The organism is Bacteroides sp. 2201st1_D9_2201SCRN_220225 (assembly GCF_040928965.1).
Lineage (GTDB): Bacteria > Bacteroidota > Bacteroidia > Bacteroidales > Bacteroidaceae > Bacteroides > Bacteroides stercoris.
On sequence record NZ_JBCODG010000013.1, the window covers coordinates 15,588 to 73,258 of the forward strand.

Here is a 57,671-nt window from a genome sequence, read left to right on the forward strand (position 1 = left end):
CAAATAGACAATATATACTATAAATCCGAAACGACACTCCCCTTCAAAGCCGACCTCTATCCTGAAAACGGTTTCCTGAAAGGGGGAAGCGCGGATAACATCGCCATGGAATACGGTCTGAAATTCCATATCGACTGGCTGAAAGGCCAGAAAACCGGTTTCTTTGTAGACCAGCGCGAGAACCGTTCACTGCTGGAACGCTATGCCAACGGCCGCAGTGTGCTGAACATGTTCTGCTATACCGGCGGTTTTTCGGTTTACGCCATGCGCGGCAATGCCACACTGGTACATTCCGTAGACAGCTCGGCCAAAGCCATCGACCTGACCAACAAGAATATCGAATTGAACTTTCCCGGCGACAACCGTCATGCAGCCTATGCAGAGGATGCCTTTAAGTACCTTGACCGCATGGGCGACCAATACGACCTTATCATTCTGGACCCGCCGGCATTTGCCAAGCACCGCGATGCCCTGCGCAACGCCCTGCAAGGCTATCGGAAACTCAACGTCAAAGCTTTCGAGAAAATCAAACCGGGAGGTATACTTTTCACATTCTCCTGTTCGCAGGCTGTCAGCAAAGAGAATTTCCGCACTGCCGTATTCACCGCCGCTGCCATGTCCGGCCGCAGCGTGCGCATCCTGCACCAGTTGACGCAGCCCGCCGACCACCCGGTAAGCATCTACCACCCCGAAGGCGAATACCTGAAAGGGCTTGTGCTATACGTGGAATAAGCAGGAACCGGCTTCTGTACAGGAAGGACAGAAAAAGCCCTTCATGTACTAAACATTGTTAATATACTAAAGAAAACAAGCAAAACATTATGTTTTATAACATAAATCCCTTTATCTTTGCACCGTGTTTTTCATGGTATTAGATTTAAGGTTAATAAAGATTGGCTGTCTGGGATAGATAGCCTTCTTTTTTTTATACCTCCCGCCTTCCCTTTTTTTGATGCTTTATACATCGCCTTTTCCGATAATTTGTCTACATTTGCGTTTTATTAATTAGTTCAACTTCGAAAGACACGTTAATTTATAGAAAGCATTATGAGCATCAAGATTCGCTTAATCATTATGAATTTCCTACAGTTTGCCGTGTGGGGAGCATACCTCACATCAATGGGCAGTTACCTGGTAAACGTAGGCCTGCACGAGCACATCGGTATGTTTTACGCCATGCAGGGAATCGTATCGTTGTTTATGCCTGCCGTTCTCGGCATCATTGCCGACCGCTGGATACCGGCACAAAAGCTGTTAAGCTTCAGTCACTTCACCGCAGCCCTGTTCATGGCCGCAGCCGGATACTACGGCATGACGAAAGGTGCTGAGGTAGATTTCGGTACTCTGTTCACACTTTACTCGCTAAGCGTTGCTTTCTATATGCCTACATTGGCATTGTCGAACTCCGTGGCCTACACCGCACTCGACAAAGCCGGACTGGATACCATCAGGACATTCCCTCCCATACGTATTTTCGGCACAATCGGATTCATTTGCTCCATGTGGGTGGTGGACCTGCTCGGACTGCAAAATAATTACGGGCAGTTCTTTGCCTGCGCCATCATCGGAGTAGCGTATGGCGTATATGCGCTGACCCTGCCGGAATGCCCCACCAGCAAGGGCGACAATGCCAAATCATTGGTAGAGGCACTGGGCTTACGCGCCTTTACGCTATTCAAGCAGAAGAAAATGGCTGTTTTCTTCATTTTCTCCATGCTGCTGGGCGTTTCCTTGCAGATTACCAACGGATTTGCCAATCCCTACATCAGCAGTTTCGGCAGTATTCCCGAATATGCCGGCACTTTCGGAGTGCAACATGCCAACATACTGATTTCGCTGTCGCAAATATCCGAAACACTCTGCATCCTGCTGATACCTTTCTTCCTGAAACGCTTCGGCATCAAGCAGGTGATGCTGATTGCCATGCTGGCATGGGTATTGCGCTTCGGGCTCTTCGGCATGGGCAATCCCGGAAGCGGCGTATGGATGTTTGTACTTTCCATGATTGTGTACGGTGTGGCATTCGATTTCTTCAACATATCCGGTTCGCTGTTTGTTGACAGAGAGACCGACCGGGGCATCCGTTCCAGCGCACAGGGACTGTTCGTTATCATGACAAACGGTTTCGGTGCCACTATCGGCACACTGGGTGCACAGGCGGTAGTGAATCACTTTGTAGATTTCAACAGCAATGTCCCGCAGATAGCGCAATGGCAATCGGCATGGTACGTATTTGCAATCTACGCGCTGACCGTAGCAGTGGTGTTTGCCATCGTATTCAAGTACAAACACCATCCGGAAGATTTAAAGTAACTACAGCCGATGAACAAAAAAAAGATTGAGCTGCAAGTATTGAATATCTCAAACAGCCAGGCACAGGCCGGCGCTTATGCCATGGTGCTGGGCGAGATAAACGGCATGCGGCAACTGCCGGTTATCATAGGCAGTGCCGAGGCACAATCCATGATGATTGAAATGAGAGGCATCGTTCCTCCCCGGCCGCTGACGCATACGCTGTTTGCCTCAGTTCTCAAGGTACTGGGGGCAACCTTGCTGCGCGTGCTTATTTACAAAGTGGACAACGGTGTTTTCTATTCTTACCTCTATATGAAAACGGAAGAGACCATCCTGCGCATCGACGCACGTACCAGCGATGCCGTGGCCCTCGCCTTGCGCATGGATGCCCCCATTTTCATATACGATGATATTTTAGAAGCCGAATGCCTGAAAACAGAGCACAGCATCACTCCCACCCAACAGACGGATGATGCCGCCGCAGATGCCGCTACACGGAAAAAGACCCTGAAACAATTAAAGGAAGCCCTTCAAAACGCCATAGACGCAGAAGACTACGAACGGGCTGCACAACTAAGGGATATTATCAACCAGCATAAGAAACCATAAACAATCATGCACGTATTCTACACCCCCGACATACAATCGCAAGCCGAACTGCCCGAAGAAGAAGCCGCTCACGCAGTCCGCGTACTGCGGCTGCAAACAGGCAACGAGGTAACGCTGACCGACGGCAAAGGCAACTTCTACCGTGCGGAAATCAGTACCGCCACGACCAAGCGTTGCCTTGTCAACATACTTGAAACCATCCCCCAAGCGCCTTTATGGAGCGGACACCTGCACATTGCAATGGCTCCCACCAAGAATATGGACCGCACGGAATGGTTTGCAGAGAAAGCCACCGAAATAGGCTTTGACGAACTGACTTTCCTGAACTGCCGTTTTTCCGAACGTAAAATAATCAAAACGGAGCGCATTGCCAAGATACTGGTATCCGCCATCAAGCAGTCGCTGAAAGCACGCCTGCCCCGCCTGAACGGAATGACCGACTTCAACCGGTTCATCAGCCAGCCTTTCGAAGGCCGTAAATTCATCGCGCATTGTTACGAAGGAGAAAAACCTTTATTGAAAGATGTTGTCCGTAAAGGAGAAGACGCGCTGGTGCTTATCGGACCGGAAGGCGACTTCAGTGAAGAAGAGGTGAAACAGGCCATTGAAAACGGATTCGAGCCCATCAGCCTCGGCCGTTCCCGACTGCGCACTGAAACGGCGGCACTCGTAGCCTGCCACATATTGAATCTACAAAACCAATAATACGATATGAGAAAGAGTATTTCCTTCTATTTGCTGCCGGTTTTATTAACAGTGCTATGCCTGAGCTCATGCAGCGAAACCGGGCAAAAAACAGAATACACGCATGTAATCCCCGCCAATGCCACAGAAGTGGCGGCACTCGACCTAAAAAGCATCGTCGATAAAGCCGGATTGAATACCTCAGACAGCCGGGCCACCTTGCAGAAGTTCCTGGGGCTGCTCCTTGAAGGCGGGAGCGCCAACCTGAAACAAGAAGCGGAAACTCTTCTGAAAGACCCTGCCGAAAGCGGGATAGACTGGAACGCCCCGCTCTACGTATTCGAAGCCCCTACGCTGCACAACACGGCAATCACCCTGAAAATTGCCGATTTAAAGAAGTTTGAAGCCATGCTCCGGCTGCTTGTCCAGGAACAGTTGTGCACCGCCCCGGTCGAGGCCGGCGGTTACCGGAGCGTTGAAATAAAAGACGCAGGAGTACTGCTTGCCTACAACGACGGCACTCTGCTGGGAGTTTACGGCGGCAGTACGGAACAGTTGAAGAAGCTGCAACCCGCCATCACCGCCCTCATGCAACAACCTGCCGACAAAAGCATCCGCACCGGCAAATACTTCGCCCCGATGATGCAGCAAAAAGGAGACATACGCCTGCTGGCAACTCCCGATGCCCTCCCCATGGACGTTCGCGGTGTACTGACCTGGCCGCACGGCACGCAACTGTTGGGTTATGTCCTGTTTGAAAACGGACGTATATACGCTACCCTGCAAAACGCCGATTTCAAAGGAAATACCAAAGAAAGCAACCAGCCTTTCCACCCTCAAAATTCGCGGGAGCTGCAACAGGCCATGCTGAACATGATGCACGGACGAGCCTTCAACATTTCATTGACCAGCAACGAATTGCTTACTTTAAGCAACCTGCGGGTGCTTATGGAATATGCTCCGAACGAACCGGAAGTCAACATCCTCTATCAACTGATTATGAAAATAGAAGAGCTGAACCTGCGGGGAGACAAGAACCGGACCAACTTTACGGTCGTTCTGAACGAAAAGAACGAGAACGCCCTGAAACAGCTTACCGACTTTGCCAAGTTGTTCATAGGGATGTAACCGGCAGCCGGCATTCAGCGATTCATATTCAGCACGCAATGCGTAATTTGTAAATCATAAGTAATGGACCACATTCATTTACAGCATACCCTGCCCCAGGTCTTTGCCGCCCGTGACACCGTCATTTCACAGGTGTGGCATCAGGACATCGTGTTCGACAAAGGAAAGCGCTATCTGATAGAGGCTTCCTCCGGCACCGGAAAATCCTCCTTGTGCAGCTATATCTACGGGTATCGGCGCGACTATCAGGGCATCATCAGTTTCGACGGACGCAACATCCGCTCATTCTCCGTCGGCGAATGGGCAGATGTAAGGAAACATTCGCTCAGCATCCTTTTCCAGGAACTGCGTATCTTCCCCGAGCTGACCGCCCTTGAGAACGTCTTGTTAAAGAACCGCCTGACCAACCATAAGAAGAAAAAAGAAATTCTCGCCCTTTTCGAAGCAACCGGCATTCCCGACAAAACCGACGAAAGAGCCGGCAAGCTTTCCTTCGGGCAGCAGCAACGCGTCGCTTTTATCCGCAGCCTTTGCCAGCCGTTCGACTTTATCTTCCTGGACGAACCCATCAGCCACCTGGACAACGACAACAGTGCCATAATGAGCCGGTTGCTCATGGAAGAGGCGGGCAAGCAGGGAGCAGGCATTATTGTCACATCCATCGGGAAGCACCTGGAGCTCGAATACGATGAAACCTTCCGCCTATAACGCATAAACCATTATCCGCACCATGAACAGACTTGTTTGGAAACTTCTCCGCCAACATATCAGTATAGGCCAGTTGACCGGCTTTTTCCTCGCCAACCTCTTCGGCATGCTGATTGTATTACTGAGCGTACAATTCTACCGGGATGTACTCCCCGTTTTCACGCAGGGAGACAGCTTCATGAAAAAGAATTATATCATCGCCACAAAGAAAATCAGCGCACTCGGCAGTTTTACCGGAAGAAGCAACACCTTCTCCCCCAAGGAAATCGAAGAGATGAAAGAACAGTCTTTCACCGAAAGCGTGGGCGCCTTCACCCCTTCCTTGTTTAAAGTATCCGCAGGCTTAGGCATGCAGGAAGCCGGAATACATCTTTCCACCGAAATGTTTTTCGAGTCCGTACCCGACGAATATGTAGATGTCAGCCTGGATAACTGGCATTTTGACGAGTCCGCCCAAGTCATTCCCATCATCATTCCCCGCAATTACCTGAATCTGTATAACTTCGGATTTGCACAAAGCCGTAACCTGCCGAAACTCTCCGAAGGCCTCATGAGCCTGATACAGATGGACATCATGCTACGGGGCAACGGACGTGCAGAGCAGTTCAAAGGTAAGATTGTAGGGTTCTCCAACCGCCTGAATACAATTCTTGTTCCCCAGGCATTCATGGACTGGGCAAACCAACGTTTCGCCCCCGGCAAAGAAGCCCGGCCTTCCCGCCTCATCGTCGAGGTAAAGAATCCTGCCGACACAGCCGTCAGCGACTATTTCCAACAGCAGCACTATGAACCCGAAGGCGACGGACTGGATGCCGGAAAAACGACGCATTTCCTGCGCCTCATCACCGGTATCGTCATGGGAGTAGGATTATTCATCAGCATTTTATCCTTTTATATCCTGATGTTAAGCATCTTCCTGCTGTTGCAAAAGAATACCGTAAAATTGGAAAATCTGCTTCTGATAGGCTATAGCCCCAATCGTGTGGCGCTTCCCTACAATATCCTGACCTGCGGCTTGAATCTGGCGGTACTGGTATTGTCTGTCGGCGGAGTGGCATGGGTGCGCAGTTACTATACGGAAATTATCGGCACGCTCTTTCCGCAATTGGAGACGGGGACACTGCTCCCATGCTGGACAGCAGGTTGCCTGCTATGCCTCGCAGTATCTTCATTGAATATTGTAATGATACGTAGAAAAATCATGAGTATTTGGAAAGGAAGATAAGCGGACCGGTGACTTATATTGCAGGTGCAGCTATCTCTCAGGCTCCACAAAGTACGTATCAAAGCAGACTGAAAGCAAGCAATCCCCTCTTGTTTTGAGATTTATCCCTCGTGTCCACCCCTGAAACAACCGGGAATAATCAGAAAACAAACCGTTGAAAACCCCGCTTTCCCTCATGGATTTTATGCCTTTGCAAGGTGTAAAACTTCGTTTTGCAGTTGCGGGCCGAAGAGCCTGCATATGCGGGCCCGACAGCCCGCAACCGGCAACCGCCGGGCCTGCAACTGCAAAACGGGGTTTTACCATAAGCATAACGACATTTTGCAGGGTCCGGACAAACAAAAACAACGAAGCAAAGCGCTGTTTATCTTCCGGCTTTCCCCGAACAGCCCGTGGAGAATATCCGAATTTATACGCAAGAATTACAGTGGAATTACGGGACTTATGCAGGACAATACGCTGGACGACCTCAATCTGCCGATGGAAAAAGGTATTTTAACAATATTGGAATAAGGAACGTACAAGACGTTTTTAAAGCTGTTAATCAATGCATTACTAAATAAAAAGCAACGGAATGTAGCCCAAAAGCGGTGACGACCGATGTTTGGTCGTCACGGTTATAAGGTGTCTTATAACCGTACAACTCCCATATAATCAGCTAATTGAAGTCAAAAGTGACGAGTGATGACAAATGTACCATTATTTGCCGGTTGAGCTTGGGTTATTTTACGCTTACATTGCTAATGAATTCATTTGTCACTGCCTCTTTCAAATCGCGCATCTTCTCTCCGCCGCGTTCTTTACGGCTACGGAAAATATCTACTTCGTTTTGAAAAGGAATACGCACAACCTGCCTCGCACACTCAATAATCAAGAACTTTTTAGCATCCTTTCTGCTTTCAAACCGATATTACCGGGGCGGCGGTTCATTCCGTATTTTTTGGGAAAGATAACTGTTTCAACTGTTAAAACAGTTTGTCTATTCCATTTTTTCTGCAAGGAACAATAAAGATGGCTGCCGTTACGGGAACTTTGTAATCCAGCGTAACTTTGACAGCCTCATCCAAAGGTTGTCCCAATACCACTCATTCCGTCTTTTCCAGAACAGCATAAGGAAAGTATAGAGCAAAAAAAAGGAGTACCGCTGTACTCCAACCTTTGTTAACCTTAAATCTAATACTATGAAAAACACATTGCAAAGATACGGACATTTGCTAAATCTGCAAATTATCCAAAGGAAAAGATATGTTTTATAACACCTTTTAAGAAGAAGGACGTTTTTTTTACTTCCTTTTTCAGATATACGCTTTAAATGTAAAGAGAAATTATATCCTCACAGAATAAAATGAACCGGTTCTTTTTATCTACCCGCAAATTGCATTATCTTTGTAAACGAATTACAAATACTTAGTATATGCCTGACTATGATTTAATCGCCATATTAGGCCCTACAGCATCCGGCAAAACTCCATTTGCCGCCGCGTTGGCAGCAGAACTCAATACGGAAATCATCAGTGCCGACTCCCGGCAAATATACCGGAGCATGGATCTCGGTACAGGAAAAGACCTGGCCGACTACATTGTAAACGGCAGACAAGTACCTTACCACCTTATTGATATAGCCGACCCGGGATATAAATACAATGTATTTGAATACCAACGCGATTTCCTAACCGCCTATGAAAGCATTAAACAAAAAGGCTGCCTGCCCATTGTATGCGGCGGAACGGGAATGTATTTGGAATCCGTACTCAAGGGATACAAACTACTGCCTGTACCCGAGAATCCGGAATTGCGCAACCGCCTGGCCAATAAATCACTGGAAGAGCTTACCGAAATATTGCAAACCTATAAGAGCCTGCACAATACAACGGATGTAGATACCGTGAAACGGGCCATCCGCGCCATTGAAATCGAAGAATATTATGCTCATACTCCGATAGACGCGCGCTCATTTCCACAACTGAACAGTCTCATCATCGGCGTAGACATAGACCGGGAACTTCGGCGTGAGAAAATTACCCGTCGCCTGCGCCAACGATTGGACGAAGGAATGGTAGATGAAGTACGCCGGTTGATAGATTCAGGCATTTGTCCCGACGACCTCATTTACTACGGACTGGAATACAAGTATCTGACACTTTACGTCATTGGCAAGCTGACCTATGATGAAATGTTCAGCCAACTGGAAATAGCCATCCACCAATTTGCCAAACGCCAGATGACCTGGTTCCGGGGGATGGAAAGACGAGGCTTTACTATCCATTGGATGGACGCCCGGTGGCCCATGGAAGAAAAGATAGCTTTTGTAAAGTCAAAACTCAAAGAGATTTAGTATCTTTGACGGCAACACCGCTTAAGCGGCAGATTTATGAAAATGTTGGACCGATTGAAAGAAACGGATATATGAGTGTAGAACCCGATAAATGGGGCGTAATCTATAACCCCAAAGCCGGAACGCGCAAAGTGCAGAAACGGTGGAAAGAGATTAAAGCATATATGGACAGCAAAGGCGTGTCTTACGATTATGTGCAGTCCGAAGGGTTCGGCTCCGTAGAACGTCTGGCAGGCATACTTGCCAACAACGGTTACCGCACCATTGTCGTTGTAGGAGGTGACGGTGCACTGAACGATGCAATCAACGGCATAATGCTTTCCAACGCGGAAGATAAAGAGAACATCGCTATCGGCATTATCCCCAATGGCATCGGCAATGACTTTGCCAAATATTGGGAAATGAGTTCGGAATACAAGGAAGCCGTAGATTGTATCATAAATAACCGTCGCCGTAAAATAGATGTCGGCACATGTTATTACTATGACGGCCAAAAACACATGACCCGCTATTTCCTGAATGCCATCAATATCGGTCTTGGAGCCCGCATTGTAAAAATCACCGACCAATGCAAGCGCTTCTGGGGGGTAAAGTTCCTTTCTTATTTTATGGCATTCATCTCCTTGATTTTTGAACGGAAGTTATATCGTATGCACCTTAAAATAAACGGCGAGCATATACGCGGGCGCATTATGACGGTGTGCATAGGCAGTGCATGGGGATACGGACAGGCACCCAGTGCAGTACCTTACAATGGCTGGCTGGATGTATCGGTTATCTACCGCCCCGAACTGTTGCAACTCTTTTCGGGAATATGGATGTTGATGGAAGGACGGATTCTAAACCATAAAGTGGTAAAACCCTACCGTACCCAAAAGATAAAGGTGTTACGTGCACAAAATGCTTCCGTCGATTTGGACGGACGTATCCTCGACCGGCATTTTCCATTGGACATTGGTGTGCTGCACGAAGCGATAACATTGATTATACCCAACTGAGATATGAACTTTTCATAGCTCGTAATCCATAACTCATAATTCAAAAAAACGTATGATTGAACTGAAAAATAATCCTGCCGGAAACTTCTTTCTGCTGGCAGGTCCTTGTGTTATTGAAGGAGAAGACATGGCAATGCGCATTGCCGAACGCGTAGTAGCTATTACCGACAAACTGCAGATTCCTTACGTATTCAAAGGCTCGTACCGTAAAGCCAACCGCTCGCGTCTGGACTCTTTCATGGGTATAGGTGACGAAAAAGCCCTGAAAATCCTAAAAAAAGTGCACGACACATTCGGAGTACCCACCGTAACAGACATCCATGCCGCCGAAGAAGCTGCCATGGCAGCCGAATATGTAGATATTCTGCAAATCCCTGCTTTCCTTTGCAGACAAACCGACCTGCTGGTAGCCGCAGCCAAGACCGGCAAGACCGTCAATATAAAGAAAGGACAGTTCCTCTCTCCGCTTGCCATGCAATTCGCAGCAGACAAGGTGGTGGAAGCCGGCAATAAGAACGTGATGATTACCGAACGCGGGACAACCTTCGGCTATCAAGACCTCGTAGTAGACTATCGCGGAATACCGGAAATGCAAACCTTCGGCTTCCCCGTCATACTGGACGTCACCCACTCCCTGCAACAACCCAACCAAACCAGCGGCGTTACAGGCGGTATGCCTCAACTGATTGAAACCATAGCAAAGGCAGGCATCGCAGTAGGCGCAGACGGTTTGTTCATCGAAACACACGAAAATCCCGCCGTAGCCAAAAGTGACGGTGCCAATATGCTGAAACTGGATTTACTGGAAGGACTTTTAACCAGATTAGTACGTATCCGGGAAGCAATCAAATAAAAAAACAAGACTCTTTTGTGATTTATTATTTATCACTTCGACAGATAAGGCAAAAACATTTTAAAATCAAATAATGATGAAACATTTATTACGTAACTTATGGATTGCCGCATTAATCGTATGCTGCAACTTCCAACAGGTATCTGCGCAACAACTGCCGCCTATTCCTATCGATCAGGATGTACGTATCGGTAAGCTGGACAACGGGTTGACCTATTACATCCGTAAAAACAGTCTTCCGGCTAACCGCGCCGACTTCTACATTGCCCAAAAAGTAGGCTCCATACAAGAAGAGGACAACCAGCGCGGTCTTGCCCACTTCCTGGAACACATGTGTTTCAACGGAACGACTCACTTCCCCGGAAAGTCCCTGATACAATACCTGGAACGTATCGGCGTGAAGTTCGGTGAAAACCTGAATGCCTACACGTCCATAGACGAAACGGTTTATAACATTTCCAATGTACCGGTCAATACTCCGGGTGCTATCGACTCTTGTCTGCTGATTCTTCACGACTGGAGCAACGACCTTACTCTGGATCCCAAAGAAATAGACAAGGAACGCGGCGTTATCAATGAAGAATGGCGTACCCGCATGAGTGCCATGCAACGTTTTCAGGAGAAAATGCTTCCCGCCATGTTTGCCGGAACAAAATACGCCAACTGCTTCCCTATCGGAACTATGGACGTTGTAATGAACTTCAAGCCTCAGACTTTACGAGACTACTATGAAAAGTGGTACCGTCCCGACTTACAAGGTATCATGGTGGTAGGTGACGTTGACGTAGATGCCACTGAAGCCCTGATTAAGAAGATGTTTGCAGATATTCCCGCCCAGCCCAATGGTGCCAAACGCGAATACTACCCGGTAAACGATAATAAAGAACCTATCATATTGGTTGCACGTGACAAGGAACAGCCTTATGTGCAAACCTTTATCTTCAATAAGCACGAAACAACTCCCAGAGAGGAGAAAAGCAACGTGGGTTATCTGATGCAAGACTATGCAGCAACACTGATTACCAACATGTTGAATGCACGTCTGAACGAATTGCTCCAGGCAGCTAACCCGCCTTATATCTATGCTGCAACCTATGACGATGACTTCTTCGTGGCCAAGACCAAGGATGCTTTTACCGGAATTGTAGTCTGCAAGGAAGATGCCATTGAAAACGGTATCTCAACCGTTCTCCGCGAAATCGAGCGTGCACGCCAATTCGGCTTTACCGAAACCGAGTACAGCCGTGCCCGTGCAGAATATCTGCGCCATCTGGAATCGGCTTTCCAGGAACGCGACAAGCGTAAGAATGAAAGCTATGTAAAGGAATATGTCCGTCACTTCCTCGACAACGAACCTATCCCGGGCATTGCCAACGAATATACCATCATCAACCAGATAGCACCGGCTATTCCCGTAACCGCCCTGAACCAGATGATGCAGCAAATGGTGACAGACAGCAACCAGGTGGTAGCCCTGTTCGGTCCTGAGAAAGAAGGCTTAAAGCTCCCTACAGAGGACGCTATCAAGAACCTTCTGAAAGCGGTAAAATCAGAGAAACTTACTCCGTATGTAGATAAAGTTTCTAACGAGCCCTTGATGAAAGAAGCCCCGAAAGGCGGTAAAATCGTATCTGAAAAGAAAGACGATATCTTCGGAACTACTATGCTGACACTGTCCAACGGAGTTAAGGTTATCATCAAAAAGACAGATTTCAAAGCCGATGAAATTCGTATGAAAGGTGTAAGTATGGGTGGTAGCTCACTCTTCCCCGACTCGGAAATCATCAATATCAACGGATTGGATGCAGTAGCATTAGGCGGTCTTGGCAATTTCAGCGCTATTGAACTGGAAAAAGTGCTGGCCGGTAAAAAAGCTTCCGTAAACTACGGAATCGGCGATAAGACAGAAGCCGTAACGGGCAGTTGCTCACCCAAAGACTTTGAGACAATGATGCAGCTCACCTATCTGACTTTCACAGCTCCAAGACGTGACGACAATGCTTTTGCATCTTATAAAAACCGCAGCAAGGCCGAATTGCAGAACATGGACCTGAACCCGAATTCTTCGTTCAGCGACTCCATCACGTCCACTCTTTACATGAAGCACCCCAGAACTCTGAGAATGAAAGCCGACATGGTAGACAAGATGGATTATGACAAGATTCTTTCCATGTATCAGGACCGTTTCAAAGACGCCAGCGACTTTACCTTTATTTTAGTAGGAAACGTCGATGTGGAAGCCGTGAAACCTCTGATTGAATCTTATCTGGGTGCATTACCCTCTATCAACCGCAAAGAAACATTCAAGGACAACCACATCGAAATGCGCAAAGGAATCTATAAGAACGAGTTTATCCGTCAGCAAGAGACTCCGAAGGTTAATAACTTCATCTCTTACAGCGGTACTTGCGCATACACGCTCCGCAACGATATTCTCATGAGTATGACCGACCAGCTCCTGAACTTAATCTATACGGAGAAAGTACGTGAAGATGAAGGTGGTACTTATGGTGTATATCCTATGGGACAACTTGTTAAATATCCTACGGAAAGAGCCGTTCTGCAAATCTTCTTCAATACAGCTCCCGACAAGCAGGACAAGCTGATGAAGATTATCTATGCCGAAGCGGAAGCTTTCGCCAAAAACGGTCCCGATGAAGCCAGCCTGAACAAAGTGAAAGAGTACATGCTGAAGAAACATAACGAAAATCTGAAAGAAAACGGTTACTGGCTGAACAGCATAGACGAATATCTCTATACCGGTATCAATCCGATAAAGGATTACGAGCAGATTGTCAATGGAATCACAGCAAAAGATATCCAGAAATTTGCCAACGAACTCCTGAAGCAGAAGAACCAAATCACCGTTTCAATGATCAGCCCCGAAAAGAAATAGGGGGTCTGCATCAGGAGTCGTAAAGTAGACCTTTAGCGTTGCAGAGTTGACCTTTAGAGGCGTAAAGTAGCTCTTTACAAACCGTACTATCAGCAGTCTGATTTTTCAACTCACAACCAAAGTCACAGTTTTCAAAAGGCTGCGTTGTTCGTGAAGCAGCGCAGCCTTTTTCATATACATTAACCATCTATCCATTATGAACCTCTTTATAGAATTACGCAAGCACGGAAAGTTGGCAGCCAAGCGAAACCCGATGTACGAGAAGAATAAATTCGGAAAATTCTGGATGTACTTCATGGCTGTATTCTGGGCCGGTTATCTGGTATTCTTCGGAACGAGTTTTGCCTTTGCTTTCAACGACGGGGCAACCGAAGCATATCATGTCCTGAACAGCGGGCTCATATTTATCCTCTGCCTGGATTTCCTGATGCGTTTTCCATTTCAGAAAACGCCTGCCCAAGAGGTAAAGCCCTATCTGCTGTTACCGGTAAAACGCAACCGTCTTATCGACTCCCTGCTGATACGTTCCGGATTGAACGGCTTCAACCTGATATGGCTGTTCTTCTTCGTTCCGTTCGCCATCATCAGCATCACCAGATTTTACGGCATAACGGGTGTACTGACCTATAGTATCGGAATATGGTTATTGATGGTGCTCAACAATTACTGGTTCCTGCTATGCCGGACATTGATGAACGAACGCGTCTGGTGGATAATCCTGCCTATACTGGCATACGGGAGTATCGCTGCCGGAATGTTAGTACCGGACAACAGTCCGCTATTCGACTGGTCCGTCGACTTAGGAGAAGGCTTTATCCTCGGACATCTTCTCACCTTCACCGGAGTATTTGCAGCTATCGTAGTGCTGTGGTTCATCAATCGCAGAGTGATGATAAAATTGATTTATAACGAAATCAATAAAGTAGAAGACACCAAGGTAAAGCATGTATCCGAATACAAATTTTTGGACCGCTACGGAGAGATTGGCGAATACATGCGGCTGGAACTGAAAATGTTATTGCGCAATAAAGTCTGCAAGACAGCCCTGCGCACAGTATTCCTGGTAGTGATTTCATTTACCTGCATTCTGAGCTTCACCGAAGCATACGACGGACAAGGTATGAAAAGCTTTATCCTGGTTTACAACTTTGTGATTTTCGGCATTCTGTTTTTATCAAGCCTGATGAGTTACGAAGGCAACTACATCGACGGGCTGATGAGCCGCAAGGAGTCCATCTACACACTGCTGCGTGCCAAATATATTCTGTACAGCATCGCCATACTCATCCCCCTGTTCCTGATGATACCGGCTATGGCAACCGGCAAACTGGCTGTACTGAGTTGCATCGGTTGGGCTGTATTTGTTGCAGGCTGTGTATATTTCTGCCTGTTCCAATTGGCCGTATACAATAACAGGACAGTGGATTTGAACGCCAAAATGACCAACCGCCAGAACATGGGAACCGGATTGCAGAATCTGATTTCCGGAGCGGCATTCGGCGTACCTCTGCTTATGAATTTTATGCTGACAACCTTTTTCGGCCCCACAGTTACAGCCTGGATATTGATTGCCATCGGTGCGGGTTTTATATTGACATCCCGCTTCTGGCTGAAGAATGTATACCACCGCTTTATGAAGCGGCGCTATAAGAACATGGAAGGATTTAGAGACAGCAGACAGTAAGATTTACAATTTAAGATTTATGGCTATGATTCAGATAAGTAATTTGCAAAAGAAGTTCGGCGAAAAGACCGCCGTAAATATCGACAACTACCTCATCAATCAAGGTGATATGCTGGGCTTGGTAGGAAACAACGGAGCCGGAAAGACCACCCTTTTCCGGCTGATATTGGATTTGCTGCAAGCCGACCGCGGAAAGGTCACCATCAATGATATAGACGTATGCAAAAGCGAAGACTGGAAAAACTTTACCGGCGCTTTCATAGACGACGGTTTCCTGATAGACTATCTTACGCCGGAGGAATACTTCTACTTCATCGGCAAGATGTACGGACTTAAAAAAGAAGAAGTAGACGGACGCATCGCTCCTTTCGAGCGTTTCATGAACGGTGAAGTCATGGGACAAAAGAAATTCATACGCAACTTCTCCGCCGGAAACAAGCAAAAGATAGGCATCATCTCCGCCATGCTGCATCATCCGCAACTACTGATACTTGACGAACCTTTCAACTTCCTCGACCCCAGTTCGCAGTCCATCATTAAACAACTGCTGAAAAAATATAACGAGGAACACAAAGCAACCGTCATCATTTCCAGCCACAACCTCAATCATACGGTAGATGTATGTCCGCGCATCGCCCTGTTGGAACACGGAGTCATTATCCGTGATATACAGAACGAAAACAATTCAGCCGAAAAAGAATTGGAAGCTTATTTCAATGTCAGTGTCGAAGAAAACATTGAAACTGAAACTAATACTGAAGAAGAAACACTTACAGAGGAATAAATATGAAACACTCCTTTTCCTGTATAATTGCCTTGACCGGGTTAATATTCTGTTTAAGTTCCTGCCATACTGCCGCTCCCCGTCTCGACTATAAAGCATTGGCACAAGCCTCTGTACGCCTGGGTATGGATATCGGACTGACAGACAACCACAAGCTGTACGTCAATGCCGCCGAGTGGATAGGCACTCCCTACCGTGCCGGCGGCGACAGTAAACATGGAACGGACTGTTCCGGCCTGGTATCCCAACTTTATAAGAAAACCTACCGCATACGCCTGTCGCGCAGCACGGACGGCCAGTTGAAAGAAAGCAACAGGATAGCCCGCCGCAACCTGCGCGAAGGCGACTTGGTATTCTTTACCAGCCGGGCGTCACGCAAGAAAGTGGCACATGTAGGCATCTACCTGAAAGACGGCAAATTCGTTCATGCCAGTACCGGACAAGGAGTCATCGTGAGCAGCCTCAAGGAAGATTACTATACAAAGCACTGGCTCTGCGGCGGAAGAGTGAAATAAGACTCCATCCAACATTAAAAAAAGGGTATGCCTAAAAGAAAGTTCACTTATTATTTGTGTCCTTTAGGCACGGATTACACGGATTTCACAGAAGAAGAATAAAGTAAATCTGTGAAATCCGGTTACGTATCATCCGATTCGTCAACGTAACACAAACCGTAACTTTCCACCCTCTACCAGCTCCTGGTGGCTGATTCGGAAACGTGACAGTCTTTTTCCTCCTAACTCCATTTCACGGATATAAAGCGAATCGTCCGAAGGACGCTCCGTTTCTATCACCAACTGCTCACGTCCCCACACTTCGGCATCAAGACGGATGGTCACTTTGTCGAACACCGGTGTGGAAAGCGTGTAAGACGGTTCGCCCGGACAATCCGGATAGAAGCCCATCATATTGAAGATGGCCCATGCAGACATCGTTCCGGTATCATCATTGCCGGGAATGCCATCGGGGGCATTCTTGAAATACTTCTGCAAAAGACGGTGTAACTCCTTCTGGGTACGCCACTCCTCTCCCTTGAAATAAGAGAACAGATGCGCATAAGCGATGTCCGGCTCATTGGCAGGGTCGTAAAGCCCCTCATCGAAAACACGTTGCAACTTGTCTACGAAAGCCTTCTTCCCGCCCATAAGTTGCGCCAGCCCCTTTACATCGTGGGGAACATAGAAAGTATAGTTCCATGCACACCCCTCATGAAAGCCCGGATTAGGTTCAAAGTTTTCGCCCTGCCTCGGGTCAAACGGAGCATAAAACTCACCATTCGGCAAGATAGGACGGAATGTGCCGTACTCCTTGCTATAATAATGCTTATATCCCAAAGAACGGTTATAGAAAAGACGGGCATCCTCCTTGTAGCGGCGTGCTTTTTCCTTCTGTCCTTTCACCTCGGCATCCTTGGCAAGCGCCTCTGCCATGCGCGAAAGGGCGTTATCGGCTATGTAGTACTCCAAAGCATGCGATACGGAGTTGTCGTACTGCTCGCGCAAAGGTACATACCCCAATGAAAGATAATCGTCATTATCCGGTCGCAGGAGATTTTCCGCTCCCGGCAATACAGCCCCTTTACGCATCGCCTCATAAGCCAGCTCCACATCGAAGCCGCGCAAACCTTTCAGCCAGGTATCCACAATGACCGGTATAGAAGGGTCGCCCTCCATCGTCAATGTCTCGCGTCCATAGAGTTCCCACTTGGGCAACCAGCCATGCTCACGGTACATGTCGAGCATGGAACGCACCATTTGCAGTTGCCGTTCGGGATACACCAGCGTAAGAAGCTGATGCACATTACGGTAAGTATCCCAAAGGGAGAATACGGTATACCGGTCGCCCTTTGCCGTAAGAATCCGGTTGCTTTCCATTGCCGGATATTGCCCGTTGACGTCCTGCAAAAGGTTGGGATGTATCAGCGCATGATAAAGCGCCGTATAGAAAACAATCTTCTGCTCGTCCGTCCCGCCTTCCACAATGATACGCGACAAATCGTCGTGCCAGCGTTTACGGCTTTCCGCCAATACCTTGTCGAAGTCCTTGCCGGACTGCTCTTTGTCCAGATTGAGACGGGCATTCTCGATACTGACGAAAGAAACACCCATCTGCACTTCTATCTGCTCGCTCTCCCCGGTATCGAATGTCAGAAAAGCGCCGATATCATCGCCCGCCAGTTCCTTGCGATAACCGGTATACAATTTATACTTGCCATTGTCCGGATCCCATTCGGCCTCCACGCCTGTCATGGAGCGCTGTTTTTTCCAATAACCGGTTTTGAGGGGAGTTTTGTTGACACGCATCACGAAGTAAATAGGAAATACTGCCTGCGGATTATAGCAGAAAGTACCGAGCAACTTCATCCCCTCAAATTCACACTCTCCGGTTTGCCGCAGGAAAGCTCCGGTTTCATTGGTCAGTCCCTCTCCCAAGTTCAGCAGAATATGACTCCGGCCTTTTGGAAAAGTGAAGCGCGCCACACCGGTGCGCGGCGTGGCAGTCACTTCGGTCTTTACATTATAACGGGTAAGGAAATTAGTGTAATACCCCGGAGAGGCCTGTTCGTCTTCATAACGGCTGCCATACTCCTTGTAGTCTACGGAAAGCTCGCCCGTAGTGGGCATCAGCAGCAACGAACCAAGTTCGGGACATCCCACTCCACTGAGATTGACATGCGAATACCCGGTAAAGAAGCAGTTGTGATACTCATAGGGAGTGGACCACCAACGGGCATCCTTATCGTATTTGTTGTCCGCCGACCCCATCACGTTGAAAGGAACAACAGACATCATCCCGTTGGGGCAGACAGCTCCCGGATTGGTCGTGCCGAAGTTAGTCGTACCGATAAAGGGATTCACATAGTCTACAGGAGAAAAACTTTTCTCCGCAGCCGGAGACACAGCCAGCAGAACAAAGGCAAATACGCCGGAAAGGAATGCTCGTTTCATGGTTCTCAAAAGTTTATGTACATCAGATGATGCTTGTACGTTTGGTAAATTCTATAATTTCGGGAATATAGCCGAATGCCAGTCCGGTTACGGTATCGGCACAGCCATAGTATATGGCAATCCTGCCCGTTTCATTGTCGTGCAAAGCGGCGCACGGGAAACATACATTAGGAACATCGCCCATACATTCGTACGGTTCGCGCGGGGCAAGCAGATAAGGCCCTGAGCGGAACTTTACCTTCCACGGTTCGTCCAAATCGAGCAGAGCAGAACCGAAACTGTAAACATAACCGTTGCAGGAATGCAGCACGCCGTGATAAATCAGCAGCCAGCCCTCGGGAGTCTCGACAGGGATAGGACCTGCACCGATTTTGGTGCATTGCCATGCACTTACCTCAAAAGCGGCAGGTGACATCACATGGCGGTGGCGTCCCCAAAACTCCATATCGGGCGACTCACTGTAGAAAATATCTCCAAAGGGAGTATGCCCATTGTCGCTCGGACGGCTCAACATGGCAAAACGACCGTTTATCTTGCGCGGGAAAAGTACTCCGTTACGGTTGAAGGGAATAAAAGCGTTTTCCAACTGGTGGAACGTCTCGAAATCGAACGTATAAGCCACACCGATAGTAGGACCGTGATAGCCGTTGCACCAGGTAACATAATAGCGGTCTTCGATAAAGCACACGCGCGGGTCGTAGCCATACACCCATGTACCGATTTCCTCATCATCGCATTGGAACTTCAACGGTTCTTCCTTGATGTTCCAGTTTATGGCATCTTTACTGAACCCTACGTGCAGCCGCATGCGACGGTTAGTATCGTCGCAGCGGAATACTCCTGCAAACCCGTCGCCGAAAGGTACTACCGCACTGTTGAAAATACTGTTGGAAGTGGGAAGCAAATCACGCGGAATAATGGGGTTTGCCACACTGCGCCATAATACGTCCTTGCATCCTGCCGGACGTTCTTCCCAAGGAATAATAACTTTGCTACTCATACTCATTTCATTTTCTATGTAATAACACGAAATTAAATCTATCTATAATTACTTATATAATCTGTCATAGAAACCGGGAATGTACGGGAAGCCGGCATCAATCGAAACCACTATCCGGAACACGTCCCGCCAATGTTTTTCCACCGACTATGTGGCCGCTCCGCCTTTTACCTCATCGGCATACGTAAACGGTACGAACCAGGTAATGAGGAATGCCGGAATAGTGGCGAACAGGGTGAAGATGAAGAAATTCTCATACCCCAGAAAATCGCTCACGTATCCGCTGATTGTTCCCGGAAGCATCACACCCAGATTCATGATACCAGAAGCGAAGGCATAGTGCGCCATCTGGTGCTTGCCCGGAGCTACCTGTTGCATCATAAACAGCGAAAGCCCCACAAAGCCGAAGCCGTAACCGAAATACTCCAGCACGATGGCACTGCCAATCAGCATGCCGCTCTCCGGCTGATATATCGCCAGCAGGGTATATGCCACAAAAGGCAGGTTAAAGATGCAGCACAGGGAGAACAGCGTTTTCCGCAGTCCGCGGTGCGATATGTAATAACCGGCCAGCAAAGAGCCCAGCACAAAGGCGGCAGCTCCGTAAGTGCCGTAATACAACCCTATCTCCTGCTCATTCAGTCCCAAGCCGCCTGCCGAACGTTCCGCCTTCAAGAAAAGGGGAACAATCTTCATGACGAAACCCTCGGCAAGGCGATAGAGAATGATAAAGGCAATATAATACCCTATATGACGTTTCTGAAAGAAATCCCTGATTACGCTCCGCAACTTCTCCAGCGTTTCGCCCGCCGACTTGGTTTCGGCAGCCGCAGCACCGCCCGAAGGCAGCATACGCCAATGGTATATTGCCAGCAATATCATCACGGCAGCCATTACCAGCATTACACACATCCAAGCCTGGACAGTTGCCTCATGACGCACTGCATCCGTGGCACCGGGCACTCCGCCGAAGTATTTCAGCAGCCACCCAGCCAGCCATACCAAACCGCCGGACGCCACAATCTTGGCGATGTTATAGAAAGCTCCCTGCCAGCCGATGTACTTTGCCTGTTCCTGCTTATTCAGCTCGGACATGTACACGCCGTCCGTAGCCACATCGTGCGTAGCGCCGCTGAAAGCGATAACCGCCAGCAAAAAAATGGAAAGAGCAAAAAAGAACGGAAGATTCAGTGCAAAGGCGACCAGTGCGAACCCCGCTCCCGTAACCAACTGCGTCAGTACCACGAAGAATTTCTTCGTCTTGAACATCTCGAGAAAAGGACTCCAAAGAAACTTCAACGTCCAGGGAAGCATTATCAGTGAAGTCCACAAAGCTATTTGGGCATCACCCACTCCCAGCCCCTTGAACATAAGTACGGAAACCATGTTCAGCACCACAAAGGGAAGCCCCATGGCGAAATAAACGGTTGGAATCCAAGATATCGGATTATGATAATTCCGGCTCATATATGTTTCGTTGCTATCGGTACTTTCTATTTCCGTAACTCATTATCCGGCATCAGCGGTTCCGCTCCCATAGTCAGCTCCAGCGTACCGCCGTTTACGATGTCTTGATGGTTGAAGAAAGGAGCGGCAAGTTCTTCCCCGTTCAGGATAATCTTCCGGACATACTTATTGTCACGACTGTTATTATGGGTTATAATGGTAAAGGTGTTGCCATTCTGCAAACGGATGGCGGCCTCATCAAACAGCGGACGCCCGATGGAATACACCGGTTTTCCGGGGCAAACCTGGTAGAATCCCATAGCATTCAGCACGTACCATGCCGACATCTGTCCGCAGTCTTCATTGCCGGAAAGGCCATTGGGCTCGTTGAAGTAAAGCGTATGCAGCACACTGTCCACCAATGCCTGTGTCTTGTACGGCTGTCCCACATAGTTATAAAGGTGAGCAATATGGTGGCTCGGCTCGTTACCGTGTGCATACTGTCCTATCAGTCCGGAAATATCTACCGATACCGACTCGCCCTCCAAGGAAGAATCTGCCACGAACAGAGAATCGAGCTTACCGATGAATGCGTCACGGCCACCCATGAGTTCCACCAGACCATCTACATCATGCGGCACGAACCAAGTCCATTGCCAGGCAGTGCCTTCACAATAATCATCGTTGCGGTGAGTGGAAGCACGAGGATTGAAAGGCGTACGCCAATTGCCCTCGCTGTCGAGCCCGCGCATAAAACGGGTAGACGGATCGAAATATACCTTATAACCCTCTGCAAAAGCCGCGTACTTAGTCCGGTTCGGTTCATCGCCCATTGCTTCAGCCAACTGTGAGATGCACCAGTCGTCATAAGCATATTCCAACGCCTTGGCTACCGATTCATTGTCTTTGTCACAGGGAACATAGCCTATTTTATTCTTCCAGTATTTGGCCTGCGGCATCAAATGCGGCAATACACGGGGGTGAGTAATAATGCCCGTCGTATCGTATTCCGCCGTGCGGAGACAGGCACGGTAGGCTTCCTTCACATCAAAATTACGATATCCTTTGGCGTAAGAGTCGGCAATCAGAGAAGCTGCATGGTAACCAATCATCGTTCCCGTATAGTTGCCGGCAAGTTCCCACATCGGGAATACACCGCCTTCTTTCTCTTTCTGGATCAAAGAGCGGATAAAGGCTTCATTCAGTTCAGGATCTATAATTGTCATCAAAGGATGATAAGCACGGAAAGTATCCCACAAGGAGAATATCGTGTACACAGGTTCGTCCACACTGCCCTGATGCGGTTTCAAATCCATACCGAAATAACGTCCGTCTGCATCCGTAAAGAGATTGGGCTGCAAACCGGTGTGATAAAGGGCTGTATAAAACATCGTGCGCTGGTCGGCATTCTGCGTACGGATATCTATTTTGGACAGATAGTCATTCCATGCCTGACGTGCTGCACTCCGCACTCCGTCAAAATCCCATCCGGGTATTTCGGCCTCCACATTCTTACGTGCTCCGTCCATATCGACAGCCGAAACACCTACTTTCACCAATACCTCTTCATTCTGTGCCGTAGGGAACTGCAACAGAACTTTAGCGGTGGGCAAAAGCGGACCGCCTTCTTCCAATGCCACAGAATCCGTCACCAATGTATAGGTAAACGGCTTGGAAAACTTGGCATAGAAGTTGATATACTGGTCGAATGCCCAATATACCGTTTTTTTATGTCCGCGGATTTCGGTATCACTGATTACTTCTATTTTCATTTCCTCATTTGTCTGACGCTCGATACTGTAATCAAAGTCCAGAATGAAACCGGCATCTTCGGCTTCCGGAAAGGTATAACGGTGAATGGCGGCACGCTTTGTCGCAGTGAGTTCCGCCTTTACGTTATAGCGTTCCAGCAAGACGGAATAATATCCGGGTTGCGCCACTTCATTATCGTGCGAGAAAGCCGAACAGTACGCCATTTGCTGACTCTTCGCCCCCATCGGATGATACTCCTGTTTCCCTACAGTGGGCATCAGCAGTACATCACCGTAGTCCGCACATCCTGTTCCGCTAACATGGGTATGCGAGAAACCGTTGATGGTAGTATCCTCGTAATAGTATCCGGAACAAGCGTCCCATTCGTAGATGCGTGTATCGGGACTGGGTTGAATCATCCCGTTCGGAACAACCGCACCCGGATATGTATGTCCATGTCCGCCTGTCCCGATAAAGGGATTTACATAAGAGGCATAGTCCTGCTCTGCCTGCGTACAGCTAAAGACAGTACCCAGCAACAGGAGTCCGCCCAGCAATATGGAATTAGATTTCAAGTTTGTTTTCATATTCTTTGGTATTATATTAGGATTATCAAATCGGCATAAAGCTGACAGCCTGTCCCCCACCTTTTGCCATGACAATGGTCAGGGTATCATCGGACGTCACCTGTTTCTCTATGATTTCGTAAGATTCCGGATTGGTCTCCCAATCGGCATCTTTTCCGTCGGCATAGATAACGGCTGCATAAGTTTTTCCTTTTTCCAGAAAATCCAGTTTCACATCTATGCTGCGCGCCTCTTCATCGGTTGCCGCTCCCAGAAAATATTTATCTTTTGCCTTACGTACTATTGCCACGTATTCACCCGGTTCGCCGGCAAGCGCCTCCGACCAGTCACAGTCTGCATCAAAATCACGGAAGAAACGGAAAGCGGGATGGCCTTCATAGTTTTCAATCATGTCGGCAGCCATCTGCAAAGGAGAGTAAAGTATCACCCAATTGGCTATCTGCTTGGCAAGCGTGGTATTGATACGGCAATCCTTACTGTCTTTCATATTCCACTTTTTCCGGTCGGGATTGTTTTTGGCACGCTTGTACAGCACATCAAAGATACCCGGCGTATAGTCCATCGGACCACCCAGCAAACGGGTAAACGGCAACATCACATGATGTTCCGGCGGATTACCTTCGCTCCAGGCATTCCACTCCATGCCGCGGGCGCCTTCGCGGGTCATCATGTTGGGATAGGTACGACGTATACCGGTATCCTTTATCGGCTCATGCACATCGAGGGTAGTACGATACTTGGCAGCCGTTTTCACGACATTGCGATAATGCCGCACATTGAACTGTCCGTGGTGGTTGTGACCGTTGGGAAGACCACCGGCATACCCGGTCTTTACGCTATGGATACCCAAATCGGCATACCATTCATAAGCCTTATCCAACTGATTTTCGTAATTACAGATATTTCCTCCCGTTTCATGATGACCGATAATCTCAACACCCTTCTTCCGGGCATAAGCTGCTATTTCCTTTATATCGAAATCGGCATACGGTTTGGTATAATCGAAGTTCTGCGTTCCGCCCCAGTTCTCCCAACCTTCATTCCAGCCTTCGAACATAACGGCTTCGATGTTGTTGGCTGCGGCAAAATCAATATAACGTTTTGCATTTTCGGTAGTGGCGCCGTGGCGGTCGTTTATCACCCAGCTCTCCACACCCAGATGCATGCCCCACCATATACCTACATACTTCATCGGGCGAATCCAGTCGGTAGACTCCAAAACGCAGGGTTCGTTTAAGTTCAGGATAAGTGCTGAATTTATCAGTCCCACAGCTTTCGAAGCTATCTGTACAGTACGCCAGGGCGTATTGAAACTGCCGCCTTCTATCTTAGCCTTAATGCCGTCGGGCCATGGAGCCAACTCGGATTTGAATCCGCAGCCGCCGGTATTTTGCAAAGTCATTTCAGGAAAGTCCGTCAATGCGGCTTCGTGAATACTGGCGTAAGTCTTACCTACCTTAAAGGTCATCGGAGTGTTTGCGTTATCAGTCTTGCTGAGCGGCTGTGTACGATATAACAACTCATATGTTTCGTAGTTGGCAGGAATAGACCAGGAAATTCCATCCTGCGCCATATTGAAAGAGGTAAGTTCGTCCGTAACAAAGATGCTGTCTACTCCGGCAACTTCATACTCGTACCGGAAACCGACTCCGTCGTCAAATACCCGAAAACGAAGGGTCAGTTTCGTATCCGCCTCATCAGACAGACAAACCGCCATTTCATTATAATGGTTACGGATACTCTTATTCTCTCCCCAAGGTTGTGTCCATGTCTCGTCCGCAGCGGAAAACTCCGTACCGACAACCTTCATACCTTCCGAAAGATTCACACCCTTTCCGGCAAGGAATCCCAAAGCAGAAGGGGCTACAAAAGCCGTATCATCCACGTCTATCCGATAGGTCATGCAGTTGTGGTCATCCAATGCGAACTGAAGGCGGATATGACCATCAGGCGAAACGACTTCTGTCGGTTTGGGAGTACATCCGCATATTACAAGCAGCAGACTGACAGTCCATAATATTGTTTTCATGTTTTTCCGGTAATTTTTTACTGTGTAATGGTACAAAAAACATGCAGCTACCTACGCTTTTCCTTAGAAAACGAATACGGATAATCTTCCGCACGGACACCTCGCTGCAGGTTGGGCTTATCGCCCATTTCGAATTTCAGCGTACCGCCTTTCAGCAAGTCTTCGTGACGCAGGTAGTTTTTGGTATATTCATTTCCGTCGACCTGAAGAGACTGTATATAGACATTCTGCGCACTGTTGTTTCCGGCATCGATCGTCAGCGAGTTTCCGTTTTCAAAATGCAGAACGGCTTTCTTGAACAAGGGAGCGCCCAATACATATTCGTCCGTACCCGGACAAACCGGATAGAAACCCAATGCGGAGAATACATACCATGCCGAAGTCTGCCCGTTGTCTTCATCCCCGCAATAACCGTCCGGACCGGGTGTGTACATGCGGTTCATCACCTGACGCAGCCAATATTGCGCTTTCCAGGGTTGTCCGATGTAGTTATAGAGATAAATCATGTGCTGTATAGGCTGGTTGCCATGTGCGTAATTGCCCATATTCATTACAGTCATTTCGCGTATTTCATGGATGACTTGTCCGTAGTAGCTATCATCGAATACAGGCGGAACAATGAATACGGAATCGAGCATATTGGCAAATACCTTTTCGCCCCCCATCAAATCGACCAATCCTTGCGGATCGTGGAATACCGACCAGGAGTAGTGCCAACTGTTTCCTTCGGTAAAGGCATCCCCCCACTTCAACGGTGAGAACGGTGTCTGGAACTTACCGTCTTTATTACGCCCGCGCATCAACAGACTTTCCTTATCGAATATATTACGGTAGTTCATGGCACGCTTTGCAAACAACTCCTGCTCCTTTTTCGGACGGTTCAAAGCTTTGGCAAGCTTATAGATGCACCAGTCGTCATAAGCATATTCCAGCGTACGGGCGGCATTCTCGTTAATCTTCACATCATAAGGAACATATCCCAACTTATTGTAATATTCATAGCCCAAACGTCCGGTAGATGATATTTCCGGATGTACATGCTCCGTTCCGTAAAGCAACCCTTCATACATAGTCTTTACATCTTCTACCTTAACACCCTTCAAATAGGCATCGACCAAAACGGAAGCCGAATTATTGCCGATCATGCAGCCACGGTGTCCCGGACTCGCCCATTCGGGAAAGAAACCACTTTCCTTGTAAGTATTGACCAGTCCTTCCTGAATTTCCCTGTTTACCGACGGATACATCAGATTAAGGAAAGGAAACAGACAACGGAATGTATCCCAAAAACCCGTATCGGTGTACATATAGCCGGGAAGCACTTCCCCATTATAGGGGCTGTAGTGAATGGGAGCACCCTGCTTGTCCAACTCGTAAAAAGCACGGGGGAAAAGCAGCGAGCGGTACAGGCAGGAATAGAAAGTGCGGTATTGGTCGAGGTTTCCGCCCTCCACTTCAATCTTGCCCAACACATTGTTCCAAGCATCACGTCCTTTCTGCACCAGCGTGTCAAAATTGTCCGTACCCAATTCGAGCAAGTTCCGCTCAGCCTGTTCGTAGCTGACAAAAGAAGAAGCAACACGTGCATGCACAATCTCGCCTTTCTTCGTCTTAAATCCGATAATCGCACCTGCATGGTCAGCTTGCTGCTCTTTCTGCGATTCCTGAATTACACTGTCTTTAACAGAAGCGGTATATGTAAAAGGTTTGTCGAACTCTACAATAAAGTAGTTTCTGAAATTCTGCGGTACACCGCCGCTGTTACGGGTGGAATATCCGATGATCCGGTTCTTTTCCGGTACAATCCTGATATAGGAACCGCGGTCGAAAGCATCTACCACCACATAGGAATGTTCATTTTCCGGAAATGTGAAACGGAACAGCACAGCACGTTCGGTAGGAGTAAACTCCGTCACCACATCGTGCTCCGCCAGATATACCTTATAATAATGCGGCAACGCAACCTCACCTTTATGCGAGAACCAGCTTGCACGTTTGTCCTCATCGAAAACAGGTTGCCCGGTAACAGGCATAATGGAGAACTGCCCGTAATCGTTTATCCATGGACTGGGCTGGTGCGTCTGCTTGAAGCCTCGGATTTTATTGGCCGTATAGACATATTGCCAGCCATCCCCCATTTTTCCGGTTTGCGGTGTCCAAAAATTCATTCCCCACGGACGCGCAATGGCGGGATAGGTGTTTCCGGTAGAAAGCTCGAATGTGGATTGAGTACCCACCAAAGGATTTACATACTGTACCCAATCCTTAGCCTTTATGCTCGTAAAACAGCATAAAAAGGCAAATGCCAATAAAAGTTTTTTCATAATATTTGAATTTCAGATTATCAATAAACAAAACAAGCCTGTTCTATTTGGATTTGGAAGAAGATATAAAAACGTTTTCGCCTATTACCTTGTATTTGATACCAATGGAATTCTTTATCAAATCCAATGTGGCAGCTACGTTTTCTTTCTTCTTCAACGGTCCGGAATATGTTCTTTCAATGTCCACATCCGGTGCTATAATGATTTTCACGTTATAGGCTCTCTCCAAAATCTTGCAAAGCGTGCGTATGTCCGTCTGATTTAAATCGAATGCCGTATCATGCCAGCCCTCTATACCCGGTTCTGCTGGTTTCACTGTCAGTCGTCGGGTCATTCCGTCCAATTCGGCCTGTTGCCCCGGCGAAAGCACTATCATGCCTTCACCATGATTGCCCTTTACTTCTACCTCACCTTTCAATAAGGTGGCTACCGCCCTTTGTCCGTTTTCCCCGGACTTCAAATTAAAGGTTGTTCCCAATACCCTCACTTGCATGGCATGGCTTTGTACGATAAAAGGCTTGGCTGTATTTCTCTTCACATCAAAGAAACCTTCTCCGTTCAGATACACATGCCTCTCGCCACCTTCAAAATTACGGGGATATTGCAAAATCGTGTTTTTATTCAACCATACTTTGGTTCCATCCGGAAGCATCAGCTCCTTTATGGTTTCATTGGCCGTAACAGTGACCAAAGATTCGGAACTACGACTACCCGCCTGATAGAACCAGTAGCTCATACCTCCTATAAAAAAAGCACCGACTGCAATAGCTGCATATTGCATCCACCGGTGAAACAGTGTACGCTTCAACTTACGCTTCCGCTCCTCTCCGATCCTTTGCGACAATTGTTTTTCAGCCTTCGCAAGGAGTGCTTCCTCAGAAGCCGCATCGGATTTTCCCAAATGGTACAGTTCCTCTAATGTAAATAATTCATGAGCATTCTCTTCCGACTCCTCCAACCAGACATTCAACGAGCGAAGTTCCTCTTCCGAACATTCACCCGCTAAAAACTTTACTATTATTTTTTCATCCAATTTGCCCATTTTCCTGTTCATGTTACAATATTAGAACAATCCTATCTTTAAAAACACTTACTAATCCGACCGATAATTAAAGAGAAAATGCCTATTTGCACATCGGAGTGGCAACCTTTCGGTTACCACCCGGTACGTTCATACTGCTTTCCGCTCCACTCTACTTCATCGTCGTACAACAATCGGGATATACGGCTGAATTCTTTTTCATACGAACGTTCGTTGTTCAAATCGTAAACAGCAAAATAGCCCCAACCGTTCTGACGGATGTTTTTCAAGCAGTCATCATCTATCTTTACATCTCCTCTGGCTGTAGTGACTTCAATAGCATACGGGCATTGTTTGGCTATGCTTACCGTATCGGCAGGAATGGCCTTCCACTTACCGTAATATCCGTAAATGGAATAGTCGATCAATTCATCCACTGTTTTTCCTTCTACCGTACCGACCGGATAGTCGTATCCTGCATACCAATAAATTCCTATTGTCTTGTCCGGCATTAACTTACGGCTTTCATATACCAAATCGGCATAACGCTGCGAAGTACATTCTTCAATACTTGGCGCTACTGCATCCGAAGGAATATAGGGCTCCACAGCCTGGTCGGTAGCATAGGTGGAATACTCATCATCAAAGTCTATGCCGTCAAATCCATAAATATCGATATACGCTTTCAAATCCTTTGCAAAGGCGCGGGCGGCATCTTTCGAAAGACTACGCATACCGGCAGCAGTGTGGTCTCCCAAGATGGAGAGATGAACTCTTATGCCTTTTGCCTGTAACGGGCGTACAGTCTGCTCGATATTATCAAGTACAAATCTGGTTTGCTCGTTACACGAAACATAAGGAACATCATCCGCGCTCAAACGAATATTGGCTGCAAATACACTGGCTATGTCAAAGAAAGGAGACTTATCGCTCTTCATCGTGTACTCACCCGCATTCAACATACTTTCACGATTGACTTCCACATAACATAAATTCTTTACTTTGCGTCCCGCATTGACTTCCAGCATGGCTGCAAGCGGTTTTACCAAATAAATAAAGGCCTTGTTGTCCGTATGTTTTTCCGTTCCCGCAGTAGCTACCGCCGATACAGCCACAGCATAGGTAGCCCCTTCCGTTCCACCCGGCAGTATATCCAGTGCAAGTGTGGCAGACTTACTTTTACCGGCTTCAACAACCACGTTGCCATTGTTTTCCAGCAACAGTTTGTCTGCCGGATACATCGTATACCCCGTACCATTCAACTGGTTATAAGCATCCAATATCCTGGAATCCAGTTTGAAAGTAACGGCAACCTCCTGTTCTGCCGGTTCACTCAATTCAAAAAACAAATGTCCCGTAGCTTTTTTATCTCCTCTGAGCGCAATGGGAGTCAACATTTTTGCACCGGCGGCAGACTTCACTTCCCCGAAAATCGCTCCGGGATTTTCCGTAGTCTGTTTTCTGCCATTACCCACTTCGGAGCAACCGGAATTCAATATCATTGATGACAGCATTAAAACACCTGCCGATATAAGCGTTCCTATTTTCATATATCTCATATATTATTATTCATTTAGATTAAAAACAAAAACTAACCTAAGAGAGATATCCGCAATCATACTTAGGTTAGTTTTCCATATAGGAAAACGGCAATGCACCGTTTTCCTATCATAACTTAAAACGGATTATCTGAAGTTATCCGGTGTTTTCCATTTACCGGTTTCATCCATCGTATCTGCCACATCCCACCATACTTTAGTACCTTGCGTATAAGCAGGCTTGTTCGGATTTCTGGATTCACTGTTCGGATAGCTTACACGCTTAATCAGTTTGGTATTCTCTACCTCACCGCTTGAGTTGTTGCCATAACGCGGCAGCAACAAATAACGGGGATAATCTGTGCGGCGAACCTCAGCCCAACCTTCGTTACCGTTAGGATAGACAGCCAGCCATTTTTGTGTAATGATTTGTTCCAGTTGTTCTTCTCTTGAACCACCTGCTTCGAAAGCCTCTTTACCTTTCAAATGGTCGATATATTCCTCTGCTTTATCTGAAGCAATACCATAATAGTTCATAGAAGCACGTACACCATCTTCATACAATCTTCCGGCAACCGCAGTTCCTGTTTCATTGCCCCAACCACGCAATGCAGCCTCAGCTCTCAGGAAAAGAGATTCAGAGTAACCGAGCCAAATAATTTCACGAGCCTGATTCCACCAACAATCGGGAAGCATTTCATCGCTCTTCAGATTAGTCTTCATAGGTGAATACTTCACTGTATACTTAGAACCGACTTCTTTTGCTCCATTTCTGTATCCGCCGTATTCAGCATTGGGGTCCTCTGCTTTATAATCGTCCTTGATTCCCGGATCATAGGGTGAAGGACGGAAGAACAGTATCTTGCAACGGGGATCCAAATAGCAATTCGCTTCTTTTTCATTATACTTGGTAGCGTCCAATCCAAAGATAGTACCTTCCTCATCTGCATTTCGGGCAACCTTTTCAACAAAGCCACTGACATTGGCATCTACACCCTCTTTAAGAGCCTGATTTTTATAAGCCCACTCCATCTCTTTCGGTAAAACGCAACTTGCACCCCAGCTGAACATCAATGCAAAGATATTCTCATTGCCACCGGTTATCCACTGACGTTTAGGAATCAGTTTCATATTATCTTCCTGGCCTTTCATCAAGCCCGAAGGATCTGACAAAGCTTTTTCTCCTTGCTCCCGAGCAACTTCCGGAGCAACATTGCTTACACGTAAAGCCAGACGTAAGCGCAAGGTATTGGCGAAACGAATCCACGGCTCTACCTTACCTCCATAGATGCGGTCGTCCTCAGCACTGAAAGAGTATTGATCTACAGCAGGCGGATTATGCAATCCCGTAATGGCTTGGTCGAGCAATTTAAAGATAATGTCATACACTTCTTTCTGCGGAGTATAAGTAACATTTTCCGTAGGCGGCATCGCACCTTTCACATAATACTGGATAGGAATATCACCATACGTATCGGTTTGTGCCGAAAGCAGGAAAGCGTAATAGATACGGGTTATATAGAACGCATTGTGATAATACTCCTTGTTGCAGAACCAGAAAGTCTTGATAAGCTGGCTGTACTCGGCAATCGTACGGTCGTCATAAAAATGCTTCCAACGGGCAGCAGACCAACCGTCATTATAAGCATACGCCGGTGAATTGTTCAAGAAACCGTTCGAGCCATTATATGCCGCATAGACATCATGCGTCAGATTGGTAGCAGTCTGGTAATCGTTATACAGACCTTCATAAGTAAAGTTGAAGAAAATAGAGCCTAGCGCACTTTCTGTTGCCTTCAAACTTTCCAAAGCGCTCTCCGAAATGGTATAATCGATATCAATACCCTCCGGACCGCAATCCATAACCGACGGGTCATAGACAGGTGCGTTCGGATTGGTATTCATTTCTTCAAAATCATGGCATCCGGCCAATGCCAGCAATGAGCAGAGAGCAACGGATTTATATAAATTAAGTTTCATATAATTTTAATATTTGAGTTTTTAAGTTTCCTACTGCATTATCAAGTTTAAAAACCTAAGCTGACAGACAGACCGAATGTACGGGTATAAGGCAGTGCCGCATAGTCGATGGCCTGTGAGAACATGGTTGTATCATAACCACCCTCCGGACTTGTACCCGGTGTATGTTTCAGCAGGTAACAAAGGTTACGTGCCACGAATGATACGCTGAGCGACTGAATCGGAGTCTTTTTCAACAGTTTAGTCGGGAAATTGTAACCGATTGACAACTCTTTCAATTTGATGAATGAAGCATCGTACAAGAAATCTTCCGCCAACAACGCACCGTAATACTGGCTTGCCGTAATCTTGGTAGTATTGGGTTGTCCGCTTTCGGTTACGCCGGGGAACACCATCATATAATTATCCTTCTCACCGCGATTCTCGGTACGCTTTGCCAAACCGTTACCGGCTGCCACCATCTCGGAATAAGAAAGGATGTCGCCACCGAATTTCATATCGAACATTGCCGACAAGGTAATTCCCTTATAAGTAAAGGTAGGAGATACGGACATAGTCAAATCAGGCTGAATATTGCCGATAGGATTGTTTACGCGTTCCTTCTCATCGTTGATTGTCTGAGGCAAACCGTTCTCACCGATAATGATATTACCGCTGTCATCGCGTTTGTACAGTTTCTGAGCATAGATTTCACCCAGTTTTTCTCCGGCACGTGCACCTACGTTAACGGGGAAGTTGTTGTCACCGTTAAAGAACAGGTAGTTCACATTAGCATCCGGTGCCAATTCTTTCACCTTAGATACGTTATGAGCAATATTCACATTCAAATCGAACGTAAAGTCTTTGGTATCCACAATTGTAGAATAAAGCATCAACTCCACACCCTGATTGGTAATCAAACCGGCATTTACCCATTGTCCGCCACTCCAGGGAGCCGCTGCGGGCACTTTCATAATCTGGTTCTTAGTCTTGCTATAATAGTAAGTGAAGTCAAAACCCAAACGGTTATTAAAGAATTTCATATCAAGACCAGCCTCGTAAGAGGTAGCGATTTCCGGTTTCAGATTGTCATTCATCTTCACATTGCTCTTATCCGGAACCAGAATACCGTTGTCGAACTTATAACCATAGGTATTTATCAACTGATAGGGTTCCGTATCCTTACCCACCTGAGCAGCAGAAAGACGCAACTTGGCAAAGGTAACCCACGACGGCAACGGTTTGTCGATGCTCTTCATAAAGTCGGAGATAACAAAACTCAAGTTGGCGCTGGGATAGAAGAACGAGTTGTGTGCCTTTGGCAAAGTAGATGACCAGTCGTTACGGGCCGTAATATCGAGTGACAGATATTCCTTCCATGACATCTGTACCGAACCGAATACGGAATTCATGGCACGTTCACGTTCCACATTAGCAGCGGTACGAAGCAGATTGGAAGCATTGAACATCCACAATCCTTTAGTGTGCATATTACCCACACCGGCAGTAAGGTTCTCGAATTTCTGATACATGAAGTTAGCGCCGGCAGTAAAGCCCAGACGGAAGTTATCAGTCAACTGGCGATCGCCCATCAATACAAATTCGGCATTGCTTTCAAAGAAGTTCTCTTCACCGCGATCCATCTTGTCATCCTTAATCTGGCTGGGGAAAGATTCTCCGCTGATACCGTCACCGCCATTGGTATTCTCCACACGGGTACGATAGTAGTCGAACGCATATTTGGCTGAAAGATGCAACCAATCGGTAAAGTTGATTTTAGCTCCATAATAACCGAAGGCACGCCAGCGCTCGTCGCTGTTGTGACGTTGGTTCAGTACATAATAAGGATTACGGATGCCGGCTGTAGGACCATACCAGTTGCTGTGTACACGGTTCTCCGTAGAATATTGTTTCAAATCGTCCAGACGGACATTATGAGGAATACCCATCAACTGATTGATTGCACCGTAGTTACCATACTCCGGACGGTCTGTTGCCTTCGTGCGGCTCAAAGAGATTTTACCGTCCATAGACATCCACTTATTCAGTTCCGTACCGGCATTAAGGTCGATATTCACACGATTCAGTTTTTCATTGGGGAATACGCCCTTGCTGTCCGAAATACCGACAGAAGCACGATAATGAGAAGTTTCCGTACCGTTGCTCACAGATACGTTATGATTTTGAGAGAAACCGGTATCGAAATAATCCTCCAGTTTATTGCCATACTTGGAGTAAGCGTATGTCTCACCGTTCCAAGCCTTTTGCTGGCTGCCGTCAAGAACAGGTCCCCAACTGCCCGATGCCGATGTAGTATATTCAGCACCGCCATTCGCACCGATTTGTCCTTGTCCGTAACGGGTTTGCTGTTCCAGCGTTTCCGCTACACTGCTCCAGGTGAAATTACCGTTATAACGCACACCGAAACCGGTTTTCTTGGAACCTTTCTTGGTTGTAACAAGGATAACACCGTTACCGGCACGCGATCCGTAAAGAGCTGCCGCATTAGGTCCTTTCAACACGGAAATACTTTCAATGTCATCCGGATTAATGTCGAGTGCTGCGCCACCACGGTCTACACCACCATAGAAGGAAGCATCGCTGTTATTGTTATCGCTGAACGGTACACCGTCTACAATCCACAACGGCTGGTTGTTGTCGCTCAAGGAAGAGTTACCGCGGATGGTGATTTTGGTAGAGCCGCCCAAGCCGGTAGCCGAGGTGTTCATTTGAAGACCTGCCACCTTACCTTGCAGTGCGCTGGTTACCGACGGGTCGCCGGTTTTATTCAGTTCATCGCTCTTCAGTTCCTGAACCGCATAACCCAGCATCTTCTTCTCGCGCTTGATACCGAGGGCAGTAACCACAACCTCCTGCAATAACTGCGAGTCGTCTTTCATCGTTACATTGATGGCGGCTTGTCCGTTTACATCAATGTCTACCGCTTCATAGCCAATGTAAGAGAAACGTAATTTGGCCGACGGAGCCGAAACATTCAGCGTATAATTACCGTCAATATCCGTAATCGCACCGTTGGAAGTCCCCACTTCCTGAATACTTGCGCCAATCAACGGTTCGCCCGTAGTATCCGTAACGGTTCCCGTTACCTTGTGAGTTGCCTGCTGGGCTACCTGGGCAACTGCCGTCCGCGTTTCTTTTTTAGAAAGATACACCACGCCGTCTTCAATGCGATAGCTGACACCCTTTCCCTCGAGCGCCTTGTCCAAAACGGTTTCCAACGAAGCATTCTTCAAATTCACTGCATGTACAGGAATGGAAGCCAGATTGTCATCATAAAAAAATTGGTACTTGGACTGCGCCTTGATCTGCTTTATCATAGTCCCTAAACGGGCATTTGACAAAGCAACATTCAGTTGAGCTGCCGCAATCTAAGAAGAGGTTGCAAACATGGCAAAAATAAGAAATGCACGAAGCAGTTTCTGAAAATTGCACAAATACTTGTTTTTCATACTTGTCTCTTTTAAGATTAAACTAATTACTTTATATTAGATTTTTTCACTACGATAATATAACAACCACACCTATGGAAAACACTTACGCGAGCAAACACTTTTTTTTCAACAAAAAATATTTATCTTACAATCAAAACCTTACAGCTATTTGTTCCGGATATAACCTTCCAGCCGGCTACGCAAAAATTTCAATGCCTTATACATATGAGCCTCTACCGTACGGAGCGATACATCCATGGCTTCGGCAATATCCTTATTCTTCATATTGTGCAAGTAGCTGAGTTTAAATACCAGCTTGCATTTTTCCGGCAATTCGTCGATGGCGCTGATGATATGCTTCCTTAATTCCCGGTCTTCTATCCGTTTCAGCACATCGTTATCATCCGGCTGGTAAAACAGGGCGCGTTTATTGTACACTTCCTGCATGGCTGCTTCATAGCTGTTCTTGATGTCGCGATGTTTCAACACATTCAGTGCACGGGTATAAACCGCCCGGTACAGAAAAGCTTGTATCTGCTCGCCCACTGTCACACTGTCTTTTCTGTGCCAGAGCTCCACAAACACTTCCTGCACCACATCCTCGGCATCTTCCTCCCCTACCATGCGCGTTGCATAAAACAGCAGATTCGCATAGTATTTCCGGAAAAGTTGCCTGTACACTATGTCAAACTCATCTTCCATATATTATTTCAAGGTAAGCTCAATACCATGCTTTTCCGGGTTCACTTCCCATTTCGAACTCCAGAATACTTCCGTTCATTATCTGCTCATGCGTAATATAACTTTTGTCATAAGGCTTTCCGTCGAGCTTCACCGACCGGATATACCTATTCTTCCCGCTCACCCCATGAGCAAGAACCATAAAGGTTTTGCCATTGGACAACCGCATCCTTACCTCCGGATACAGCGGCGTACCTATTTCATACTCACCGCCAACCGGATTTACAGGATAGAATCCCATGGCGCTGAATACATACCAGGCAGACATCTGCCCGCAATCCTCATTACCGCACAAGCCGGCGGGCGTATTCTTATACAGCTCACGCATCACCTCCGACGCATACTTCTGGGTTTTCCAGGGTTGCCCCACTTTGTTGAACAGATAAATAACATGATGGCTCGGTTCATTGCCATGCGCATACTGCCCTATCATACCGGTACTGAAAATAGGAAGTTCCTCATCATCGGCAGGGCGGTACGTGAACATACTGTCAAGCTTCTGCGCAAAGCGCTCCTTCCCGCCGGTCAGGGCTATCAGTCCGTCAATATCCTGCTGCACCGACCAGAAATACTGCCAACCGTTGCTTTCGCAAATATGCGGCGTATAATCATCCGGCGAGAAACCGTCTATAAAAGCTCCCCTGTCATCACGCGGCTGCATGAAAGATGTCTGCGGATTATATACATTCTTATAATTCTGCGAACGTTTGTAGAATTCATCCGCTATCTGCCGCTCACCCAGCTTCTCGGCCAAGCGGGCTATACAGTAATCATCGTAAGCATACTCCAGGGTTTTGGAGAGCGACCAGTTCTCTGCATTATAGCTATCCGTCACGTTGTAAGGCACATATCCATGCTTCTTATAAAGGCCGATGCCCCGATAATCATCCATATTGGCTGTGGCCACGCAAGCCTCCAAAGCCTTCTTAGCATCAAAATCCCCTATACCTTTCAGACAGGCATCCACAATGACCGGTACGGAGTGATAGCCTATCATCATATCCGTTTCGCTGCCATAAAAATTCCATACCGGCAGGCGACCGTTCTGCTCATAAAAGGCAAGGAAGGATTTCACCATGTCGTTCACACGCGCCGGCTCTATATAAGTATAAAGCGGATGAGAGGCACGGTACGTATCCCATAAGGAGAAAGTGCTGTAATTCGTCCATCCGTCGGCTTTATGTACCTGCCTGTCGGGCCCGTAATAAGAACCGTCCACATCGGCATAGATGGTAGGAGCCAGCATCGAGTGGTAAAGGGCCGTGTAAAACTTCACCTTTTCATCGCGATTGCCGCACTCGATTTCTATCCGTGACAAATGCCCGTTCCAGTTTTTGCGTGCGGCAGCAAGGTATTTATCGAAATCATCATCAGGTACTTCCGCCGCCAGATTACGTGCTGCCCCTTCCATGCTTACCCCCGAAATGGCCGTGCTCACAAGGAGCTGTTCTCCCTTTGTTGTCTTAAAGTCAAAACGTGCCATGACCGAAGTCCCGATTCTTTTTCCATCTTTCAGGACTGCTGCCGAATCCAGCCGCATCGTCTCAAAGGGGCGGGAAAAGCGTGTACGGAAAAAGATGCGCTGACCGCGCGCCCATCCGTCAGAAAAACGATAGCCCTGAATAGTAACGGAATCCACTTTCTCTACATAGGAATCTTCCGTAAAGTCCCAGTTCATGGCTTTCCTCAAATTCAGGATAACGGCTGCATCAGCCTGGGGAAAGGTATAGCGCTGAATGCCGCAACGCTCGGTTGCGGTAAGCTCTACGTTGATATCGTAATCTTTCAGGAGCACGCGATAGTAACCTGCGCTTGCGGACTCATCGGCATGCGAGAACCGGGAATGGATGCCCAACGGTTCTTCAGCCTCCTTATAAGGAAGAGTTACCGGCATGAAGGAAATGTCATACAAATCGCCCGCCCCTGTACCCGAAAGATGGGTGTGACTGAAACCGGCAATCGTACTGTCGGGATAAAAATATCCCGAAATGCGGTCCCAACCGGGAAGCCCGTTGTCGGGACTGAGTTGCACCATGCCGAAGGGAACCTGTGCACCGGGATATGTATTCCCGGTAAAATCTGTACCGATAAACGGATTTACATAGTCTGCATAACATTCGTCTGCGACTTTCAAAGCGTCCCGCTGCATACAAGAGGATAGCAACAGGACAGGCAAGACTGTACAAATGGATCTCAATATTTTCATAATATGATACGGTTAACATATTCAAACTGCCTATTAAAACAACTCAACATGAAATAACACTTATTTCCATAAGTATGTCCGAATACAAATATAAGAAAAACATGTATATTTTCACACTTTTTGCATATTTTTTCGTCCGCATCCCCAAAACGGATAAAGAAAGTTTTCTACAAGATAAAGCATTCGGAACTCATGTTTTTTATTTATGTTTGCGTAAAAAAAACAAATGAACTATACAACTTACCTCTTTGACTTCGATTACACGCTTGCCGATTCTTCACGCGGCATCGTCACCTGTTTCCGCAACGTGCTGAACCGCCACGGCTATACCCACCCGACCGACAACGACATCAAACGCACCATCGGCAAAACGCTGGAAGAATCTTTTTCCATTCTTTCCGGCGTAACCGATACCCGCCAGTTGGCTGAGTTCAAAAAAGAATATATAAAAGAGGCAGATACGCACATGACCGTCAATACCGTGCTTTTCCTTGAAACCAAGTCGGTACTGGCAGCCTTGAAAGATTCAGGCGCCCGCATCGGAATTATATCCACCAAATTCCGTTACCGCATCAAGGAGTTGCTGGACCAGCATTTTCCCGAAGACTTTCTTGACATCATCATCGGCGGAGAAGATGTGCAAACGCCCAAACCATCGCCGGAAGGTCTGCTGCTTGCCATCAGGCAACTCCATGTCACCAAGGCCGAAACACTGTACATCGGTGACAGTACGGTAGATGCAGAAACCGCACAAAAGGCCGGAGTGGATTTTGCAGGTATCACGCACGGCATGACCACCGCCGAAGAACTGAAGAAATACCCGCACAAGAAAATAATGAGCAGCCTGGAAGAATTGTTAGAACGGGAACCATTGCCCGCCGCTGCATCCCCAAGGAACATCAGTGTACGTCGCATTGCGCTTCTGCTGCTCCTCTTTGCTGCATTCGCCGCTTTCTTTTGCTTTCTCATCTTTATATAATGCTTAAGGAAATACCTTGCCACAATTAAATCGTTCCGCTATGGAGAAAGTTTTGTTCTGCCATGGTGGAACAAAATTTCCTCCACGGTGGAACAGAATGTTCTCCACGATGGAACGAATAAGCCTTCGCATCTCCACCGCTTAACGGCACTCCCGGAACATCCCGGCTTATGGAGAAGCATTTGTTTAAGCACGAAATATTAATTGTCTAAAAAAAGAGAAAGAAAGATTTGTCCGTTCCAAATAAAAGAGGTAATTTTGTGCCCGATTATTCCGCACCGGGTTTAATTAAGTGTATTCTAAGTGATTAGAGACCACCCGACGGAGCTAACTTATACATTATATATAAGAAATGTACGCAATTGTAGAAATCAACGGCCAGCAATTCAAAGCAGAAGTTGGCAAGAAACTGTTTGTACACCACATGCAAAACGCTGAAGCCGGTGCAACAGTAGAATTCGAGAAAGTTCTTTTGGTAGACAAAGACGGCAACATCACTGTAGGTGCTCCTACTGTAGAAGGCGCAAAGGTAGTTTGCGAAGTTGTTTCCGGTTTGGTAAAAGGTGACAAGGTTCTTGTTTTCCACAAGAAAAGAAGAAAAGGATATCGCAAACTGAACGGTCACCGTCAGCAATTCACAGAGTTAACAATTAAGGAAGTAGTAGCTTAATCAAATTAAAACAGTAAGAAGAAATGGCACATAAAAAAGGTGTCGGTAGTTCTAAGAACGGCCGCGAATCACAGAGCAAGAGATTAGGCGTTAAGATATTTGGTGGCGAAGCTTGCAAGGCAGGTAACATCATCGTTCGTCAAAGAGGTACTGAATTCCATCCGGGTAACAACATCGGTATGGGTAAAGACCACACTCTTTTCGCCTTGGTAGACGGAACTGTACAGTTCAAAGTAGGTAGAGAAGACAGAAGATTCGTTTCTGTTATTCCTGCCGAAAATGCAGAAGCATAAGTTTCCGGACAAAAAATAAAGCGAAGGGATGCAATCTGTCTGATTGCATCCCTTTCTTTTTAAGCGCAAAAATAAGCAAGTTTCTTTTTTGTAATACTTTTGATTTGCACTATCTTTGCCCTCACAAATCCGGAATATCATAAAAACAAGTATAAGATATGCTTACCATTAAACAAATTACAGACAATACCGACGCGGTAATCCGCGGACTGGAGAAAAAGCACTTCAAAAACGCCAAAGAAACCATTGAGCAAGTGCTGGAAACCAACAACAAACGACGCAATACCCAAACAATCTTAGATAAGAACCTGTCGGAAGTCAATTCCCTGTCCAAATCTATCGGAATGCTGATGAAAGAGGGCAAGAAAGACGAGGCAGAGACTGCCAAAAACCGTGTAGCCGAATTGAAAGAAGCCAACAAGGCATTGCAGGAAGAAATGGACCAAGCTGCAACCGACCTGCAGAACCTGCTCTATACAATTCCCAATGTTCCTTACGACAGCGTACCCGAAGGTGTAGGCGCCGACGACAATGTGGTTGAAAAAATGGGCGGCATGGAAACCGAACTTCCCAAAGATGCGCTTCCACACTGGGAACTGGCCAAGAAATACGATCTGATAGACTTTGACCTGGGTGTTAAAATCACGGGTGCGGGCTTTCCTGTATATAAAGGAAAAGGCGCACAGCTCCAACGTGCGCTCATCAACTTCTTCCTGGACGAGGCACGCAAGTCGGGCTATACGGAAATAATGCCGCCGACAGTGGTCAATGCGGCTTCCGGTTACGGAACAGGCCAGTTGCCCGACAAAGAGAGTCAGATGTATCATTGCGAAGTGGACGATTTGTATCTGATTCCGACTGCCGAAGTTCCCGTAACGAATATCTATCGCGATGTAATCCTTGACGAGAAGCAGCTTCCTATCAAAAACTGCGCTTATACGCAATGTTTCCGTCGCGAAGCAGGCTCATACGGTAAAGACGTACGCGGCTTGAACCGTCTGCACGAATTCTCCAAAGTAGAATTGGTGCGCATCGACAAGCCGGAACATTCCAAAGAGTCTCACCAAGAGATGTTGGACCATGTGGAAGGATTGCTCCAGAAACTGGAACTGCCTTATCGCATCCTGCGTCTGTGTGGTGGCGACATGAGTTTTACAGCTGCCCTTTGCTTCGACTTCGAGGTGTACTCCGAAGCACAGAAACGCTGGCTGGAAGTAAGTTCGGTATCCAACTTCGACACTTATCAGGCCAACCGCCTGAAATGCCGCTACCGTACAGCGGAAAAGAAAACAGAGCTTTGCCATACACTGAACGGTTCTGCGCTGGCATTGCCGCGTATCGTAGCAGCGCTATTGGAAAACAACCAGACACCGGAAGGTATCCGCATTCCGAAAGCACTGGTTCCCTATACAGGATTTGAGATGATTGACTAAGGAAACATCATTTCCTCATTCAAAATAATAAAAGGTGCGTCAGAATATAAAATTCCTATTATTCTGACGCACCTTTCATACAGAGCAGAAGGCTGAAAGCCTTATATCTTACAGGAATGTGTGTCAAAACTAAAATCCCCATAATTGCCCCCTCACTCCTCAAGTCCCTCTTCCTTTAAAAGGTCATTCTCTATCCTCAAAACCCTTTCATCCCTTCCCTCTGACTCTTTTTTCCCCTGCACATTCTTTGTTATTAACAAATAACCCGTATCTTTGCATAATCTATCATTCTGAAAGAAATCGCGTAATTACACCAACAAAATTATAAGATAATGAATAAAATCATTAGCAAAGAACATTTCTCTGAAAAGGTCTTCAAATTAGTAATTGAAGCACCGTTAATTGCTAAATCGCGCAAGGCAGGACACTTTGTAATAGTACGTGTAGGCGAAAAAGGCGAGCGCATGCCGCTGACCATTGCCGCTGCCGACCCTGTAAAGGGAACTATCACTTTGGTTGTACAGGAAGTAGGTCTCTCATCTACCCGCTTGTGTGAGCTGAATGAAGGTGATTATATAACCGATGTTGTCGGTCCGCTGGGACAAGCCACCCATATCGAGAACTTCGGAACTGTTGTTTGCGCCGGTGGCGGTGTGGGTGTAGCCCCGATGCTTCCCATCGTGCAGGCATTGAAAGCTGCCGGTAACCGTGTGATTACAGTGCTGGCAGGACGCACCAAAGAGCTGATTATCCTTGAAAAAGAGATGCGCGAAAGCTCCGACGAGGTCATTATCATGACGGACGACGGTTCATACGGCCGTAAAGGTTTGGTTACGGAAGGTGTGGAAGATGTTATCAAACGCGAGAAAGTAGACAAATGCTTCTGTATCGGCCCGGCCATTATGATGAAATTCGTTTGTTTGCTGACGAAGAAATACGAAATACCCACCGATGTATCCTTGAATACCATCATGGTAGACGGAACCGGAATGTGCGGCGCCTGCCGTATCACCATCGGCGGTAAAACCAAATTTGTATGCGTAGACGGCCCGGAATTCGACGGTCACCAGGTAGATTTCGACGAAATGCTGAAACGCATGGGTGCATTCAAAAATATCGAACGCGAAGAAATGCATAAACTGGAAGAACCGCAAACTTGTCAGGCAACCGGCGAGAACACTCAGGCAGAAGATGAAAAAAACCGCAATGCCGCCTGGCGTCAAGAACTGCGCAAGTCCATGAAAGCCAAAGAGCGTACTGCCATTCCCCGCGTGGAAATGAACGAGTTGGATGCGGAATACCGTTCGCACAGCCGCAAGGAAGAAGTGAACCGGGGATTGACCGAGGAACAGGCCCTGACAGAAGCCAAACGTTGTTTGGACTGCGCCAATCCGGGGTGCATGGAGGGTTGCCCCGTAGGTATAGACATACCCCGTTTCATCAAGAATATAGAACGCGGCGAGTTTCTGGAAGCAGCCAAAACATTGAAAGAAACCAGCGCATTGCCCGCTGTCTGCGGTCGTGTGTGTCCGCAGGAAAAACAATGCGAATCCAAGTGTATCCATTTGAAGATGAACGAAAAGCCGGTTGCCATCGGTTATCTGGAACGCTTCGCCGCAGATTACGAGCGGGAAAGCGGACAAATCTCCGTGCCGGAAATCAAAGAAAAGAACGGCATTAAGATTGCTGTAATCGGTTCGGGACCCGCCGGTCTGTCTTTCGCCGGAGATATGGCGAAATATGGTTACGATGTTACCGTATTCGAGGCACTGCACGAAATCGGCGGCGTATTGAAATACGGTATCCCCGAGTTCCGTCTGCCCAACAAGATTGTGGATGTAGAAATCGAGAACCTTGCCCAAATGGGTGTGAAGTTTATCAAGGACTGCATCATCGGCAAGACATTAAGCGTAGAACAACTGGAAGAAGAAGGGTTCAAAGGCATATTCGTCGCTTCCGGTGCCGGACTGCCGAACTTTATGAACATCCCCGGTGAAAACTCCATCAATATCCTATCGTCCAACGAATACCTGACGCGCGTCAACCTGATGGACGCCGCCAGCGAGGATTCCGATACGCCTGTGCCTTTCGGTAAATGCGTAGCCGTTATCGGTGGCGGTAACACGGCTATGGACTCCGTCCGCACAGCCCGCCGCCTGGGCGCCGAACGCGCTATGATTATCTACCGCCGCTCGGAAGAAGAAATGCCCGCACGTATCGAGGAAGTGAAACATGCCAAGGAAGAAGGTGTGGAATTCCTGACACTCCACAACCCGATAGAATACATTGCCGACGAGCAAGGAAAAGTAAAACAGGTGGTTCTTCAGAAAATGGAACTGGGCGAACCCGATGCATCCGGACGCCGCAGTCCTGTCCCCATTCCGGGAGCTACCGAAACGATTGACATAGACCTTGCTATTGTCAGCGTGGGTGTATCGCCTAATCCGATTGTTCCGAGTTCTATCAAAGGACTTGAATTGGGGCGCAAAGGTACGATTGCCGTAAACGACAACATGCAGTCGTCCATACCGACCATTTATGCCGGTGGCGACATTGTCCGCGGCGGCGCTACCGTAATCCTTGCTATGGGCGACGGGCGGAAAGCTGCCGCAGCAATGAATGAACAACTGAAGAACTAAAGAAACTTCACCATAAAAAGAAAGAAAGCGTATCGCAATGAACGATACGCTTTCTTTTTCTTTCTATCTGATACAGAACTTATTTCACCACCTTGTTTGTCACCGGATCAGGAAAAATCACCGTCGGCTTAAACGTCTTGGCCTCTTCAAAGTCCATCAATGCATACGACATGATAATAACAATGTCATCCGGTTGAACCCTACGGGCTGCCGCGCCGTTCAAACAGATTTTGCCCGAACCGCGCTCGCCTTTAATAATGTAAGTTTCAAAACGTTCACCGTTATTATTGTCGGCAATATAAACCTTCTCGCCGGCAATCATGTTAGCGGCATCCATCAAATCCTCGTCAATCGTGATGCTCCCCATATAATTGAGGTTGGCTTCCGTAACACGGGCGCAATGGATTTTAGACTTCAACACTTCAATCATCATAAGATTGGCTTTTTTATGTTTATTATTCCTTATACTTGATATTGTCAATCAGGCGGACTTCTCCGCAGAACACCGTAATGCAACCCACGGCATACGAAGTATCTTCCCAATCGGCAATCTTCTGCAACGTGTTGCCGTCCACCAGTTCAAAGTATTCCAGACGCAGGCCGGGAGCGGCTGCAATGGCATCTTCCACAAACTTCTGTGTCTCAGCAACCGTATGCGAAGCCGCAAAGGTACGACTTTCAAATAAAGTCTGCGAAATTTTCAAAGCATTTTTGCGTTCCTCGTCAGACAAACGGGCATTGCGGCTACTCAGCGCCAAGCCGTCTTCCTCACGTACGATGGGACAACCTACAATCTCCAACGGATACTTCATCTGACGCACCATTTCACGGATAATGGCCAATTGCTGAAAGTCCTTTTCTCCGAAATAGGCGCGATCCGGCTGCACCGCATCAAACAACTTGCTCACAATCTGGCACACACCGTTAAAGTGTCCCGGACGAAAGGCTCCTTCCATTACCGTATCCAAAGGTGCGTAGCTGAATTGGCGCGTATCCGGTTCCGGATACATCTCCTCCACTGCCGGAGCAAAAACAAACGCAGCCCCACATTCTTCCAACAAACGACAATCAGCTTCCGGCGTACGGGGATATTTGATTAAATCATTTTGGTCATTAAACTGAGTAGGATTTACAAAAACACTTACTACAGCGGCATCATTCTCCGCCACACAACGTTTTACCAATGAAGCATGACCGGCATGCAAGGCCCCCATCGTAGGTACCAGACCGACCTTCTTACCCTGGGCTCTCATAGCCGAAAGTCCGGCCTGCAAGTCCTTGATAGTATGTACTATTTCCATTTTTATTGGTTATATAATAACTTAGTTGTTCGCAAAACGATGCAAAATAAGCTATTATTTACCACATAAAGAAGAAATATCATAAATTAATGCAAAAGTCATTCCATACCCAAAGCTATATCCAGTCCTTTTTATCACTGATATACAAATAGTTAACAATTCATAAGGAATTATAGATGAGCTCGTCTTGCTTTATTGCCCGATTTTTTTTATATCTTTGCAGAATAATTGAGAACATCGTTATTATGACAAAAGCGAACAAGGTTTTATTTATAACACAAGAAATTACCCCTTACGTTTCAGAATCCGAAATGTCCCTTGTTGGCAGAAACCTGCCGCAAGCAATCCAAGAAAAAGGCAGAGAAATCAGAACGTTTATGCCCAAATGGGGAAACATCAACGAGCGCAGAAACCAATTGCACGAAGTGATACGTCTCTCCGGCATGAACCTTATCATTGACGATACCGACCATCCGCTTATCATTAAAGTAGCTTCCATACAGTCTGCCCGCATGCAAGTTTACTTTATCGACAACGACGATTACTTTCAGAACCGCCTGCAAGTGGTTGATGAGAACGGCGTTGAATATGAAGACAACGATGCACGCGCTATTTTCTATGCACGCGGTGTATTGGAAACAGTCAAGAAACTGCGTTGGTGTCCGGACGTTATCCACTGCCACGGTTGGATGACTGCATTAGCACCGCTGTATATCAAGAAAGCGTATAAAGACGAACCGTCATTCAGAGATGCAAAAGTTGTCTTTTCACTTTATGACAATGACTTCAAGGAACCGTTCCATCCCGATTTTGCCAGCAAGCTTCTTCTGAAGGGTATCAGTAAGAAAGACGTTGCCGATTTGAAAGAGCCGGTGGACTATACAGCTCTCTGCAAACTGGCGGTGGACTATTCCGACGGTGTCATCCAGCAAAGCGAACACGTGAATGAAGAAGTGATAGCATATGCCCGCCAAATCGGCAAGCCTGTCTTAGGCTATCAATCTCCCGAAATCTTTGCAGATGCCTGCAACGACTTCTACGACCAGGTTTGGGGAGCAGAATAAAAATAAAGTATCAATACGAAGAATTATGAAAGTAAAATATTTAGGGATATTGCTTTTTGCAATTCTGGCTTTCTACGGATGCGATGACAATACCGGCACATTGGGCATGAGCATGTTACCTGATTCTGACGGTATTTCAGCCACAACTACGACTTTTGATGTCACCACCAAATCTCTCCTTGCAGAAAAAGTTTATGCCAAGACAAGTACGGGATATGTAGGTAAATTCACAGATCCTGCTCCCGAAGGTTTTGGAAGCTACGAAGCCAGCTTCCTGACTGAGCTGAACTGTACGGACGACTTCAAATTCCCCGCAGTATACGACCCGGAAAAGCATGTGGGAACAATGGCGGGTGATACCGTCGTTTCAGCACAGTTAACAATATACTACTCTTCATGGTTCGGAGATTCCTTAAATCCATGCAGAATGTCGGTATATGAGCTGGACAAAAGATTAGAAAACAAGCACTATACCGATATTAATCCGAAAGAATATTACGGAAATGAAACTGACAAGCCGCATTTTGAAGAAACCGGTTATTTTGAGTTGCACAAAGCATATACTGCTTATGACACCTCTGTTCCCGACTCTGTAAGAAATGCTACCGACTCTAATGGAAACAGTCTTTTTTATCCCAATGTAACTCTGCCTCTAAGCAAGCAGTTTGGAAATGAACTCCTGCAGTTGAACAGAGCCTACCAAAGAGGAGAAAACGATTTCTTCAAAAACTCGGAGAAGTTTATTGACAATGTATTGAAAGGAGTCTATATTAAGACGGATTACGGAGACGGAACAATTCTATACGTTGACCGTGTGGACCTGCAAATGCAATTCCGCTTTCATTACGTAGACAGTTTAGGAGTAAAGCTCACCAAAAAAGACGGTAAAGACTCTTTATATTATAGTACGGCAACAGTGTTTGCCTCCACCAAAGAAGTTATTCAAGCCAATAAGTTTGAAAGCTCCGAGGAATTAATCAAGAAAGCGAATGAAACCGGTTGGAGTTATCTCAAATCGCCTGCAGGTATTTTTACAGAGGCAACCTTGCCCTATGATAAAATACATGAAGAGTTGTCAAACGACACACTGAATGCTGTCAAGCTGACTTTCACAAACTATAATCAGGAAAGTAACAAGTATAAATTCAGCATGAGTGCACCGGAAACCGTACTGTTGCTGCGTAAAAAAGACATGGACTCTTTCTTTGTCAACAATGAGCTTGCAAACAATGTAACCTCTTTTGTCGCAACTCACAACAGTATCGAAACCAACCAATACACCTTTATGAATATAGCCCGTCTGGTTTCTGCTTGCATCAATGAAAAAAAGACCGCCAAACAGAAAGCCAAAGAAGCGGCAGGTACATCGTGGAATGAAACTGCATGGGAAACAGAATGGAGCGAAGGCGAAGGAAAGGATTGGGATAAAGTAGTAATAATCCCCGTAGTTGTGACCTACGATACAAACAGCACTACTCCTTCCATAATTGGTATTCAGCATGACTTGAAGCCTACGTATGCCAAGCTGAAAGGTGGAGACCCGGAACAGGGTGGAACCAAATTGCAAATAGAGGTTACATATACTTCTTTCAATAAGTAAAAAAAGCAGGAACTTAGATTCTATATCTTTATACACAAAAATCTTCATTTATAAAAACCGAAGTTTAGTTTTTATAAATGAAGATTTTGGTTTATAGTTTACTTTAAAGAAAGAGAAGGTTCTGACATAAGCAGAATAGAATTAATCCAAGCTACAAAAAAAGTCCTCCATACTCTCAAATAAAGCATGGAGGACTAACATTATCTAAAGCCAGATAGTGCTATTTGGCAGACTTGGCAGCAGGCTTCTTTGCCGTAACTTTCTTTGCAGTAGACTTTGTAGCAGGCTTAGAAGCATCTTTCGGTTCTTTTTTCTTCTCAGCGGCTTTTTCCTTTTCCAACTTTTTCTGCGCTTTTTCCAACTCTTTATGAAGTTCTTCTATTTCATCCCCCTGATTCTTGATTGTAGTAAGCAAAGCATTCAGCTCCTCGTTATCAATATCCACCGGATAAAGAGAATCAACACGCTTGATAAAGTCTCCCAAAATATTCATATAGTTGGTGAAAGCATCATACGGTGATTCATAGATACCGCGGTTCAACCCTACTCCACTATTCTTGGTCGTCATAAAGCGGAAGTTGTTGCTGGCCTGCAAATAATCCCAATCCTGCTTGATGCGGCGGTCATCACAGATATGTACATGCTCGGCCACACTATACAGTTTATTGAAAGCCTCACGCTGCATTACATTACCCAACCAGCAACTTGTATCTCTTTCTTCATCCACCCACGACATAGGATAAGGTACATCCAATTGTGAAACGGATTTCAACTTGGTAACAATTTCGGTAGGAGTTGAGAAAGTAATGCCTTTTTCCTTAGCACATGCAGGCAATGCCTTCAGGAATTCCAGAATATTGGAGGATAAAGGCTGTGACATCCCTAATGAACAAAGCTCCATAAATATGTTGATAACCTGCTCCTCTTGCGGGAATGCATCGATCCAACTGATATACTTATCGGCAAACAACGGATATTCGTTCCACTCGGAATTCGAGAAACGCAAACTAATATCATCCGACAGTTTAAAATCGCGCAACAGCAACTTTAAGTTCGGATTCATATTACAATGGTACACATAGTGCGGACTCTTCCAGCCAAGCACATGTTTTGCCCCTTCAGTCAGCATTCCCTTAAAACCCATACTTGCCACCATGGCACCAATTTCGTCATTGTAAATCAGACTGGAGTTACGGAACACCTTGGGCGCTTTGCCAAACATTTGTTTCATTTTAGCACTCTGACGCATCACCTCTTCCTTGAAGCAATCTTCATTAGCTAAAGAAGAAAGTCCATGAGAGTACGGTTCAGCCAAGAACTCACAGCATCCCGTATCATTGAGCTGGTGCAACAGGTCGATTACAGCAGGTGCATGGATTTCCAGTTGCTCCAATGCCACACCTGAGATGGATAAAGCCACTTTAAACGCACCACCCGAATCCTTCACCATTCCAATAAGCGTATTCAGTGCAGGAATATACGAACGTTCGGCAACTTCATTAATACTTGTTTCATTGGCATAATCATCATAGTAGTAATGGTTTGTACCAATATCAAAGAAACGATAACGTTTCAGATGTATAATTTGATGTATCTCAAAATAAAGACAGATAGTTCTCATTAGTATTTGTTGTTTTATTATTTACCATAGTTTCTTAACACATCCTCGTAAAGAGCACGGATTCTCAAGCCCACCTTTTCCCAGGTAATTCCGTCCACTTCTTTCTTTCCTTCTTCCTGAAGATAATGGAATAAAGACGGATTCATACAGATGGAATAAATGGCATCCGCCATAGCATGAATATCCCAATAATCGGTCTTAATTACCTTATCGAGGATTTCACCACATCCGGACTGCTTGGAAATGATAGAGGGAGTTCCGCACTGCATGGCTTCCAACGGGGCGATACCGAAAGGCTCGGAAACGGAAGGCATAACGAATACATCACTATTCTTATAAACTTCGTACACTTGCTTACCTTTCATAAAGCCGGGAAAATGGAAACGGTCTGCAATGCCACGTTCGGCAGCCATATTAATCATGGCATTCAGCATATCACCCGAACCGGCCATCACAAAGCGGATGTTGCGGGTACGTTGCAACACCAGTGCAGCAGCTTCCACAAAATATTCCGGACCTTTCTGCATAGTGATACGTCCGAGGAAAGTCACGACCTTCTCTTTCGAATGTTCAGGACGCGGAATATCCTGGTATTCTTGCGAAAGCGGGTACACCGCATTATGCATGGCAAATACCTTTCTCGGATCTTGATGATACTCGTTGATAACAGTACGACGGGTAAGTTCCGACACACACATAATGCAGTCGGCATAATCCATTCCGTTTTTTTCCATGGAATAGACCGTGGGGTTAACTTTACCCCGCGAACGGTCAAAATCTGTTGCATGCACATGGATACAGAGCGGTTTGCCACTCACCATCTTCGCATGTACACCAGCCGGATATGTCAGCCAATCGTGCGCATGAATAATGTCGAATTCCTGTTGACGTGCCACAACTCCGGCTATAATCGAGAAGTTATTGATTTCTTCGTGCAAATTTCCGGGATAACCGCCGGCAAAGTCCATACAGCCAAGATCATTGACGTGCATATAGGAGAAATCCGAGTAAATATGGTCGCGCAAAGCATAATATTGCTCCGGACTCATTGTCGACAAACGAGACTTCAAATAATCGTAATCAACATCACGCCACACGATAGGCACCTGGTTCATACCGATTATATTCAAGAATTTCTCTTCTTCACCTGTAGGCTTAGGCATACAGAAAGTAGTCTCCACATCTCCCTGCTGACTCAAACCCTTCGTGATTCCGTATGATGCAACTGCAAGGCCACCATATATTTTGGGAGGAAATTCCCAACCAAACATTAAAACTTTCATCTTCGTTCCTCCTCCTATAAATTATACTTAGACAACAATTTCAAGATACGCAGAATCTCCGCCACATTCATGGCGAACGATACCGCGCCTCTTCCTTTAAACGGCGGGTTTCCATCGAATAACTCGGGCAGAGAACCTATGCAATGGCTCGTCATCTCATCTTCAAAACCGATCAGATACCGCTCTACAAACGAAATACCACTCATCTTATATATACGCAGGTACGCTTCCATATAAAAGCCCATAAGCCACGGCCAGGCTGTGCCTTGGTGGTATGCGTAATCTCTCTGAATCTGAGGACCGACATAATTGGGATTATATCCCCCACTTTTAGGACTCAATGTACGCAGACCTTTCGGAGTCAGCAATTCTTTTGTCACAATATCAAGTACCTGCTTCTTCTGTGCCCTATCCAATGGAGAATAGTCAAAAGCAACAGCAAATATCATATTGGGACGAACGCTCCAATCCATCATATAACCGTCTACATAATCAAACAGATAACCGTATTCATTACGAAAAACTTCCACAAACGATTTTCCTGTTATTTCTGCCTGAGCATCCAATTTGTCTGCAAGAATGTCATTTCCACCCTCACGCACAATGTCTGAAACAAAACGCAATGCATTATACCACAGCGAATTCACCTCAACAATATATCCGGTGCGAGGGATTACAGGATGCCCGTTAACCGTAGAGTTCATCCAGGTAACTGCCTTTTCCTTGCCATTTGCGTAAAGCAAACCGTTTTCATGCAAGAAAAGATTATCATGCTTACGAGCGCAGATATAATTCATAATATCCTCCAATAACCTGCCGTATTTCAAACGGCATTGTTCGCGCGATGTATCCTTGGCATACTGCTGTAAAGCCCATACTGCCCATAAAAGCACGTCAGGATGTTCCATCTCATATATTTTATAACCAACCGGTTTATCCTCAATGAAAGCATAGATAGCCTTTTCCGCCGTTCTCATAACATCCTCGAATTCATCTTGTTCGTCCACGGCCAAAGTTAAGCCCGGTAAAGAGATAAACAAGTCGCGCGCACGGCATTTAAACCAGGGATAGCCTGCAAGTACATAATGTTCTTCTCCTTGTTTATTGTGGAACTGGTGAGCCGAATTTTTCAAACAGTGATAAAAGCTGTCACGCGGAGTACGGTCTTCTGCCTCAGCCTCAAAAGTCTGCTTTAGCTTACGCGGTGAAATTTCGGAGATACCCGCAGAGAAAACGATACTTTCACCCTTCTTTATATCTACTTCAAAATAACCGGGTACATACAGGTCTTCATTAAAATCGTAACCGCGTTCCTGTTCTTTCGGGTATTCAATGCCACGATACCAATCCGGCTGATAATGAAATTCGTTTTTTTTGTTCAACTGCATATAAAGTTCCGGATAGCCGGGATACATACAGGTTTTAATACCGTTTTCCACCGGTTGGTAATCACGGCTTGCCTGTGCATTTTCGTGCGTGTATTCGCGTACGCTGCGGAATGCCAAAAAGGGACGGAACCGAAGTGTTGTTGCCGAATGGGCATCGACCAAGGTGTAACGAATCAGTATCCGGTTCTCATGATGTACAAAAATTTTCTCTTTGCGGAGAATAACGCCTCCCACACGGTAAGTAGTTGCCGGGATATGCTCGCAATCAAACTCACGGATATACTTATGTCCGTTCGGACTAAAATTATTTCCCTGATACTTGTGCAATCCCAAGTTAAACTCTGCACCGTGCTGAATCACTGTTTCATCCAAAGAAGACAGCAGCACATGGTTTTCATCATCCAGGTTGGGAACGGGAATTACCAACAAGCCGTGATATTTGCGTGTGTTACAATCTACAATCGTTGTACAATGATAGGCTCCTGATTTGTTAGTCCGAAGTATCTCCCTTGGCAAAGATTCTTGCAGATTAACCATCAAGGTCTTGTCAAATCGTAAATAACTCATAGTTGTGCATTATTTAAAGGTTAATTATTTCAGGTATATGCGCTACAAAGCTTGTAGCAATGCCCAAAAATACGAATTAAAGCCTACACGCAAAATAAAAAGTCTTTTTTTTTTCGCTTTTCAAGCAAATAATCCAAAGCATTGTACGAAAATGATAAATCCCTGTACAATATAGGAAGCATGACGGGCTACAAATAGTTCTGGCGATGGTATACCACTATTTTTATTTATTCGCTTCATCCACGCTTGGATTCTTAGAAGCAGGGATAGACCGGGAATTTCAACACACGGCAAGTTGCCCTATGATGCCTTTCAATATCTTTCTTTATGGAAAGCTGTTACAATTCCTTCTACACAGGAAAAAGAAAAGAAGAACTAATGACGGAAGCTGTCCAACAGCAATGAAATATTTGCCATAAACAAACGCACTGAAATTGCTAACAGGATAATGCCAAAAAATTTACGGATAATATAAATGCCGCCTTTACCCAAAAAACGTTCTACCCTCCCGGTCATGCTGACAACAAAATATACCCATATCATATTCAAGACTAATGCAATGATAATATTGATACTGGCATATTCTGCACGCAAAGAGAGTAAAGTTGTAAAGGCTCCCGCTCCTGCCAATAGCGGAAAGACCAGCGGAACCAGCGTTGCTTCTTTAATCGGCCCCTGGTTTTTAAAGATTTCAATATCAAGAATCATTTCCAGCGACATCAGAAAAATAACAAACGCACCGGCCACCGCAAATGACTCAATGTCCACATGAAACAATTTCAGCATCATATCACCCGCATAAAAGAAACCTATCAGCAAGGCAAACGATATTAATGTAGCTTTCAGCGCATTTACATCTTTCCCCTTTTCTTTCAAATTGATAATAATAGGAATAGAGCCTATAATATCTATCACGGCAAACAGCACGATAAAAGCACTTGTCATCTGCTGCCAATTAAATGCTGAAAACATATGTCCCTCCTTTTTTCTACAAAAATAATCTATTTTTATGTATTTCGCAATATTTCTTAAAAGTGAATGAGTAGCACGTTTAAGAAATAATAAAAAAAACAAAAAGAAAGGGCAAGTGTTTACGGCAGAGTTCGATTATATCTACTTTTGTTCTTAAACCAGAAGATGAGAATGATATGGAAACAATGTTTGATACGTTATTACAATTACCCCTGTTTCAGGGACTTGCCCAAGAAGACTTCACCCGTATTTTGGAAAAGGTCAAATTGCACTTCACAAAATATAAACCAGGTGAGCTTCTTTTAAAAGAGGGGGGCGCCTGTCATGAACTGGTCTTCGTCCTAAAAGGAGAAATTGCATCTTCCACATCATCCGCCGATTCTTCTTACTGCTTCACCGAATATTTTCCAGCCCCTTTCCTGATTGAGGCTCACTCCATATTCGGCATGAAAACGCATTATGCTTCTACATATCGGGCAAGAACCGAAGTGCATACGGTCAGCATCAGCAAAGCATTTGTAGTGAAAGAGCTCTTCAACTACGAAATATTCCGCTTGAATTACATGAATATCATCAGTAACCGCACTCAAATGCTGCACAACCGCTTATGGGCTGTATTCGGCAATAGTCCCGAAAGCCGCATTATCCATTTCATCCTCAGTCATACAGAACGGCTGTCGGGCGAAAAAATATTGAAAATAAAAATGGAGGATTTGGCTCAAATCATCAACGAAACCCGAACAGGAGTGTCAAAAGCCCTCAATACTATGCAAACAAAAGGATTGGTTGAATTACACCGCGGGGAAATCATACTGCCTAATGTTGAAAATTTGATAAACTGACCAAGTACATAAAATGCAAATATCTTCAAGAAGATTATTAAAATGAAATGAACCCCGAAAATTAAATAACTTTCGGGGTTCACTTCATAATCTTTGCTTTAATATATCTTCAGCAACCGTTTTTATTCCCATTCAATTGTGGAAGGCGGTTTTGACGATATATCATAGGTTACACGGTTTACACCTTTCACCTTATTAATAATGTCATTGGAAACCTTGCCCAAAAATTCGTAAGGCAAATGCGCCCAGTCTGCAGTCATTGCGTCTGTAGAAGTAACAGCACGTAAAGCGACCGCACGTTCATATGTACGTTCATCGCCCATTACGCCTACAGACTGCACAGGAAGTAAAATAACCCCTGCCTGCCATACCTGATGATAAAGAGTTGTCTCATTTCCTCCGGCATCTTTCACTTTCCAATTGCGCAATCCCTGAATAAAAATATCATCCGCATCTTGCAGGATACTCACCTTTTCCGGAGTTATATCACCCAAAATACGAACAGCCAATCCCGGACCGGGGAAAGGATGACGGGTAATCAAATGCTCCGGCATGCCCAACTCACGTCCTACACGGCGAACCTCATCTTTAAACAACAGTCGCAAGGGTTCGCACAATTTCAGGTTCATTTTTTCAGGAAGTCCACCTACATTATGATGACTCTTGATTACAGTTCCGGTAATAGAAAGCGACTCGATGCAGTCCGGATAGATCGTTCCTTGAGCCAGCCATTTCACATCTTTAATTTTATGAGCCTCTTCATCGAATACATCAATGAAACCCTTACCTATAATCTTACGCTTCTTTTCAGGTTCGGTCACTCCTGCCAATTCCGCAAAGAATTTAGCGCTTGCATCCACTCCGATAACATTCAGACCAAGACATTCATAATCGTGCAATACATTTTTAAATTCATCTTTGCGCAACATGCCATGATCCACAAAAATACAAGTTAAATTCTTTCCGATAGCACGATTCAGCAATACAGCAGCAACAGAAGAGTCAACGCCACCGCTCAAACCGAGCACGACTTTATCATCCCCCAATTGTTCCTTCAACTGGGCAACCGTAGTTTCGATAAACGAAGCTGCGCTCCAGTCCTGCCTGCAACCGCAGACTTCCACTACAAAGTTTTTCAGCATCTGTGTACCGTCCTCGCTATGGAATACTTCCGGATGGAATTGTACACCCCACATTTTCTCTCCTTCCACCTGATAAGCGGCAATCTTCACTTTATCCGTAGAAGCTATAGTCTTGAAGCTTTCAGGAATGGCAGTAATAGTATCGCCATGACTCATCCACACTTGAGTATTTTCCTTTACTCCCTTAAAAAGCACATTGTTTTTATCAAAAGAAGCTAAATGCGCCCGTCCATATTCACGGCTACCCGCAGGTTCAACCTTACCGCCGTTGGTATAGGCTATAAACTGTGCACCGTAGCAGATTCCCAATATAGGATATTTACCACGGATTTCGTTTAAATCTATCTTAAACGCACTTTCGTCATATACGGAAAATGGACTACCTGAAAGAATAACTCCTTTTACACTCGCATCTCCCTGAGGAAATTTGTTGTAAGGCACAATTTCACAATATACATTCAACTCGCGAACACGGCGACCGATAAGCTGCGTGGTCTGTGAGCCGAAATCAAGAATAATAATCTTTTCTTGCATAGAAACAGAGGTGTTAGTAATTTGGAGCACAAAGATACGAATTTGTTTAGAGCAGAAAGCAAAATATGGCAAAATTTGTTCAGAGCAAAAAACAAAATACGGCAATATACAGAGAACGGAAAACACCTGCACCGCTTATCT

The 57,671-nt window shown here is 46.2% G+C and carries 42 protein-coding genes and 1 pseudogene; 23 read left to right on the forward strand and 20 right to left on the reverse strand.

The genetic code is table 11. From position 1 onward, the window contains the following. The 8 genes from AB5903_RS06075 to AB5903_RS06110 form a co-directional block, all read left to right on the forward strand. Nucleotides 1-732, forward strand: a 732-nt coding sequence (locus tag AB5903_RS06075) for a class I SAM-dependent rRNA methyltransferase (RefSeq protein WP_368117688.1), incomplete at its 5' end; no start/stop codon positions are given. 315 nt (nt 733-1,047) lie between these two features. Beyond that, nucleotides 1,048-2,313: an MFS transporter gene (locus tag AB5903_RS06080; protein ID WP_016661490.1), complete on the forward strand. Its 1,266-nt coding sequence runs from the start codon at nt 1,048-1,050 to the stop codon at nt 2,311-2,313. Nucleotides 2,314-2,322: 9 nt separating this feature from the next. Next, entirely contained in the window at nt 2,323-2,904 is a 582-nt protein-coding gene (locus tag AB5903_RS06085) for a bifunctional nuclease family protein (RefSeq protein ID WP_005657856.1), read from the forward strand. 6 nt (nt 2,905-2,910) lie between these two features. Next, nucleotides 2,911-3,609 (forward strand): 16S rRNA (uracil(1498)-N(3))-methyltransferase, encoded by a 699-nt coding sequence (locus tag AB5903_RS06090; protein WP_272710876.1) that lies wholly within the window; start codon nt 2,911-2,913, stop codon nt 3,607-3,609. 6 nt (nt 3,610-3,615) lie between these two features. Next, nucleotides 3,616-4,716: a DUF4836 family protein gene (locus AB5903_RS06095; RefSeq protein WP_016661492.1), complete on the forward strand. Its 1,101-nt coding sequence runs from the start codon at nt 3,616-3,618 to the stop codon at nt 4,714-4,716. Between the two features lie 63 nt (nt 4,717-4,779). Continuing rightward, complete coding sequence (locus AB5903_RS06100) at nt 4,780-5,424, forward strand: ATP-binding cassette domain-containing protein (RefSeq protein ID WP_005657862.1); 645 nt, start codon at nt 4,780-4,782, stop codon at nt 5,422-5,424. A gap of 22 nt (nt 5,425-5,446) precedes the next feature. Continuing rightward, on the forward strand, nt 5,447-6,649 hold the full coding sequence (locus AB5903_RS06105) for a hypothetical protein (RefSeq protein ID WP_005657863.1): 1,203 nt from the start codon (nt 5,447-5,449) through the stop codon (nt 6,647-6,649). 240 nt (nt 6,650-6,889) lie between these two features. Beyond that, nucleotides 6,890-7,162, forward strand: coding sequence for a hypothetical protein (locus AB5903_RS06110; protein WP_005657865.1), 273 nt, complete (start codon nt 6,890-6,892; stop codon nt 7,160-7,162). Between the two features lie 208 nt (nt 7,163-7,370). Here the strand turns inward: AB5903_RS06110 and AB5903_RS06115 are convergent, their stop codons facing one another. Next, nucleotides 7,371-7,523, reverse strand: a complete 153-nt coding sequence (locus tag AB5903_RS06115; RefSeq protein ID WP_155817349.1) for a hypothetical protein — start codon at nt 7,521-7,523, stop codon at nt 7,371-7,373. A 540-nt stretch (nt 7,524-8,063) separates the two neighbouring features. Between AB5903_RS06115 and miaA the strand changes: the two genes are divergently transcribed. From miaA to AB5903_RS06150, 7 genes are all read left to right on the forward strand, one after another. Further along, the gene (gene miaA / locus AB5903_RS06120; protein ID WP_005657872.1) at nt 8,064-8,984 is read left to right on the forward strand and encodes a tRNA (adenosine(37)-N6)-dimethylallyltransferase MiaA; all 921 of its coding nucleotides are present in this window, start codon (nt 8,064-8,066) and stop codon (nt 8,982-8,984) included. Between the two features lie 71 nt (nt 8,985-9,055). Beyond that, nucleotides 9,056-9,982: a diacylglycerol kinase family protein gene (locus tag AB5903_RS06125; RefSeq protein ID WP_005657874.1), complete on the forward strand. Its 927-nt coding sequence runs from the start codon at nt 9,056-9,058 to the stop codon at nt 9,980-9,982. A 52-nt stretch (nt 9,983-10,034) separates the two neighbouring features. Further along, nucleotides 10,035-10,835 carry a 3-deoxy-8-phosphooctulonate synthase gene (kdsA, locus tag AB5903_RS06130; protein WP_016661493.1) on the forward strand — a complete coding sequence of 267 codons (801 nt, stop codon included), beginning with the start codon at nt 10,035-10,037 and terminating at the stop codon, nt 10,833-10,835. 76 nt (nt 10,836-10,911) lie between these two features. Further along, nucleotides 10,912-13,731, forward strand: a complete 2,820-nt coding sequence (locus AB5903_RS06135) for a pitrilysin family protein (RefSeq protein WP_016661494.1) — start codon at nt 10,912-10,914, stop codon at nt 13,729-13,731. A gap of 196 nt (nt 13,732-13,927) precedes the next feature. Beyond that, the gene (locus AB5903_RS06140) at nt 13,928-15,415 is read left to right on the forward strand and encodes a DUF5687 family protein (RefSeq protein WP_005657878.1); all 1,488 of its coding nucleotides are present in this window, start codon (nt 13,928-13,930) and stop codon (nt 15,413-15,415) included. 25 nt (nt 15,416-15,440) lie between these two features. Next, complete coding sequence (locus tag AB5903_RS06145) at nt 15,441-16,199, forward strand: ABC transporter ATP-binding protein (protein ID WP_016661495.1); 759 nt, start codon at nt 15,441-15,443, stop codon at nt 16,197-16,199. A gap of 2 nt (nt 16,200-16,201) precedes the next feature. Further along, complete coding sequence (locus AB5903_RS06150; protein WP_016661496.1) at nt 16,202-16,714, forward strand: C40 family peptidase; 513 nt, start codon at nt 16,202-16,204, stop codon at nt 16,712-16,714. A gap of 141 nt (nt 16,715-16,855) precedes the next feature. Here AB5903_RS06150 and AB5903_RS06155 read toward each other — a convergent pair whose 3' ends face one another. The 12 genes from AB5903_RS06155 to AB5903_RS06210 form a co-directional block, all read right to left on the reverse strand. Next, nucleotides 16,856-19,147: a GH92 family glycosyl hydrolase gene (locus AB5903_RS06155; RefSeq protein WP_005657881.1), complete on the reverse strand. Its 2,292-nt coding sequence runs from the start codon at nt 19,145-19,147 to the stop codon at nt 16,856-16,858. Nucleotides 19,148-19,169: 22 nt separating this feature from the next. Then, on the reverse strand, nt 19,170-20,153 hold the full coding sequence (locus AB5903_RS06160; RefSeq protein ID WP_005657882.1) for a glycoside hydrolase family 130 protein: 984 nt from the start codon (nt 20,151-20,153) through the stop codon (nt 19,170-19,172). A gap of 141 nt (nt 20,154-20,294) precedes the next feature. Next, entirely contained in the window at nt 20,295-21,614 is a 1,320-nt protein-coding gene (locus tag AB5903_RS06165) for an MFS transporter (RefSeq protein WP_272710877.1), read from the reverse strand. Between the two features lie 26 nt (nt 21,615-21,640). Beyond that, nucleotides 21,641-23,932, reverse strand: a complete 2,292-nt coding sequence (locus AB5903_RS06170; protein ID WP_272710878.1) for a GH92 family glycosyl hydrolase — start codon at nt 23,930-23,932, stop codon at nt 21,641-21,643. Nucleotides 23,933-23,957: 25 nt separating this feature from the next. Next, complete coding sequence (locus AB5903_RS06175) at nt 23,958-25,961, reverse strand: glycoside hydrolase family 97 protein (RefSeq protein ID WP_272710879.1); 2,004 nt, start codon at nt 25,959-25,961, stop codon at nt 23,958-23,960. A gap of 47 nt (nt 25,962-26,008) precedes the next feature. Further along, nucleotides 26,009-28,285 carry a GH92 family glycosyl hydrolase gene (locus AB5903_RS06180; protein ID WP_272710880.1) on the reverse strand — a complete coding sequence of 759 codons (2,277 nt, stop codon included), beginning with the start codon at nt 28,283-28,285 and terminating at the stop codon, nt 26,009-26,011. A gap of 43 nt (nt 28,286-28,328) precedes the next feature. After that, nucleotides 28,329-29,339: a FecR family protein gene (locus AB5903_RS06185; protein ID WP_272710881.1), complete on the reverse strand. Its 1,011-nt coding sequence runs from the start codon at nt 29,337-29,339 to the stop codon at nt 28,329-28,331. 101 nt (nt 29,340-29,440) lie between these two features. After that, complete coding sequence (locus tag AB5903_RS06190; RefSeq protein WP_272710882.1) at nt 29,441-30,865, reverse strand: DUF1735 domain-containing protein; 1,425 nt, start codon at nt 30,863-30,865, stop codon at nt 29,441-29,443. Between the two features lie 126 nt (nt 30,866-30,991). Then, nucleotides 30,992-32,824, reverse strand: coding sequence for a SusD/RagB family nutrient-binding outer membrane lipoprotein (locus AB5903_RS06195; protein ID WP_005657891.1), 1,833 nt, complete (start codon nt 32,822-32,824; stop codon nt 30,992-30,994). A gap of 47 nt (nt 32,825-32,871) precedes the next feature. Continuing rightward, a complete protein-coding gene (locus AB5903_RS06200) occupies nt 32,872-36,141 on the reverse strand; it encodes a SusC/RagA family TonB-linked outer membrane protein (protein ID WP_368117689.1) in 3,270 nt (1,089 codons plus the stop codon). 279 nt (nt 36,142-36,420) lie between these two features. Next, nucleotides 36,421-36,957 (reverse strand): RNA polymerase sigma-70 factor, encoded by a 537-nt coding sequence (locus tag AB5903_RS06205; RefSeq protein ID WP_022104309.1) that lies wholly within the window; start codon nt 36,955-36,957, stop codon nt 36,421-36,423. A gap of 19 nt (nt 36,958-36,976) precedes the next feature. Then, on the reverse strand, nt 36,977-39,202 hold the full coding sequence (locus AB5903_RS06210; protein WP_368117690.1) for a GH92 family glycosyl hydrolase: 2,226 nt from the start codon (nt 39,200-39,202) through the stop codon (nt 36,977-36,979). A 226-nt stretch (nt 39,203-39,428) separates the two neighbouring features. Here AB5903_RS06210 and AB5903_RS06215 point away from each other — a divergent pair. The 5 genes and pseudogenes from AB5903_RS06215 to AB5903_RS06235 form a co-directional block, all read left to right on the forward strand. After that, nucleotides 39,429-40,061 (forward strand): annotated as a pseudogene (locus tag AB5903_RS06215) (HAD family hydrolase); the annotation flags it as partial. Between the two features lie 472 nt (nt 40,062-40,533). Then, a complete protein-coding gene (rplU, locus tag AB5903_RS06220) occupies nt 40,534-40,851 on the forward strand; it encodes a 50S ribosomal protein L21 (protein ID WP_272710885.1) in 318 nt (105 codons plus the stop codon). Nucleotides 40,852-40,874: 23 nt separating this feature from the next. Further along, complete coding sequence (gene rpmA / locus AB5903_RS06225; RefSeq protein WP_005657898.1) at nt 40,875-41,144, forward strand: 50S ribosomal protein L27; 270 nt, start codon at nt 40,875-40,877, stop codon at nt 41,142-41,144. Nucleotides 41,145-41,302: 158 nt separating this feature from the next. Further along, a complete protein-coding gene (gene serS, locus AB5903_RS06230) occupies nt 41,303-42,577 on the forward strand; it encodes a serine--tRNA ligase (RefSeq protein WP_368117691.1) in 1,275 nt (424 codons plus the stop codon). A gap of 332 nt (nt 42,578-42,909) precedes the next feature. Then, complete coding sequence (locus AB5903_RS06235) at nt 42,910-45,216, forward strand: bifunctional dihydroorotate dehydrogenase B NAD binding subunit/NADPH-dependent glutamate synthase (protein WP_005657902.1); 2,307 nt, start codon at nt 42,910-42,912, stop codon at nt 45,214-45,216. A gap of 79 nt (nt 45,217-45,295) precedes the next feature. On the opposite strand, the gene panD is transcribed toward AB5903_RS06235, so the two are convergent. Together panD and panC are read right to left on the reverse strand one after the other, a co-directional pair. Next, a complete protein-coding gene (gene panD, locus AB5903_RS06240) occupies nt 45,296-45,649 on the reverse strand; it encodes an aspartate 1-decarboxylase (protein WP_005657904.1) in 354 nt (117 codons plus the stop codon). Nucleotides 45,650-45,671: 22 nt separating this feature from the next. Then, nucleotides 45,672-46,517 (reverse strand): pantoate--beta-alanine ligase, encoded by an 846-nt coding sequence (gene panC / locus AB5903_RS06245; RefSeq protein ID WP_005657906.1) that lies wholly within the window; start codon nt 46,515-46,517, stop codon nt 45,672-45,674. Between the two features lie 245 nt (nt 46,518-46,762). On the opposite strand from panC, the gene AB5903_RS06250 reads away from it, so the two are divergent. After that, entirely contained in the window at nt 46,763-47,581 is an 819-nt protein-coding gene (locus AB5903_RS06250; protein ID WP_005657908.1) for a glycogen/starch synthase, read from the forward strand. Between the two features lie 25 nt (nt 47,582-47,606). Continuing rightward, nucleotides 47,607-49,181 carry a DUF4270 domain-containing protein gene (locus tag AB5903_RS06255; protein WP_005657910.1) on the forward strand — a complete coding sequence of 525 codons (1,575 nt, stop codon included), beginning with the start codon at nt 47,607-47,609 and terminating at the stop codon, nt 49,179-49,181. A gap of 220 nt (nt 49,182-49,401) precedes the next feature. Here the strand turns inward: AB5903_RS06255 and AB5903_RS06260 are convergent, their stop codons facing one another. From AB5903_RS06260 to AB5903_RS06275, 4 genes are all read right to left on the reverse strand, one after another. Next, the gene (locus AB5903_RS06260; RefSeq protein ID WP_368117692.1) at nt 49,402-50,802 is read right to left on the reverse strand and encodes a glycoside hydrolase family 57 protein; all 1,401 of its coding nucleotides are present in this window, start codon (nt 50,800-50,802) and stop codon (nt 49,402-49,404) included. 17 nt (nt 50,803-50,819) lie between these two features. Beyond that, the gene (locus AB5903_RS06265; protein WP_005657914.1) at nt 50,820-52,085 is read right to left on the reverse strand and encodes a glycosyltransferase family 4 protein; all 1,266 of its coding nucleotides are present in this window, start codon (nt 52,083-52,085) and stop codon (nt 50,820-50,822) included. Between the two features lie 14 nt (nt 52,086-52,099). Continuing rightward, nucleotides 52,100-54,040, reverse strand: a complete 1,941-nt coding sequence (locus AB5903_RS06270) for a glycogen debranching enzyme N-terminal domain-containing protein (RefSeq protein ID WP_005657916.1) — start codon at nt 54,038-54,040, stop codon at nt 52,100-52,102. A gap of 375 nt (nt 54,041-54,415) precedes the next feature. After that, nucleotides 54,416-55,012 (reverse strand): MarC family protein, encoded by a 597-nt coding sequence (locus tag AB5903_RS06275; RefSeq protein WP_005657918.1) that lies wholly within the window; start codon nt 55,010-55,012, stop codon nt 54,416-54,418. 176 nt (nt 55,013-55,188) lie between these two features. On the opposite strand from AB5903_RS06275, the gene AB5903_RS06280 reads away from it, so the two are divergent. Continuing rightward, on the forward strand, nt 55,189-55,854 hold the full coding sequence (locus tag AB5903_RS06280) for a Crp/Fnr family transcriptional regulator (protein WP_005657919.1): 666 nt from the start codon (nt 55,189-55,191) through the stop codon (nt 55,852-55,854). 122 nt (nt 55,855-55,976) lie between these two features. On the opposite strand, the gene guaA is transcribed toward AB5903_RS06280, so the two are convergent. Continuing rightward, nucleotides 55,977-57,530, reverse strand: coding sequence for a glutamine-hydrolyzing GMP synthase (guaA, locus tag AB5903_RS06285; RefSeq protein ID WP_005657920.1), 1,554 nt, complete (start codon nt 57,528-57,530; stop codon nt 55,977-55,979). Nucleotides 57,531-57,671: the final 141 nt, after the last annotated feature.

Bases quoted from the DNA above. Each gene is read 5' to 3' on its own strand.
- AB5903_RS06080 (WP_016661490.1), top strand. From the start codon at position 1,048: ATGAGCATCAAGATTCGCTTAATCATTATGAATTTCCTACAGTTTGCC.
- AB5903_RS06085 (WP_005657856.1), top strand. From the start codon at position 2,323: ATGAACAAAAAAAAGATTGAGCTGCAAGTATTGAATATCTCAAACAGC.
- AB5903_RS06090 (WP_272710876.1), top strand. From the start codon at position 2,911: ATGCACGTATTCTACACCCCCGACATACAATCGCAAGCCGAACTGCCC.
- AB5903_RS06095 (WP_016661492.1), top strand. From the start codon at position 3,616: ATGAGAAAGAGTATTTCCTTCTATTTGCTGCCGGTTTTATTAACAGTG.
- AB5903_RS06100 (WP_005657862.1), top strand. From the start codon at position 4,780: ATGGACCACATTCATTTACAGCATACCCTGCCCCAGGTCTTTGCCGCC.
- AB5903_RS06105 (WP_005657863.1), top strand. From the start codon at position 5,447: ATGAACAGACTTGTTTGGAAACTTCTCCGCCAACATATCAGTATAGGC.
- AB5903_RS06110 (WP_005657865.1), top strand. From the start codon at position 6,890: ATGCGGGCCCGACAGCCCGCAACCGGCAACCGCCGGGCCTGCAACTGC.
- miaA (WP_005657872.1), top strand. From the start codon at position 8,064: ATGCCTGACTATGATTTAATCGCCATATTAGGCCCTACAGCATCCGGC.
- AB5903_RS06125 (WP_005657874.1), top strand. From the start codon at position 9,056: ATGAGTGTAGAACCCGATAAATGGGGCGTAATCTATAACCCCAAAGCC.
- kdsA (WP_016661493.1), top strand. From the start codon at position 10,035: ATGATTGAACTGAAAAATAATCCTGCCGGAAACTTCTTTCTGCTGGCA.
- AB5903_RS06135 (WP_016661494.1), top strand. From the start codon at position 10,912: ATGAAACATTTATTACGTAACTTATGGATTGCCGCATTAATCGTATGC.
- AB5903_RS06140 (WP_005657878.1), top strand. From the start codon at position 13,928: ATGAACCTCTTTATAGAATTACGCAAGCACGGAAAGTTGGCAGCCAAG.
- AB5903_RS06145 (WP_016661495.1), top strand. From the start codon at position 15,441: ATGATTCAGATAAGTAATTTGCAAAAGAAGTTCGGCGAAAAGACCGCC.
- AB5903_RS06150 (WP_016661496.1), top strand. From the start codon at position 16,202: ATGAAACACTCCTTTTCCTGTATAATTGCCTTGACCGGGTTAATATTC.
- AB5903_RS06155 (WP_005657881.1), bottom strand. From the start codon at position 19,147: ATGAAACGAGCATTCCTTTCCGGCGTATTTGCCTTTGTTCTGCTGGCT.
- AB5903_RS06160 (WP_005657882.1), bottom strand. From the start codon at position 20,153: ATGAGTATGAGTAGCAAAGTTATTATTCCTTGGGAAGAACGTCCGGCA.
- AB5903_RS06165 (WP_272710877.1), bottom strand. From the start codon at position 21,614: ATGAGCCGGAATTATCATAATCCGATATCTTGGATTCCAACCGTTTAT.
- AB5903_RS06170 (WP_272710878.1), bottom strand. From the start codon at position 23,932: ATGAAAACAAACTTGAAATCTAATTCCATATTGCTGGGCGGACTCCTG.
- AB5903_RS06175 (WP_272710879.1), bottom strand. From the start codon at position 25,961: ATGAAAACAATATTATGGACTGTCAGTCTGCTGCTTGTAATATGCGGA.
- AB5903_RS06180 (WP_272710880.1), bottom strand. From the start codon at position 28,285: ATGAAAAAACTTTTATTGGCATTTGCCTTTTTATGCTGTTTTACGAGC.
- AB5903_RS06185 (WP_272710881.1), bottom strand. From the start codon at position 29,339: ATGAACAGGAAAATGGGCAAATTGGATGAAAAAATAATAGTAAAGTTT.
- AB5903_RS06190 (WP_272710882.1), bottom strand. From the start codon at position 30,865: ATGAGATATATGAAAATAGGAACGCTTATATCGGCAGGTGTTTTAATG.
- AB5903_RS06195 (WP_005657891.1), bottom strand. From the start codon at position 32,824: ATGAAACTTAATTTATATAAATCCGTTGCTCTCTGCTCATTGCTGGCA.
- AB5903_RS06200 (WP_368117689.1), bottom strand. From the start codon at position 36,141: ATGATAAAGCAGATCAAGGCGCAGTCCAAGTACCAATTTTTTTATGAT.
- AB5903_RS06205 (WP_022104309.1), bottom strand. From the start codon at position 36,957: ATGGAAGATGAGTTTGACATAGTGTACAGGCAACTTTTCCGGAAATAC.
- AB5903_RS06210 (WP_368117690.1), bottom strand. From the start codon at position 39,202: ATGAAAATATTGAGATCCATTTGTACAGTCTTGCCTGTCCTGTTGCTA.
- rplU (WP_272710885.1), top strand. From the start codon at position 40,534: ATGTACGCAATTGTAGAAATCAACGGCCAGCAATTCAAAGCAGAAGTT.
- rpmA (WP_005657898.1), top strand. From the start codon at position 40,875: ATGGCACATAAAAAAGGTGTCGGTAGTTCTAAGAACGGCCGCGAATCA.
- serS (WP_368117691.1), top strand. From the start codon at position 41,303: ATGCTTACCATTAAACAAATTACAGACAATACCGACGCGGTAATCCGC.
- AB5903_RS06235 (WP_005657902.1), top strand. From the start codon at position 42,910: ATGAATAAAATCATTAGCAAAGAACATTTCTCTGAAAAGGTCTTCAAA.
- panD (WP_005657904.1), bottom strand. From the start codon at position 45,649: ATGATGATTGAAGTGTTGAAGTCTAAAATCCATTGCGCCCGTGTTACG.
- panC (WP_005657906.1), bottom strand. From the start codon at position 46,517: ATGGAAATAGTACATACTATCAAGGACTTGCAGGCCGGACTTTCGGCT.
- AB5903_RS06250 (WP_005657908.1), top strand. From the start codon at position 46,763: ATGACAAAAGCGAACAAGGTTTTATTTATAACACAAGAAATTACCCCT.
- AB5903_RS06255 (WP_005657910.1), top strand. From the start codon at position 47,607: ATGAAAGTAAAATATTTAGGGATATTGCTTTTTGCAATTCTGGCTTTC.
- AB5903_RS06260 (WP_368117692.1), bottom strand. From the start codon at position 50,802: ATGAGAACTATCTGTCTTTATTTTGAGATACATCAAATTATACATCTG.
- AB5903_RS06265 (WP_005657914.1), bottom strand. From the start codon at position 52,085: ATGAAAGTTTTAATGTTTGGTTGGGAATTTCCTCCCAAAATATATGGT.
- AB5903_RS06270 (WP_005657916.1), bottom strand. From the start codon at position 54,040: ATGAGTTATTTACGATTTGACAAGACCTTGATGGTTAATCTGCAAGAA.
- AB5903_RS06275 (WP_005657918.1), bottom strand. From the start codon at position 55,012: ATGTTTTCAGCATTTAATTGGCAGCAGATGACAAGTGCTTTTATCGTG.
- AB5903_RS06280 (WP_005657919.1), top strand. From the start codon at position 55,189: ATGGAAACAATGTTTGATACGTTATTACAATTACCCCTGTTTCAGGGA.
- guaA (WP_005657920.1), bottom strand. From the start codon at position 57,530: ATGCAAGAAAAGATTATTATTCTTGATTTCGGCTCACAGACCACGCAG.